We start from the raw sequence: 49483 nt of genomic DNA on the forward strand, positions 1-49483 counted from the left end.
CAATATATATGTTGGCTCTACAGTGGTATTTTTACTTGCTCTTGTGGAGGAGTTAAGTCAGTACTACATACCTAATAGAACATTAGATGCGTTTGATTTACTTGCGGATATTTTAGGTATTATAACTTTTAGTCTGCTCACCAAGCTTATAAGTATACCCAAACCACCTCAAGATGCGAATTCTGCATCTTGAGGTGGCTTGGGTATAAAAGCTCACATAACGTTAATGACTAAATAAAACGTAAAGGGGCTTTACACCCCTTTACTGGCAAATAATTAGCTATTACGCTTTAATCGTATTTAGCTTCGAGTTCTTGTGATGTGTGCCATTTTTCATGGCTTTGTAGTTGCTCATCATAACGTACAAGATTTTGGAAATGTGCTAATTGACCTGTATTTTTAACAATCTCGACAATAAACGACATCATAATATCTGCACCGGTGAGAGTGTCGCCTACTAAGTAGCGTTTACCTTCAAGGCGGTCGTTAAAGTAGCTGATCACTTTTGCTGATTCAGCGTCTGCGTAGCCTTCTAAAAATTGCGTTTTAGCGCCATCTTTTAGTACAAACATTTTTAAGAGCAGCGGTAAGATTGCAGAGCTTTCAGCAAAATGCAGCCACTGTTGGTAATCTACATATTCATTTGTGCCCGCTTTTGGCGCTAATGCACCGTTACCGTATTTTGTGATCAAGTAATCGGTTATTGCACCTGACTCAGTAACAATTAAACCCTCGTCTTCGATTACAGGTGATTTACCAAGTTGATGAATGTTTTTAAGCTCATCAGGGGCTAAAAAAGTGTCACTGTTACGTTGATATGCAACAATCTCGTAATCCAGATTTAGCTCTTCTAGTAACCAAATAATACGTTTTGAGCGTGATTTATTTAAGTGATGTAATTTAATCATGTGTGTCCTTAAACATGCAGCAATTAATTGCTGCGCAAATAATATTAAAGCGGTTGATTTACTTGAACTACAGTTTTACCAAAGTTCTTACCTGAGATCATATCGTTAAATGCATTGAGGGTATTTTCAAACCCATCAACGAGGTGCTCGCGATAGTGAATTTTTCCTTCACTGAGCCAGGTTTGCATATCAGCTGCAAACTCATCATAACGGTGGCCATAATCATCAAAAATAATAAAGCCCTGCATTTTTATACGTTTAGTGAGTAATTGCCCCATCAACATGCCTAAGCGATCGGGGCCTTGTGGTAGCTCGGTGGCGTTATATTGTGAAACTAGTCCGCATAAAGGAATGCGGGCCGCGGTATTAAGTAAAGGTAGTACGGCGTCAAATACTTTTCCGCCCACATTCTCATAATAAACATCAATACCTTTGTCGCACGCCTTGTTTAACTGCTCTGCAAAATCATCAGCTCGGTGGTCTATGCAGGCATCAAAGCCAAGTTTATCAACAGCATATTGGCACTTATCACTGCCACCTGCTACACCGACTACTTTACAGCCTTTAAGTTTCGCTATTTGGCCTACCGTTGCGCCAACGGGTCCTGTTGCAGCAGCAACAACAACGGTTTCACCTTCTTGAGGGGCACCGATATCCAATAATCCCATGTAAGCTGTAAAGCCAGGCATACCCATAATACCTAACGCATAAGATGGTTTGCTAGGGGCATGGCCCAACGACATTAAACCGTCACCTTTTACTATCGCGTATTCTTGCCAGCCGGTGTAGGCCAATACCCATTCGCCTTGCGTAAATTGATCATTTTTTGATTGTTCAACTTGGCAGACAGTCGCACCGACCATTACTTCACCAATCGCAACAGGCTCAGCATATGATTTAGCATCACTCATACGGCCGCGCATGTAAGGGTCTAGCGATAAATAAATAGTGCGTAGCAACACGTCACCTTGTTCAAGTGCAGGTAATTGTACTGTTTTTAACGTGAAATTTTCATCGGTAGGCGCGCCGTGTGGGCGAGATGCGAGTGTGAATTGTCTATTTTCTATTGATTGCATAAAAAGGCTCCATTTTCTATAAAGAAATGCTATTCGTAAAAACTGTAAATCTAAATGCTCAGTCATTCACGGTGTTAGCAGTAAATCAGCAGGTTTAGATATGAAGTTAGGGCGCGGTGTACAAATTCAATGGTATGTTTATCTCTGTACAGGTAATGATTTTTGCATATCTGCAATAGTGGGCTTTACTACAGATTTAGCTCGAAAAAAGGGACTAGGTATGTTAAAAACGGTGGTTAAAGAATAAACGTAAAGAACAAAGGATTGAAATGAAAAACATGCATTTATTGTTTTTGTGTAGTCTATTACTACCTATCTCCGCGGCGGCGAACGATGTTTTATCTGTCGATCAAGTTGGGCTACAAGGAATGCAGTTTGCCTTTGAGAACGATGCTCGCATTAAGCCAAAAAATAGTGACTTTAGTGTAGTTAACTCTGTTTTTATGAGTAGCGAAGCGGGGAAACGCTTGGCTGTTATTACTGTGCGCAATGATGCGTCGGGTTCGCGTATTCTAGAAGGATCGCACTTAATGGCATTATTTGCTGATGGCTCACGTAAAGGACCCTCGTCGTTAACTGACGGGATTAAACTCGATGATGGCGAACTACGCTCTGTGACAGTCTCATTCGGTGAAGCCGACTATCCAATTTTAGCCATTTACACTAGCAAAAACTTTAATTAGGAAAGACATGAAATATAGTTTCCCTGTACTTTTATGTGCATTAAGTTGTACTTACGTTTTGGCCGAGCAAAGCACCGATCTTGTGACCGACAACACCTTCACTCAAGGTGTTGAAGGACCAGCCTTTTATAAAAACCATTTATACGCTGTAAATTTTGCGCAGCAAGGGACTATAGGCAAAGTAGATAACGCAGGCAACACACAGTTATTTGTTAAGCTACCTAATGACAGCGTTGGTAATGGTTTACAATTTGATGCACAAGGTAATTTATATGTTGCTGATTACGTAAATCATAATGTGCTAAAAGTAGCTGCAGACACGAAACAAATTAGTGTATTTGCGCACAACAGCGCTATGAACCAGCCTAATGATATAGCCATAACAAAACGCGGTGCACTGTTTGCCAGCGACCCTAATTGGGCAAATAGTTCAGGGCAATTATGGCGAATAAATGCCGACGGCCAAACAGTATTGCTTGAAAATAAAATGGGCACTACCAACGGCGTAGCGGTCAATAACAACAATACTAAACTTTATGTGAACGAAAGCGTACAGCGCAATATTTGGCAATATGACCTTGATAGTGATTTAAATATCAGCAATAAACAGTTACTGGTCAGTTTTGACGAGCATGGTATGGATGGTATGCGGGTTGATAATCAAGGGAATATATTTGTAGCACGTTATGGTGCAGGAGTTATATTAAAAATAAGCCCAGCTGGCAAGGTGCTCCACACATACACATTAAAAGGCCAGCACCCAACGAACGTTGCGTTTAATGAAGAGCAAACAAAGCTTTATGTAACAATGCAAAAACGCGGCGCGATAGAAGTGCTAGCTTTATAGCAAAGCTGGGTGACATTTATTGATCTTAGCTGCGATTACTATTTTCTCAGTCAGCTCTGTGGTGAGGTATTTTGGGCTGAACCCAAACTATAAAACCTATTTGCACAAAGAGAAGTGAATGAGAGTAAATGAGAAACCAAAAATGCTGCGTGTTTCGCGCGACGTACTGCGGAACAATTCTAGAACCTAGCGTATTTACCTCTTCAGCGCAGCGTTTCATAACCTCTTTGTGAATAATTCACTTAAAACCCACTTTACTATGAGTAGCTTAATAGAAATAAAAGCGCACCGGGCAGGGTGCGCTTTTGGGGTTTAATCCTGTGTTGCTGTCGCAATTTTGGATTAACTAAAAATGTGGTGAGTAACGAACTGCAATACCCACTGTACGGCCAATTACACTGTAATCGCTGACAGTATTAAAATGGTTTGCGCCCACCTCCGGTGTTGGTGGTGCCTTGTCAAACAAGTTGTCTATACCAAAGTTAACGGCAATATCGTCAGTTGCTTGCCACGACGCAGCAAAATCCATGTAATTTTGTGCTGAAATTGTTTCTGATCTATCTACAGCGTAGTCTACTTCTCCAATTCTGCGCCAGCCTAACTGAAAATTCATAGTATCAAGTTGCCAGTCAAATGTTGCTCTGTGCTTATAGTCAGCTTGTAAAATACTGGCAAAGTCGCCTGAGCAGGCACTCCCATACGTACCTTTACAGTCAACTTCAGCTACTGTGCTGTTATTTTGGCGAGTCTGCTCGGTAATAAAATTACCTTGATAAGAAAATCGAAAACGCCCACCTAAGTCCATCGGTGCATCAAACACGTAGTTAGCCGCAAGATCAAAGCCCGTTTGTTCAATAGCGGCAAGGTTAAAGTCATTCACGATCGCAGTGCTAATAAATCCGGTATTAGGGTCGCGAAGTACGGCATTACACAGTGGGTTATTTGGGTTTGGATTATCAATATAGCAGCTTTGTAGCGCAGCACCTGGCTGAATTTGGCTTACTGCATCGGTTACTCTAATGCTGTAATAATCTAATGACAGATCAAAGCCCTCAATATAACTCGGGGTGTATACAACGCCTAAGGTATCTGATTCTGCTTGTTCAGGTTTTATATCAGGGTTACCACCGTAAGTATAAGCGGCTTGGCTGGTATCAAACACAGAGCCTGCTGCTGGCGCGCCAAAAGCGGCGCATTGCGTAGCGTCACCGGTGCCTAGTAAGCAAGGATCGCCATCGTAGCGGCCAGCCAAACGCGGAACAAATTGATCACTATTTTGATCAAATAAGGCCAGTGAAAGCGCAGTGATTGGGCTGGCAAACTCACCTAAATTTGGTGCCCTAAAGGCTGTGAGTTTGTTTGCTCTAATACGAATGTCGTCGTTGATTGCCCAATTAATACCGAGTTTGTAGGTGTCTTCTGCTTCGGTATTTGAGTAATCAGAAATACGATAAGCACCTTCAAAACTTAATTCTTTTACAAAGGGCATATCAGCTAAAATAGGCACTAAAATTTCAGCATAAAATTCTTCACTGCTAAAACTGGCATCCATATCGAAGGCGCTTACAGCGGCAAAGCTAGTACGGTTTCTAAACGCATCCCCTGGGGTTTGTTTACCGGTTTCTTTACGGTATTCGTAGCCAATTGCAAAATCAACATAGCCTGCTGGTAGTTCAAATAAAGGGCTTGAATCCCCTGATAGTGTTGCAGCAAATACACTTTGTGTGCGTTCACGAGTAGTGTATATAAGTGGGTCGCTAAAACTGCTCAAATCAAGGTTAGGATCAAAAATGTCCTTAGTATTAGCAAGACTGGCAAAGCGACTATTGCCGTTACTATCCGTTTTATAGCCATTATTATAAAGCGTAGCTACTTCATCAGTTTGACCATACTGGCCGTAAATGTCGTAACGTAAATAATCAGTAATATCGCCTTTTAAGCCTAATTGAAATTGTAAAGAGTCGCGTACGGCTTTAGTGTGCTGTACACCGAGCCCTAAGTTTCGCTCTACATTGACGAGTGCATTACCTTCGGTATCAAATGTTAATTGTTGGCGTAATGCAGCAGGAATATATTGATTATCTTGGCTGAGCGTAACCTGTTCATTAACAAATATAGGCGTCTGGCCGCTGGCACCAGCCCCATTCACTGTGACTTTAGAATACATCGCACGGCCATAAGCAATGGCGCTATCAGCAACATCTACATCGAATAGCAACCCAGCTGAAAGTCTTTCCATTGGTTGGGTTAAGTAACGTTGACGGGTGAAATCACTGGTTTGACGTTCAGCGACTGTTTGCCCTGCATCATTAATAGCGATGCTATTTCCTGAGGCTACATCGGTATAAAAACCGCCACTATTGATCATCGTTGCGCTATTTTTTAGAGCGAAATCGCGCTCACCGGCAAGTAACTCTTTACGTTCTGAATAGCCTAAGTAACCAGTAACGTGACCGTTGCCATCCGCGATATCGCCACCAAAAATGGCTTCAAAATTGAGTTTTTCATTCCCCCCATCCGCCGTTTCATAACTGCTTGAAAACTCAGCGCCATTAAAGTCATCATTAAGTACAAAGTTAACTACGCCAGCAACTGCATCGGCGCCATATACAGCCGCGGCACCACCGGTTAGTACATCAACACGTTTGATAAGCCCAGCAGGAATAATATTTACATCAACCGAATTACGAAAACTAAAAGGAACTGCACGGGTACCATCAATTAACACTAATGTTCGGTTTTGGCCAAGGCCACGAAGATCGATTGTTGATGAACCAAATGAATCACCGACTGTTGCCCCAGTGCTATTTGCACCCGCTGCGGCTTGCGGAAGTTTTGCAGTTATATCTTCAACATTAACAGCGCGGTCGAGTTGAATTTGTACTTCGTCAACACTCATAACAGGGCTACTTGATACCAGCTCTGTGCGCTGAATACGCGAACCAGTAACAGTAATAACCTCAGGCTGCTTTTTTGCAGTGGTTTGTTCTGCAGCGAATAATGCTGGGCTAGTGGTTGTGACTATAGCAAGCGCAATAGGTGAAAGTAACATGAGAGGGCGCATTGAGCGGTTATTGCAGTGTTTCATTGTCGTTCCCGTTATTATGTAATGTTGTTACCATGGGTTGTTGTCAGTACATGCATTGGCTAAGCATGTAAAATATCTTTGCATTAAAATACGATTCAATGTTGCACGCTGTTAATTCGCAGCTCTCACTGGTTACTTATTTAATACAATTGATAGAATGCCTAGTTTTAAAGCATTTCATAGTTGTTTGCAATAATTATTCTTTCATTCTTAGCTTGTAAGGTATAAAGTATTCCTTAGGTTGGTTTGTATTTATTCTAATTTATATATTGATATTCAAGGGCATATAAAATGCATCAGCACATATTAGCGCTTTATAACAGCGCAAAAAAACAACAAAAACTAATAATAGGTTTGATGAGCGGAACATCATTAGATGGGCTTGATGTCGCATTATGTAAAATGTCAGGCAATGGAATGAATACTCAGATTGAGTTGCTTGCTTTTGAAACAGTTGATTATGATGATGATTACAAACAAAAAATAAAAACCGTATTCGCAAAGCGCGACTGCGACCTTGAACTCGTTACTTTATTAAATCCGTGGATTGGCGTTTTACATGGAAAAATAGTTAACCAATGCCTAGCTAAGTGGCAGCTAGGCGCAAAGGATATAGACGTTATAGCAAGTCATGGGCAAACAATATACCACTGCCCTAAAAGTCAGCATCAACATGCTGATTTTAAGCATGGTACTTTGCAAATTGGAGATAGCGACCATCTAGCAGTCACAACAGGCATCACTACAATCGGTGATTTTCGCCAAAAGCATATTGCAGCAGGAGGCGAAGGCGCACCACTGGCGGTATATGGTGATTATTTGTTTTTTACTAGCCCCGCAGAAAATCGCATTTTACTTAATATGGGAGGAATTGCGAACTTAACATACTTGCCTAAAAGTGCAGATCCAGAGGCGGTTTTTAGTTCAGATATCGGTCCAGGTAATACCATCATGGATGCGTATATTCAGCGTTTCTTTGCACCACTGCATTACGACCGTGATTCGTTAGTCGCAAATCAAGGCTCAATTAATCAACGATTACTTGATGCATTATGTGAAAACACATTTTTTGCATTGGGTTTTCCCAAAACTACCGGGCCCGAAGTCTTTAATTTACAGTATTTAGCGACAGCACAGGCAGCAAGTGAGACAACGCATTTAAGCCATTTTGATGTGATGGCAACTTTAAATCGTTTTTCAGCGCAGGTTATCGCTAATGCCATTAATCAATGTAGCGTTAACCTAAGTAATGTCCAGGTATACGCAAGTGGCGGTGGAATTCATAACCCATTACTCATGAAACATCTTTTGGCATTATGCCCACAACTTGACGAGATCAAGAATACTCAGGCACTAGGTATTAACCCTGATGCAAAAGAAGCGGTATTATTTGCGATTTTAGCGAATGAGTGTCTTGCGGGGGAAAAACAGCGTTTTGGCAATCAAACACAAGGGATCCCCAATATTACAATGGGTAAAATTAGTTTTGCAGATTAAAAAAAAGATAAAAATGAGCTACTAAAGCTGCTTAGATACTGGCGAAACGAAAGGCTTTTAGTGAGTGCCAGTGGTGTAGGATCGTCAGATACGTAACCACACTTAAATGCATTCACTGAGACGTCAAATTGAGCGCTGTCTTTGAGCGTTGCATGTAAGCCATGTAACATCATTTGTAATACGTAATCATCGCTACAGGTTACTTTATCAAACGCTAAAATGATTGTGCCTTGTTCTAAATCAGCTTGTTTTAACGTATACGTCACAAAATAGCGTGCATTTCTAGCCGCTAAATGTGTTGCACTTAACGAAATTATGTCACCTTCATGGGCATCATCTGGTAATACACATAAAAAACTAATTTTATGATCTGAATTTGCATGCAATATTAACGGATCATACTCAGTGGTATGTGCCATAGCTGCTGATAATGGATCTTCATAAGATTGCAGTGCAAATGCAAGTTGCACCATGGGAGCTGTCATTTATGTGTGTCGTCTGTACGTGATTAATTATATCGGATAGAAAGTATCCACTATTTAAATTACAGAATTATGACTATTGATTAAAACAGTATTATTTAAACGTACATTTATGAAAATTAGTTACTTCTAGCTTCAAATAGGGATAGTTACTGTCACTATAAGCTCAGATCTTCAAAATCTTACCTTTCTTAATCAGGGTATATGAGAATAGGCTCCTATCTATCGTCCAGTTGTTTGGTTTAAAAGTGACGCTCCATTTTGAGGTTGCTTGAGTGCTTAACTTAAAAGCTATAGTGACTTATTGTAGGCCCTGCGAAACTCAGCTAGTGGACTAATGCGAACCCATCTGAATAAATACATGATAATTATTTTAGTTATACCGCTCACTAAAGCAAGCACAATTAAAGGCCAACCTTGACTGATGCCCATTGATATCGCGAATGCTATAGTGGAAACGTCCATCATTAAAATAAACTGACTCATTCGGATATCGATTGCGCCAGTGTTTCCTGTATTCATAATTAACTTTATTTGGTGGATATAGCCTTGGGCTAATAAAAAGGTTATTACCAAAATCAAGATTGTAGACAAATTTTCACTTTGACCAGAAAAGTTGTCTTTGAAAATAAACCCTGTAATGCCAAAGATAAAACTACATCCGATGAATAAAATGCAAAAATATGAAGTTTTTGATTTTCGGTCGAGCCACATTTCAAATAATATTAAAGTAACCAATATTGAAGCAATAAGCCTTGGCCACACGATGTAATGATTTAATGGCTCTATGCTGTATCCGTATATAAAAAAAGAAAAATATGCTAGAAAGCTCATTGTGAACTGGTTTTGAGATAAAACATTAGTCGCACTAGGTTCTTCATCTTTTTTTCTTGCCCAAATTTTATTTAACTGCAAAAAAACGCCATATAGACTAACAAAAATAAAGAGTGTGTTGATTGTTCCAAATAAGTTATACCACATATTATCTCCCTGAAATTATTGTCGACAATGTATTGTTTTAATTTGTTCATTTCAAGTTAAATATTTTATTTTAGCTTTTATTGTCGACATTGCTGTGATTTACCCGCGGTTATGGATGGCATGAAGGGTTAATTGATATTGAAGGTTTTGATTATAAATGATGCCTATCTATTTTAGACACTCGCATTATTTTACTGTTTGGGTATAGTCACCGCATTAACTCATAAAAGAATTTAATTATGCTTAAAAATTTACTCATGTTATGTACTTTGGTGTGTTTGTCTTGGAGCGCCAGCGCCAGTGATGAAGCGCCATTTAGTGGTGATATTTCAGCGTCTACTTTATTGGCAGATTACAATAAGTTTAGCCAAGAGTATGAGCGCTTTACAGCAACGTCAGATGAACTCGAATTAATCCAAAAATTAGCAGGAAAAGACATTTTGGTGCTATTTGGTACTTGGTGTCATGATAGCCAGCGTGAAGTGCCTCGTTTACTCAAATTATTAGAAAAATCAAAAGTGGCCGTGAATAGTTTGCAGCTAATTGCAGTGGGGTATAACAAGAAAGACCCTGCAGGTGTTGCATCGGCACATGAACTAAAATACACGGCAACAATGATCGTCATGCAAGAAGGTAAAGAGCTAAGCCGTGTTGTTGAAAAACCTAAAAACTCCCTTGTTATCGATTTAACAAATTTTGATGAAGAGTAACTGACTTAATGAGTGATAAAATTATTGCAGCGATAACGGTCTTCGCGGTTTTTTTATTTGTGAGTTTGATAATTCACTTTGCATTAAAAAAAATTGAACGCCGTTTTGATGGTAATACAGCGGAATCCTTCAGGTTGATTTCAAATTCACAAAAAGCGATTCTGATTTTTATTGGTACAGTTCTGGCTTTATCAAAACTCGACTTTGATGTGACGGGTTTAGTAGCAGGATTAGGATTAACGGGGTTTGCACTGGGATTTGCGCTTAAAGATGCAATATCTAACTTAGTCGCAGGTATTATGATTGTGCTTTATCGGCCTATTAAATTAGGTGATAGTATCGAAGTCGCTAGCTGCAAAGGCGTGGTTGTTGATTTAAACCTCAGATACATTACCTTAAAAACGGATGGTTGTCGTCACTTAGTACCCAACTCATTAATTCTTAGTAATAAAGTCACAATAAATAACCCGTAACAGTTTAATAATTTTTACACCGCATGGAAGATCTTCTGTTCTTTCAACTAGCTAATTACTAATGAGCTGATTAAAATAGTCTATAAATTTGACCGTAGTGACCACCCGAATGTTTGAACATGTGATAGCGTTAATTGATGAAGCGAATAGCGAAGATCCAAACTGTGAAGAGTTTGCAGGAAAAAACTGGCCTAAAGAGCGACTGTATTCAGAGCGTATGACGCAGATGTTGAACCGTTTTAACGTTGATGCTGATCCGTTAATGCATATTGCCGTTAGAGCTCAGCATATTAAACGTTGGTGTTCGCCGCGCAGTGATTTTCCTATGGATAAGCAGGGTTATCATCAGTGGCGCAGTGCATTGTATGTTTTTCATGCAAAAACAGTGGTTGAACTCATGCAACAAGTGGGGTGCTCTGAGGTTGATCAACAGCGCGTGTATGAAGCGGTGGCTAAAAACCAAATCAAACGTAATCCTGATAGCCAATTAGTGGAAGATATTGCCAGTCTGGTGTTTATTGAGCACTACATGTTGGCATTTGCACAAACAAAGCCAGATTACGACGAGCAAAAATGGATAGGTATTTTGCAGCGTACGTGGCAAAAAATGTCTATAGAAGCACATGAATTTGTACTCGGGGGGCATGTGATTTTACCTCAACCTTTAGTGCCATTGATTGAAAAAGCATTGTCAGGAAAATAATATTCTTATGAGTGAAAAAGCAACTTAGTCTTCGCTAAGTTGCTTTTTTTCAGTATGTAGTTTGGCTACAGTTAGTTTATTAACAGCCAGCGGTAGGGTCAATTCCATATTTTCCAGTGTTTCTTTAATTTGATTTTTCAGTTCAATAGTTGTCTGTTTTTGTAGAGCGTTTAATACTTGCGTTGTTTGCAGGTTTACTTGTTCATTTAATTGAGCTTCATTTGGACTTAATAGCATTAGTGTAAGTAGTAGCGTATTCATTTTCATCTCCTTATTTAAATTACCGCTAAGATAAGGAAATTTGATGACAGCAGCGTGTGGCTTATATTGCTGCTTTGTTAAACTTTAATGGTGTTTTGATGAACGCCTTAAAGCTGCACTAAACAGATCAAAGTGCCTTCAGTTGCACGCACGTAAGCATAATGGAGAGATTCTTTTTGACAGGGTGGACAAAGTGGTTCAGCCCCAGCTAATACTGCTTTATCATAGCTTTCACTTAAATTATTACATGTAAAACGCAGCTCAAACCCCAACGCCGGCTGCTTTGGGTGCGCGCGAATATAGCCTTGTTTAAAATGAGCTTGCGCATAGGGGTGATTAGCAAATGCTATTTTTACATTGCCGGTATCAAGTTCACCGTACTCAGCGTTATCACTTAATGAAAAAGTAATAAAACCAAACGCTTGATAATAAAAATCTAATGTTTCTTCCACGTTATCAACATAGATAACGTTAGTCATAAATTGCATATTATTCCTAAAATCACCTTCATACATTAAACATAGCCTATTGACGCTATTTTAATAAATTATTTGAGCGCAAATAAAAAATTAGAATTAATACTCAAATTGCTATTGAAAATGATAATGAGTTGCATTAGGATCTGCGTCAAATTGACAGGGGATTGACATGAAATTAAAATTTTTATCTATAGCAATAAGCACAATACTTCTAAGTGGGTGTGGCGGCTCAGGTTCTGAGTCAAACTCCGCACCACAATTTTCTCAGGCGACGTATTCTTCATCATTAAATGAAGATTCAAACGTGACATTAACGGTAAATGGAACAGACGTAGACAATGATCAACTTAGTTACTCTTTAGCGAATGCTGCGAGTAATGGTAGCGTGAATGTTAATACCAGCACCGGCGAGGTGACGTATTTACCGGATAGCAACTTTAACGGCGCTGACTCGTTTCAAGTGATGGTGTCTGATGGCAAAGGCTCTGCAACAACAACAGTATCAATCGACGTGTTAGCAGTGAATGATACCCCTGTTATTAGTATAGATAAAGTTCAGGTTAGTGGCGGCGAGACAAAAGTTGGAACGGTAACCGCTACAGATATCGATGCAGATACACTTAAATATACAATTTCAAAACAAGCCGTTAATGGTGAGCTTACGCTCAATTCAGGCACGGGTGAAATTACCTATACGCCGACTGCTTTGACCAATGCAGTTGATAACTTTGAACTAACTGTTGATGATGGAAACGGTGGTATTGTAAGTAAAATACTCGAAATATCGGCTAATTTATCGACTAATTCAGATCGTGCTTATTATTATTACGCGTCAGAACAATCACATTTAAAGCGCTCAGAGCAGCTTACTACTACGTTACAAAATGACATTAATATTGGTGAAGTAAACTCAGCTTTGGCAATAGGGTACGCAGAAGCTGGTTTAGAGAACGAGGCAGAGCGTTTAATTACACAAGACAGCATTATTCGTGATGAAATACGCGCTTTAGCACTTGTTAATGTTGCTAATCAATACACTTTATTAGGTAAACTTGAAAGAGCGAATGAGCTTAGATTAGAGGCAAGTAACTTATACTCTGCCTATATTGCGACCAAAGGCATTTCTGCATTTACAGCAGACGACCAAGACTTTTTCTACTCTTTAGCTAAGTCATACCTAAACGCGGGTGAGCCAACACTTGCACTACAAAGCTATAATATTCTAGATATTTTATTAAGCTCAGCCCTTGATGAAGAGCAGACTACTCAAGCGCTGCGATTATTTTTTGGATTTAGAGATACGGTTGAAGATGTAATAAATATTTGGCTTGAAACCCGTACTGAGCAAGATTTTCAGTATGCTAAAAATATGGCGGATAGACTATATACATTTGCCAATAAAATAGGTTACAGCTATGTGTCGAACGACAGAAATGGCAATGAAGGGGAAAAATATTACAGTATACGCCTTGTAGCATTAACTAATGTTGTAGAAAACTACATAACATTAAATGAAATAAATGACGCAAAAAATGCAATAGCGGACGCATTAGCTTTAAATGGCGTTGTTAATTACGATAATACATACCCTCGAGAAGCAGATGAATATGCGCAAGTTACCCTTACCGAGTACCCTTTTGGATTAATAGACTACGCCAAGCATTTGGTGACACTTTATCCCGAAATAGATATTGAAACAGTACTATTAAGTAAGTTTGACAAAGATAGTTTTCACTATAATTGGGCTAAAGAAGATGCAGAGGAAGCACGTTTATTTGCATATGTGCGCAGCATTGAAGATGCAGATGAAAGTTTAGCGCTAATTCTTGCACAAAAAGATGAGAGTGATTTAAGAAATTTATTTACAACAATTACGTCTTTTAATAGTTCTAACCCTGGTGGTTCTGCAATTTTGATTGAGCAAGGGCGTTATGCAGATGCAGCAAAATACATCGCAGAGGGTTTAAGCGTTTTAAGTTCTGAAAAATATTTAGCGCAAAATATAGCAAAACAAGCATTTGTTACTGGTGTCACGGGGTGTCAGCTTATACTGAATCAGCTATCAACAATAATTAGCTTTACGGATGAGCAAAAGTACATCGATCAAGCCGTATCAACCTTAACGGTGTGCCGCGAAATTTCATTGCAAAAATATGGGCAAGTCAGTGGTACAGATGTAACCGCTAACCACATTGTTGATTCAAGTATTGATTTGATTAAATACCATTATTTATTAGGACAAGCTGAACTAGTAAGCCCACTAGTTGAAAAAGCACAAAGCTTTATTACAGCATACGATGACAGTCAAATTACGCAAAAATTAAGAGACACAGGTAAACTAGCTGCTGCTTTTGCCTACGGCGGTGACTTTGCTACAGCGCTGACTCATTACACTGAATATGTAGAACTAATTAAAGAAATAGAGTCGTTGGTAAGCAGTGAATATCAGTTTTCAGTGACACAAGACTATTTTGAAGCAACCACTACAAAAGATGATTACCGCTTTGAATCCTACTATAGGTTATTGCTTAGACAAGCTGGGAGAATTGATAATTATCAGCAGCTTCGTGAAGAGTCGGCAACTTTATGGGCAGATTTAGTGAAATGGAATACCTCTCGTTTAGATGAAGCCTCACTACAAACGCAGTTACAATATTATCCACAGTTTGCTGAGCAATACTTGGCAATTGGGCAATTTGATAGTGCAATTGAGCTAAAAGACAAAGATTCACTTGGGGTGGTTGAGCACGACTCTATTTTGACTTCTGTGATTGAATCCCTAAGCCAGTTTGATGCGTTTACGGGGGATAACATTGCCACCGTAGATACAGATAACGATGGTAAAGCAAACTTCTTCTTACCGTATGCAAGTGAGCAAATGATTGAAGAGTCTGCAATTGAACTTGATTTAGATAGCGATAACGATGGTGTTGATGATCTAACTGATGCTTACCCATTAGATAAGACACGTCAGTAATGAGTTTTATAAACTTTACTCTAGGTGTTGTTAGCCTTGCGCTAACGACGCCTATTTATGCACAGCAAAGCGCAAGTGATGAGAAAGAGATTACCGATAGTCGTTATGAAACATGCGATGGTCAAGATTCTCATTGTGTTAAAAATATTGAAGTTATAGAGGTTAAGGGAGAAAAGTTAAATCCTATCTCCATGGGGAGTCAGGGTGTATATACGTTAGATCGTAAGTTAATTAAAGATTATCGTTTTGGCAATGGTAATTTAAATGATCTTTTAGGTGTTTTACCCGGCGTGCAATATGGAGAGTCTGCTTACACGGCTGAACAAGTAAGCAATATTAAACCCGCTGAAGTGTCTATTTCAGGCGCTAATGGTCGTGCTACTGCTTACCTCATTGATGGTGTTTCGAATAATTCAAACTTAAACAATGTAGCAGGGAACACCGATAGAAATTTACTCCAAGATGTTGCAGGTCATAGCCAAGAAGTGTTTTTGAACCTTGACCTAATTGAAAGTATAGAGGTTTACGATAGTAATATTCCTGCCAAATACGGCAATTTTAACGGTGGTTTAGTACAAGCACAAACTCGTAAAGCGCTTGATAAGTTATCGTTTGGGGTAAGCTATCGGCAAACGGCTGATGACTGGGTCGAGTATCATAATTATTACTCACCTGATTTTGATGGCTCAGACATTTTAGACAATGCGGTGTTTCAAAAACGCGATTTTAGTACTTATATTTCAGCACCAGTTACAGATAAGCTCGGTGTTGTGGCACAGTTTCAATACCTAGAATCGCAAGAAAGCTTAGAGCAATTAGGTGCGTTAAGCTTGCAAGAACAAATTAACCACAATGGTTTTATTAAATTTGATTATGCCTTAACTGCAAATGATGATATTTCACTGAGCTATTTATTCGCGCCTTATGAGGGAAATTACTTTGATGTTAATGCGCGTAATAGCGATTATACCATTGAAGGTGGGGGCACAAATGCGGCACTTACTTGGCAAGCAGATAGAAGCTGGGGCTATATTAACTCTCAATTAAGCTGGCGCAGCAGTGAAAACTCAAAAAACGCGAATTCAGCATGGTACACCTGGTTAAATACCGCAGGTAAAAGTTGGGGTGAATATGATGGGTCTATAAACAGTCTGGAAGGTGGCTTTGGCGATATCAAGAAAACTCAACAAACACTTAGCGCTAAACAGGATTTTGAAATCCCTTTAGCAAAAGTATTGGACGGTGATTATAGGCTTTCAATAGGTTATTCACTAGAGCAGCAAACATCTGTATTTGATCGTTTAGAAGATGCCATAGTGTATAACGGGTCAATTATTTCCCCGATGGTTGATTGTGCAGGGTATCAGCTTGATTGCGTAGAAACACAGCTTTACAGATCTATCGCTGATCTAGAAAAAGAGCTAGGACGTCCACTTGATCTGCAAAACAATGACGATTTTTTACTGTATCAAAGTAATATTCAACAAACAGGGCAATATTTTCAAAGTCGCCAAGTAACGCCAAAAGCTAAAGCAGAAGCGCAAGTAAATGTGTTTTCAGCCTATCTTGAGAATCAACTTGAGTGGCAAAACTACTCATTAACATTGGGCTTTAGGTACGATTACAATGACTTTTTTACTAATCATAATTTAGCACCTCGTCTACGCGGCACTGTTTCGCTGTTTGAAGGAGATGGCAAAATTGTATTTGGTGCAAATCGCTATTACGCAAGTGATGCAATTAATTATAAATTAAATGAAGCGATGCTCCCAACCCACAGTGAAGTGAGGGCTATTTATCAGCATCGGCCTCAGCAATGGCAAGCTTCACTTACGAACAGTGGTTATCGCTATGTTTATAATGATTTAGAAACCCCGTTTAGTGATGAACTCACAGCCGCTTATCGACATCAACTGTTCGGTGGAACGCTCGAGTTAAAGTGGCTGTATCGTGATCAACAAGACAGTATAAATCGCGTTAGAGGAACCAATGACCTAGGTGAGGCAATATTATATGGGGCTAACTCAGGCAGTAGCGAGTATCAACGTTATAGCCTTTCGTGGATGGCAACATACGATAATCAACATATTGAATTTAATGTATCACATGCAAGTAATACCACAAGCGCTGATCAATTCGATGGCGAAACGCGCACTTATATTAACAGCAACGATTATTTCCTAAATTTTTCGTATGACGATAATGAACTGGTTTATTTAAGATCTGATAATTATGAATTGAGTAGTCGAAGTGTGAACGATACTTATCATTTAATTACTCGTCATGATATGGAGCTTGAAAAACAAGATTTTAACCGTCCAATAATCGCTAATTTAAGTTGGGGTGGCGATTTTGGTAATTGGCAGCTGTCTGCTTATGCGCGCTTTAATGGTGCGCAGGATGTGGTTTACGCAACAGGCACCACAAAATCAGTCAATGAAGCTACCTCTATCTGCGATGGCTGTGCACCAAACCGAAAAGAATACCCCGTGTATCGAATAGAAAAACGGCCAAGTTTTTGGTTACTCAGCGGTAGCGTTAAATACTCGTTAGTAGTAGCACGTGATTACACGATGACTTTAAGTTTTGAAGGTGAAAATATTTTAAACAAACGCACGCATCAAGTTAGCCCTTATACAACAGGTGTCGAACTTGGACGACGCTTTTGGTTAGGCATTAATTTAGATTATTAAGAGGAAACTATTATGACATCACTACTTGTATTAACCCTTACGGCTACGCAGCTGTGCTATAACGCAGACGCTGACACGCACGCGATTAAAATCGAGCGGTTTATTTCTGAACCTGCAGCGCTACTGTCGGCAAGAAAAAAACGCGAAGATATGTGTATTGATATAAATGAATTACACATTGATGAAGTAAAAAAGCTTGTTGCAGCTGATGGTAAAACCTTCTCATTAGAAAAAAATAAGTAATGTTTAAACCCGCTTATTTATTTTTAGTTGTGTTAATAAGCGGGGCATTTAATTTAAGTGCTCAGCCTATTAACTTTGAATCTCTACGTGAGCAATACCTTCAACCTAGCGATAAGTGGCCAAAGCCTTTTTTAGACCCTGGTATTGCGCATCATGAGATTGGTTTATTACCAGCGATCATATTTCCTGAATCAAACCCTTTTTCAGTGGCTAAAATGCGACTAGGGGAAGCGCTATTTCACGATCCTATTTTATCTTCATCTAAGCATATAGCCTGTGCGAGTTGTCACGATAGAGATTTAGGTTGGGCAGATGGTCGTGAAGTGTCGTTTGGCCATAACCGTCGTTTTGGTAAACGTAATGCGCCCAGTATTGAAAATGCAGCGCTTTGGGAAACCTTATTTTGGGATGGCAGAGCAAGCTCATTAGAGCAACAAGCGTTAATGCCAATACAAGATAGCAACGAAATGAATTTTCGGCTGTTTGAGTTAGGGCTAAGGTTAAATATTAACGCGTACTATAAAAGTAAGTTCAATGAGGTGTTTGGCAAAAATATAATTGAAGTGAGTGATGTCGCAAAAGCGTTGGCGACTTTTCAACGGACTATTCGTTCACGTAATGCAGACTTTGATTATTTTATGCATGCAATTACGCAAGAGGACCCCAAAAAGAAGGACTTTTGCGCTAAAAAATTAAGCGATCAAGCGTTGTGGGGGATGCACTTATTTAGAACCAAAGCGCGATGTATGAACTGTCATTCTGGCGCACTTTTTTCAGATAACAAATTTCACAATATCGGTCTTACTTACTATAAAAGGGAGTACGAAGACCTTGGATTATTTAACATCACCGGTATGCCTGATGATGTAGGTAAATTTAAAACGCCTAGTCTTCGTGGGGTGATGAACACTAAACCTTGGATGCACAATGGTTTATTTGCAAGCATGGAAGGTATTATCAATATTTATAATGCAGGAGGCGTACGGATCCCTAAGGACAAAAATGATGTGTTTTTCCCTGAAACATCACCCATTTTGCAGCCTTTATTACTGACCACAGAAGAAATGAAAGCGCTAGAGGCGTTTTTAAATGCCATTACAGCTCACCCAGCAAGAGGCCCGCATTTTTCATTCTTATCGCAATCAAAATGAAATGGTAAGTAAAAATTATAGTGAGCCATAAAAAAACCTTGTAGAGTACGTCTCTACAAGGTTTAATTTTACAGCTTACAGCTTACAGCTTACAGCTTACAGCTTACAGCTTACTATTTATTGCGGTTTTCTTTACTAAACGCGCGGATCTTACGTTTTTGCGAAAGCGTTACTTTATTAGTACGTCCTGCAAATGGGTTTTCGCCTTCTCTAAATTCAATTTTGATTGGCGTGCCCATAATTTTTAGTGCTTTACGGTAGTAGTTCATCAGGTAGCGTTTATAGCTATCAGGTAAATCATGTACTTGGTTACCGTGGATCACAATACGTGGCGGATTATAACCACCTGCATGGGCATATTTAAGCTTCACACGACGACCACGAACAAGCGGTGGCTGGTGATCGGCTTGTGCCATATCCATGATACGACGTAGCATAGCGGTGCTGATACGTTTAGTTGCTGAGGCATAAGCTTCGTCAATTGACTCAAATAAATGGCCAACCCCCGTACCATGCAAAGCAGAGATAAAGTGTAAGCGTGCGAAGTCAATAAAGCCTAAACGACGATCAAGCTCAGATTTGATACGGTCTTTGACGTAGTCATCCAGACCATCCCATTTATTCACGGCAATAACCAGTGAACGACCAGAGTTTAAAGCAAAGCCAAGTAAGCTTAAATCTTGATCAGAAATACCGTCACGCGCATCAACAACCAATAACACGACGTTACAATCTTCGATTGCTTGTAGTGTTTTGATCACTGAGAACTTTTCAACGACATCACTTACTTTTTTACGTTTACGAACACCAGCGGTATCGATTAATACGTACTCTTTTTCATTACGCGTCATTGGAATGTAAATAGAGTCGCGTGTTGTGCCTGGCATATCATAAACAATAACCCGCTCTTCACCCAATATACGGTTAGTTAGCGTTGACTTACCAACATTAGGGCGACCAATGATAGCCAATTTCACTGGCTTATCAGCAAACGCTTCTTGCTCAATCTCTTCGCCATCTTCAGCGTATAAATCTACAAGTTCTTCGTCATCACCAGTGCCATCATCATTTAATGCTGATAACTCAGCGATCACGGGCTGCAAAGTTTGCTCAAGTAACAAAGTGATACCGCGGCCATGTGCTGCAGCAATATGGTGTACTTCGCCTAACGATAATTGATAAAACTCAGCGCAGTTTGAATCGGCATCAATACCATCGGTTTTGTTGGCAACAACAAAGCTTTTCTTCTCTTGTTTGCGTAAATGGTTTGCAATGGCTTGATCAGCCACCGTCATACCTACGCGCGCATCAACTAAGAATAATACGATGTCAGCTTCTTCAATCGCGAGTAGCGATTGATCAGCCATCTCGATTTCAATGCCTTTTTCTGAGCCATCGATACCACCCGTGTCTACCACGATAAATTCATAGCCATCGTAATTAGCTTGGCCATATTTTCTATCTCGTGTAAGGCCCGGGAAATCGGCAACGAGTGCGTCACGAGTACGTGTTAAACGGTTAAATAATGTGGATTTGCCCACATTGGGTCGCCCAACTAGAGCGATCACGGGAAGCATAAACTACCTCTTAAAAAAACAACAAAGGCTTCGCAGTGCGAAGCCTTAAAAAAATACATTTAGTATTAGTAAGTTAGTTCGGAATTTTTACCGCACTTACTTCACCATCTCGGGTGTATAAAATCAGTTTGTCGTCCGCAACAACTGGCTCAACAAAGAAACCTGAACTGTCGAAGTCTTCACGCGATACAAGCTCGCCTGACTCTTTATTTAGCCAATGTAAGTAACCTTCTTGGTCGCCTAATGCTAAATAATTTCCTGCTACCGCAGGCCCTGTTAAATACCAACCACGAAGGGCCGGTTGACTCCAGCGTTCAATGCCAGAGCTTTTATCAAGTGCATATACAACGCCGTCACTATCTACTACATAGATAGTTTGTCCATCCATAGACATCTCACGGTAACTGCTGTACTCGCGTTTCCATACAACGTTACCTGAGCGAATATCAACAGCGGCTAAATTACCATTATAGGCAATAGCATACGCGTAAGGTCCGCTGATCAGTGGTTGTGTGTCAACATCAACTAGGCGTTCAAACTCTGATGAGCCTTTTGCTGTTGCTATTTCAGAACTCCATGCTGAGTAACCGCTTTCAGAAATAAATACACTTAGTTTGCCTGTTTCAAGGCCAACTAATACACCACCGTTAGCAACGGTTGGTGAGCTTTGCCCACGTAATGTTAGTGCTGGTACTTCTTGCTCATGACTCCAGCGCTCTTCGCCAGTATCAGGGTGTAGGGCAAGTAATTTACCAGAACCTAAATTAACAAAAATAAGGCCATCGCCTGCCGCTGGTTTAGATAATACTTCACCAGGGACTGTTTTACGCCAAACAATTTCACCTGTTTCACGGTCAAGCGCTGTTAAATAGCCGTGCTCAGAGCCGATAAATATTTTGCCATAAGCTTGTAAAATACCACCAGAGAGTTTTGCACTGACGTCACTTTCCCATGGCCAAAATGTTGTATTTTCACGTACGTCAGTTTGCCAAATAGTATCACCATTAACCAGTGATAGAGCTTCGACTTCACCTTCACGGTTTGCTACAAAAACACGATCATTGTAAACGGCTGGCGTAAGACGAGAAAAATAATGTTCTACACCATCGCCAATACTTTCTTGCCACACTACGTCGGTTTCAAATTGATTAACGATTTCAGGTAATACGAGTTCTTCTTCGTCATCGCTAGATGAGCAACCCATTAGGGTAGCCATACATAAAGCGATACTTGCTGCTGTTAATTTTTTCATGGTAACCCCTTATGCCGCTGGGCTAGTTACTGCCAAGTCATCAAGTTTGATTTGCAATAATGGGTTATTCTCAAGGCCACCTGCATCTGCGGCACTTTGATACGCCGTACGAGCTTGCTCTTGTTTACCTTGAGCTGTGTAAACATCACCTTGTAACTCAGCCACTGCAGCTGCAAATGCAGGCGATAGCGTGGTATTTAATGTTGTTAATGCTTGGTCATATTGCTGTTGTGCAATTTGAACTCGTGCTAAACGTGTCGTCGCAGTTGCTTTTAAGTCGCTATTAGCAACGTTGCTGATAATCCAGTTTAATTTTTCGCTGGCAACATCTAATTTATCTTGTTCAACGGCTTCTTTTGCAGCAACAAAAGCGGCAAGTACGCTGTAGTTAGTATCTTTATTATCAGCGATAAACTGATCAGCAGCACCAAGAACTTCGCCACCTTCAACTAGTTGAGTGTAGGCATCTGATGCGGATTCAGCCGTGGTTAGTTGATTCTGGTTATAGGCTTTCCAGCCATACAAACCACCTAAACCAACAATTACGCCAAGCGCAAGTGATAGGCCATTTTCACGGAAAAAGCGCTTAATTGCTTCAGCTTGTTGTTCTTCTGTTGAATAAATATCCATTCTTACCTCTTATACTATTTAGCTTTGCACAAGCTCAGCTAACAGCGTTTTAATTTGTTCTAATTCTAATGTGACTTGCTCTTTACGTTCTCGTAAATATTTAACAGTCACAACGCCTTGTTCTAATTCGTCATCGCCAATGATCAGTGCAACCACTGCATCACTTTTATCGGCACGTTTTAATTGCTTTTTAAAGTTACCACCACCTGCGTGAACCATAACTCGCAGGCCAGGTACTTCAGCACGTAATTTAGCCGCAATAAGTGGCGCTTGAATACTTGCTTTATCGCCCATTGCCGCCAAATATACATCAGCATTACGGCGAATGTCACCAACACATTCTAAAGCTTGTAACAATAGTACTAAACGCTCAAGTCCCATAGCAAAGCCCACAGCAGGAGTGGCTTTACCGCCAAGCTGTTCAACTAAACCATCGTAACGCCCACCGGCACATACAGTACCTTGTGCACCTAGGCTGTCTGTTACCCACTCAAAAACAGTGCGGTTATAGTAATCAAGGCCGCGTACGAGCTTTTCATTAACCGTGTATATGACGCCAGCCGCGTCTAAACGTTCACATAAATTTTCAAAATGTGCTTTTGATTCAGCATCTAAGTGCTCAGACAGTTTAGGCGCATCAGTTAAGATGGCTTGTACGTCTGGGTTTTTACTATCAAGTACACGCAAAGGGTTTGAATGCATACGACGTTTTGAGTCTTCATCGAGTACATCAATATGTTGCTCTAAATAAGCAACTAATGCATCACGGTAATCAGCGCGCGCTTCATTCGAACCTAAAGAATTAAGCTCTAAACGAACGTGTTCATTAATACCAAATGCTTGCCATAATTGTGCAGTTAGTAATATCACTTCTGCATCAATATCAGCACTGGCAATACCAAACGTTTCTAAACCAAACTGATGAAATTGACGATAACGGCCTTTTTGCGGACGCTCATGACGAAACATTGGGCCCATATACCAAAGGCGTTGCTCTTGGTTATACAGTAAACCGTTTTGGTTACCTGCACGAACACACACTGCAGTACCTTCAGGGCGCAAGGTTAGTAAGTCGCCATTACGATCTGCAAAGGTATACATTTCTTTTTCTACAATATCGGTTACTTCACCAATAGAGCGCTTAAAAAGATCGGTTGATTCTACAATTGGAAAACGAATTTCTTGATAACCGAACGATGCTACCGTCTCGCGTAAAATGTTTTCTACTTTCTGCCAAACTTGTGTATCGCCTGGCAGACAATCGTTCATACCGCGAACTGCCTGAATTTGTTTTGCCACTGATAAATCCTAAAAACTGTTTTTGTGTAATAAATAAAAGACTACACAACAAGAATGCTAAAAATTGACCCGCCATTATAGCTGGCATGCGTGCGGCAAACCACCCAGTTTGCCGACTATATTGACTTTATTCGACGATTTTTATGTCAATTGGGGTCTGTTTTTCTTTTTCGGCGATAAAGTCACGTACATAACCTTCGAGCTGATCAACAATATTGTTGTTATCAATGCGGGCTTTTTGGCGCTCACCATTGATATAAAGGCCTGAACGGCGGTTTGCACCGGCTAAACCAATGTCACTGACAAGTGCTTCACCTGGGCCATTTACTACGCAACCAATGACCGATACCGACACCGGCTCGATGATATCTTCCAAGCGTTCTTCAAGTGCATTCATGGTGCTAACCACATCAAACTCTTGGCGAGAACAGCTTGGGCACGCAATAAAATTAATCCCACGAGAACGAATTCGTAATGATTTTAGAATATCAAAACCGACTTTGATTTCTTGCACAGGATCAGCCGCCAAGGAGACACGTAAAGTATCGCCAATGCCCTCGGCAAGTAACATACCTAAGCCAACTGCAGACTTAACTGAGCCAGAACGCATGCCGCCAGCTTCTGTAATACCAAGATGTAAAGGTTGGTCAATTTCTTTTGCGAGCAGGCGGTATGCGCCAACCGCTAAAAATACGTCAGAGGCCTTTACTGATATTTTAAATTGGTCGAAATCGAGGCGGCGCAAAATATTCACATGGCGCATGGCTGATTCAAGCAAAGCCTCTGGTGTAGGCTCGCCATATTTTTCTTGCAAATCGCGCTCTAACGAGCCGCCATTAACACCAATACGAATGGGAATATTGTGCTCACGAGCAGAGTCAACGACCGCACGAATGCGTTCTTCGCTGCCGATATTGCCCGGATTAATACGCAGGCAATCTACACCATATTTCGCTACTTTGAGCGCAATACGGTAGTCAAAATGAATGTCTGCGACAAGCGGGATAGTTACTTGCTCTTTTATACTTCTAAATGCGTCGGCCGCATCCATGGTTGGCACAGATACGCGCACAATATCTGCGCCTGCATCTTGAATTGCCTGAATTTGTGCAACGGTTGCATCAACATCCATAGTATCGGTGTTGGTCATTGACTGCACGGCAATCGGGGCACCATCACCTATAGGTACATTACCTACATTTATACGCGTTGACTTTCTGCGTTTGATTGGAGATTCTGAAAACATAGCGACTACTCTGCTAGTGGTAAATTAAATTTGGCTAAACGGTTTTGTGGAAAATGTGATATATCAATAGCATCACCGTCTAATGTGATATCAATAACTTGGTGTTTGCCCAAGACGACAGAAAAAGGTGGTTTTCCTGATACCGTCATCACATAACCTGCTTTTTTCACACCAAAGGCGACTTTATCGCCTTCACCGTCGTGTATTTCTACCCAACTCTCTTGATTAAAGCGCATAACAATTGTGCTTAAAGCGTTTTCTTTATCAGCTGTCGCTGTTTGCGTCGCTTTGCTACTTGGAAACGATACTTGTGATGCCGAAAGTCTCATTTGTTCTATTTTAGTGCGTTTTTCGTCATCTGGTAAAACGCTGTCATCATTAGCGTCATCGGCTGTAAAATCAGCATTGGTAATATCACGTTCTTTAAGTTCAGTTGTGTTTTTTGGTACTTGGTTTTCTTCATCACTACCGAGTGTATTATTTAATAATGGTGTAACCACTGACTCTTTGATGGGAGTGGCATTTTGCCACCACCAAAGTGCAGAAGAACCAATAACAATGGCTAAAATTGCATAGCTAACCAGCATTAGACGGCTATCGTTTGCTTCTTTTTCTGTGCGTTTTGAAAAACTTTGCATATTGCTTTTTTTAAGCACTTCGGGTTGTTCAGGAAACAAATTCATCACTGCTGTTTTATCTAAATTAAATTCACGGCAGTAGCTTTTTGCATACCCTTTAGTAAAGGTTGCAGGGCCAAGAAGAAGATGGTCGTCGTTTTCCAAGTGCTGCAATTGCAATACGGATAATTTTAATTTATTTGCTAGCTCTTCACGGCTAACATTGGCCTGCTCTCGGGCATTTTTTAAAGTCTGACCAAGAGTGATCGGCGTTGATTCAGTATTTTCATCATTCATAAAGCGTATGATTCAGGATCCACTAGTAACAGTCTATGCCCAGGTTTAAGTGCAACATCCGGGCTTAATTTATTCCATCGCATTAACTGATCAATTAATAAACGACGCTCAGTGGCAATACTGTATAAGGTATCACCAGTGTTAATTTTGTAATAAATATTGGGGTCATTGAGGTAAATATTAGTCCCATTGGCCACCCGATCAGATTCTCTTAGACCATTCCATTGGAGTAACTTTTGTAGTTTAACATTGTATCGTACAGAAATGCTAAATAGGTTTTCACCATCTTGTAGAACATGGTAAGGAGTTGTTAGTTGAGGGACGCGAGAGTTGAGCATAGGTGCTTGATTGTATTGCTCAGTGCCAGAGAAGCGTACTTCAGGTTGATTGCTATAACGTTCATTTTGCCCTGCAAATACAGCTTCATTACGCTGCGGTTGATAAAATACCACCTTTTCATCTTCACTCAATTCACTTGAAAACTGAACTTGGTTGGTTGGTGCAGCTTGGCTTGAGTTGTTGTTCGTGTTGTTGTTGTTGTTGTTGTTGTTGCTGTTGGTACTGGGTGCGCCAAAAGAAACAATTTTAATGCCATCTTGAGGGGGCGTTTCTTTTTTTGTAACAGGCTTGGTATCGACACTTACAACAGCAGGGACATTTTTATTTACTACTGGCTGTGTTATTTGTTGATTAGCGGCTAAATGCACCGTTGGCACTGCTAATGTTGGCTCAGGTGCTTTCTCAACAATCACGTCTGGTATTATTACAGAACTAGCTGTGTGTTCTATTGGCGTATCAGGTGTCACATTTTTGTCTGGTGTTAAGGCTAATGCAGACATGACAGCAGCGGCATCATTATTTTTTTGTACTTGTTTAACAACCTGCGTTGGTGGCGTCACTATTGCAGGCTGCTCTTCGGTTACATTGGTTTCTATAATCGCCAATGCTGCTAGTACAGCACCTGTATCAACTGGAGGGCTGCTAATATTGACCGGTTGCTTGGTAATTGTTTCAGTAGACTGTAGCTCAACTTCCGTAACAGGCTCGGCCTTTGTGGGCTCTGCAGGCACAGTTAATAAAGCAGAATTTAAGTCATTAGAACTTGCTCGTACAACGTCATTTTTTTGCGTTGTTACAGAGTCAATACTTGTTGGCTTATTGATTGCCTGCGCCGCTGTGGTTTTTGGCGGCGCTTTTTTCTTTTTTACAATGCGCATTTTTGGCGCTGAGTTAAAAGTGCCACTTGGGCTATTTTCTTTTAACTCGTCTAATTTTGCTTGTCGATATTGTAAGCGCAATATTTCAAATTCACTGTGTTTGATTCGTTGTTCACGAATAAGCACCGCTTCATTTGTTGTAGGGTAGGTTTGCAGTATCGTTGCGGCAGTGGTTTCAGCTTTTTCGATATGTCCCATACGTTGTTCTATCAAATAACTTAAAAACAACGATCGAGACGATATTTGCCCTGAATTTTCATAACGTTCAAGGAGTGCTTGTGCTTTATGTAAGTCACTTTTGGCATAATATAATGCAGCTAAACTAATGAGTGACGATGCACGCATTGAACTATGTTTTATCGCTGATATGAAATACTTCTCGGCATTATCAAAATCGTCAAATTCGATTGCACATAATGCTAAGTTTTCATAACTTTCAGCAACCCGAATATAGCTCGGGATCGAAATTGCTTTAAGTAATTGCTCTGTGGCGCGGTCATATTCATCAATGCCACACAAAAATACACCATAGTTATTACGTGTATTTGGATCATCAGGGTTTATTTCAAGTGCTTTTTGGTAGGATTTATCAGCAAGTATATTCTCACCGACTTGCTGGTAGTAATAAGCAAATGAATAGTGTACTTCGGGTAAGTTTGGCGCGAAAGATGCGGCTCGCTCGAGGTTATACTTTGCTTGTGAATTATTACCAGTATTTAAATATTGAAGAGCAAGAGCGATACGCGTGCGTGCTGCACCGACATTGTTGATTTTATTTTCGACAACGGGTTTGTCATTGCCATCATAACTATTCTCAGTCACACAGCCTGTTAGAGCAAGTACGCTGACAGTTAAAGCAAGTAAGGATCGCATTTCCTAATCTCTTTATTATTATCCATATATTGTGCCTATCTTACCTAAAAGCACTCGTGTTGCATCAATTATTTACTCAACACAGGTGCTTTTGGTTTTTTAGATAAGTTAAGCTTGGTGAATATTCACCGAAATAGCATTATCGTCACGCATTTTCTTTTTCGCTAAACGTTTAGTACGGTCAACAACATCACCCACTAATTGGCCGCAGGCTGCATCAATGTCGTCACCACGAGTACGACGAACAATACAGGTAATACCCGCTGCTTGTAACACTTTTGAAAAGCGATCAATACGGCTATTACTTGAGCGTGTATATTCGTTACCCGGGAATGGGTTAAACGGAATAAGGTTCACTTTAGACGGGGTGCCTTTTAGCGTTTTAACTAACTCATGAGCCTGATCTGTGCTGTCATTAATACCGTTTAGCATTACATACTCAATGGTTACGTCTTTATTAGCTTTAGACCCATCAATGTAACGACGACATGCAGCTAAAAACTCTTCAATCGGGTATTTTTTATTGATTGGCACTAAAATATCACGCAACGCGTTATCAGGCGCATGCAGAGAAATTGCCAATGCAACGTCGATTTTTTCTTTTAATAAATCAAGTGCAGGTACAACACCAGACGTACTTAACGTAACGCGGCGCTTAGATAAACCAAAGCCCCAATCGTCCATCATTAATTCCATTGCTGGCACAACGTTTTTAAGATTAAGTAATGGCTCACCCATACCCATCATTACGACGTTAGTGACAGGGCGTTTTTCACTATGACCATCAAGGCCAATATCTTTAGCAACGCGCCAAACTTGGCCAATGATCTCAGATACTTTTAAGTTACGGTTAAAGCCTTGTTGTGCAGTAGAGCAGAATGTACATTCAAGCGCACAACCTACCTGTGAAGATACACATAAAGTTGCGCGTTCTTTTTCAGGGATCCAAACAGCTTCAACTTCTTGGCCGCCTTCAAGTATAAGCGCATACTTAATCGTGCCGTCACTGGCTTGCTGGCGTACAGTGATCTCAGGTGCAACAATTTCGCATTCAGCTTTAAGTTTTTCTTTTAGCTTTTTGTTTACGTTGCTCATGTCGTCAAAGTTATCAACGCCAAAATGATAAATCCATTTCATCACCTGGTCACTACGAAACGGTTTTTCACCGAACGATGCAAATAGTTCGCGCATTGCTTCTCGGTTTAAATCTAATAAATTAATCTTTTTTTGCTCGGTGGTCATGAAACAACCTTAATCAGTGACGGTGGTGATAAAAATTTACAAGGGCGAATTGTACACAATTCACACACTTTAATCATTAAGTAAAACATCATAAATAGAGTGTTTAATACTTTACATAATGACTAAAAAAGGGCTCGAAAGCCCTTTTCATACTTTGCATCACAGGGTTAGCTGTGAAACTCGAATTAACGAGTACGTGGGCAAAGCTCTTCGTCAGCGAAGAAATACGCGATTTCGCGAGCAGCAGATTCAACAGCATCAGAACCGTGAACAGCATTTTCGTCGATGCTATCAGCGTAGTCTGCACGTAAAGTGCCAGCTAGTGCTTCAGCAGGGTTAGTAGCACCCATGATTTCGCGATTTTTAAGAACAGCGTTTTCGCCTTCAAGAACTGTAACCATTACTGGACCAGATGTCATGAAAGATACTAAAGCACCAAAGAAAGGGCGCTCGCTGTGCTCTGCGTAGAAACCTTCAGCTTTCTCTTGTGAAAGGTGAACCATTTTAGCTGCAACGATTTTAAGGCCAGCAGATTCGAAACGGTTGTAGATAGCGCCAATGTGGTTTTTTGCAACTGCATCAGGTTTTACGATTGAGAAAGTACGCTCTAAAGCCATCTTTATGCTCCAATAATTTTAAGTAAAAGTGTGAATATTAACGGGCGCGAATTATACGCGCTTTAGGAGGTAATGCCTAGTATTATTAAAAACGAGCAAAATGACAATTAGACCGTTTCAAAGAATAGGAGGAAAATGATTTTAGTTTTCTAGGTTGATTTTGATGACGTTTTGTTAATTGTTGTTACCTTTTGTGTTGCTTTGTTAATTTTAAGGTGAGTTGTTGCTGGGGGTGAAAATGTACTGTAAGTTTAGCCGCTCTATAGGATTTTTTTCTTACACAAAGGAGATAATAAAAATGAAAAAGTTATTAGTGATTGCGCTGTTAGCCAGCTTTATTACAGCGTGTGGTTCAGACAACGAGGCTGCATTAGAATGCCCGCCTACAGCGATTGCAATTGATATAAATGACATTGAATTAGCGGTTAATAATGGCCAGTACCAAGCGAATACTTTAATTTCCTACGACAAAATCAACGTATCATTTGAAGCCTCAGGCACCAATGTTTACAGTGCCGGTAACGAATTCGATGAAAACAAAACGTATGCTGAAAATTGCGTAACCTTGCCTGTTGTTATCCCGGCTAATAATAAATTAACCAAGCTTAATGTTTATTCGTCCGCTGACTTTAGTGCTGACTTAACAGCTGGCAGCAGTTTAAACGATGTGTTTAGTGTCATTGAATTTAATATTGAGAATAGTCAAGAAGCGGTTACAGTTACAAAAGTGCAAGAGTTACTGCCCGTTATGATGCAAAGGTACTTTAATTTTACACTAAATACAGCGCCTGAATTTGAAAGCAGCCATGTGTTTTATATCGAAATTAGCTTAGACAACGGTAAGCAGTTTTTACTAGAGACCCCTGAGGTTTTACTTTCTAACTAACTGGCACACCTCACGGTATGGTTAACATCTCAGCTGTAAAGGCTCACTTGCTATTGCAGCTGAGATAATTTAAAAAAGAATAAGACGGGTTTGATTGATTCTGATCAACATAAAGCTACCTTAAACGCCATACACTCTCGCGCTTCACTTAATCTCAATTTTCATGCAACTGATTTGCACTCAGTTCGATGTATGGAGCGCGCATGCCGTCAGCTATTTCTACCCCTAATTCATCTACCCCAGATCTTTTTGTGCCTGAGTTGCTATCGCCAGCAGGCAGTTTAAAAAATATGCGTTACGCATTCGCCTACGGTGCAGATGCCGTGTATGCGGGGCAGCCTCGTTACAGTTTACGGGTGCGAAATAATGAATTTGATCTCGATACCCTTAAAATAGGCATTAACGAAGCTCACGCACAAGGTAAAAAGTTTTATGTGGTATCAAACATCGCGCCGCACAACGCTAAAGTTAACTCTTACCTGCGTGATATTGAACCTGTGATAGCTATGAAACCGGATGCGTTGATCATGTCAGATCCTGGTTTAATCATGCTAGTTCGTGACAAGTGGCCCGATATGCCCATTCATCTATCGGTACAAGCGAATGCGGTAAACTTCGCAAGCGTTAAGTTTTGGGCAAAGCAGGGCATAGAACGCGTTATTTTATCGCGCGAATTATCACTTGAAGAAATCAGCGAAATTCGCACACTGTGCCCAGAAACAGAGCTCGAAGTATTTGTACATGGCGCACTATGTATGGCGTATTCAGGGCGTTGCTTGCTCTCGGGTTACATAAACAAGCGGGATCCTAACCAAGGTACTTGCACTAATGCATGTCGTTGGGAGTACGACGTAAAGCCCGGCACTGAGAACGAAACCGGTGAGATGGTACATAAAATTGATCCGAAAGATGTGATCCCGACACTTGGCGAAGGCGCACCGAGCGACGACATTGTGATGCTTGAAGAGCAAGGCCGCCCTGGTGAATATATGCCCGCGTTTGAAGACGAGCACGGCACTTACATCATGAATTCAAAAGATTTACGCGCTATACAATACGTTGATCAATTAACAAAAATGGGCGTGCACAGCTTAAAAATAGAAGGGCGTACTAAATCATTTTATTACGTAGCCCGCACCGCACAAGTGTACCGCAAAGCCATTGATGATGCCGTGGCAGGTAAACCCTTTGATGCCAACCTATTTAAAACACTTGAGAGTCTAGCACATCGAGGGTATACCGAAGGCTTTTTAAAACGCCACGCTCACCAAGACTACCAAAACTACGAATACGGCCATTCAGTGTCAGACAAACAACAGTTTGTTGGCGAAGTGCTTGGTCGAGATGAGCACGGGTTAGTGCAGATTGATGTGAAGAATAAGTTTTGCGTGGGCCACTCACTGGAGCTAATGACCCCGCTGGGTAACTTTAACTTTACACTGCAAGCGATGCAGAACAAAAAAGGTGAGAATATTACTGACGCCAAAGGCTCTGGCCACATCGTTAGTATCCTATTACCTGAAAGCATAAACTTAGAACATGCTATTTTGATGCGTAACTTGGATGAAAACCAAGATACCCGTAATCCGTTTAAAAAAGCCGTGGTTTAACCACGGCAATACGATTTAACTCTTTGTATTAATTCACCTCTTTCTGTAAAAAAATGTATCAATCTATTAAAGCTAATCCCTACTTTTACGATCCCTTATTTCTCGGTTAACAATTTACCTTTAAGCTCATACATGATTCTTTTGTTGATCTGAACGTATTTGGTAAGTTCAAACACAATCGAGATTTAAGAACTTACCACCTTACCACTTTTTAATTTTGTTATTACCAATTCTTTGGTTTTATCTCCTATCTATTGATCCTGGTTTTGCTTGCTACTTTTGTTTATATTTATCAGTACTTTATTGGTTTTTGTTCTCCGCTTTTTTTACTTGTAGCTTTTTTAATTATGAAAACACTATAGTTTTATTATTACCTATTTAAATTATTGATATACAAATTGGTTGACAATATGCTTGCTGGGTAATACTGTTTTCATACGTTGATTGGTAAGTTTTTACGAGTGATGTATTTTACCTCTCAGCAAATTTTCAGAGTTTTACTACTATTAGGGAAACTCCAGAGGTTCAATAAAGCGAAGCTGTGTCACTGATACTTAGCTGATAAATAGCGTTGAAATAAACGCTCAATAATTTAGGAGTTATTCATGTCTAAACCAACAATTGGTTTCATTGGGCTAGGCCTTATGGGCGGCAATATGGTCGAGAACTTACAAAATAAAGGCTACGAGCTGGTTGTAATGGACCTTAATAAAGAGTCTGTTGCTAAATGTGTTGAGCGTGGCGCGAAAACGGTGGCCACAGCAAAAGAGCTTGCAGCCGCAGCTGACATTGTCATGCTGTGTTTAACAACATCAACAATTGTTGAAAAAGTCGTATACGCAGAAGATGGTTTGCTTGCCGGTTTTAAAGCCGGCTCAGTCCTTATTGATTTTGGTACATCAATTCCATCATCAACAAAGAAAATTGGTGCAGATCTCGCTGAAAAAGGCGTTGGTATGATTGATGCGCCATTGGGCCGTACGCCAGCACACGCTAAAGACGGGTTGTTGAATATTATGGCCGCAGGTGATTTAGAAACATTCAATAAAGTGAAGCCTGTGTTAGCAGAGCAAGGCGAGAACGTGTTTCATTTAGGTGAACTTGGTGCTGGTCACACAACAAAATTAATTAATAATTTTATGGGGATGACAACAGTGTGTGCAATGTCGCAAGCATTTGCAGTGGCGGATCGTGCAGGTGTTGATCGTCAACAATTGTTTGACATTATGTCAACGGGCCCTTCTAACTCGCCGTTTATGCAATTTTGCAAAAATTACGCTGTAGATAATGTAAGTGATTTAGGTTTTTCAATCGCAAATGCTAATAAAGACTTGGGTTACTTCCTGCAAATGGTGTCTGACCTTGGTACTGAATCGAAAATTGCAGAAGGTTCATCAGCTAATTTACAAGCAGCGTTTGATGCAGGCATGGGGCAAGGCAACGTACCTGAAATTTTTGATTACTTTAAAACACTAGATAAATAATTCTGGTTAATTTTAGGTGCTAGGCAAGATGTTTAGCACCTTTACACACACATATAAACACTGGGAAAGCGAGTTATCTTATTCGGGTAACAGTATAATCCAGTCATACGAGTTAACTATGCGATTGATCAATCTAACTATAATAAAATTTAGCCTAGTTATCCTTGGTTGTATTTCAACAGCAGCAACAGCCAAAGACTACTTTATTGATAACCAACAAGCCTACAAGGATATTGCGCAGCAATTAAAAGCGGGCGATAACGTTATTTTAAAAAATGGTACGTGGACAGACTTCGAAATATTGCTCCAAGGTCAGGGTACAGAGCAGTCCCCCATTCATCTCAGCGCAGAAACCAAAGGTAAAGTTATTTTATCTGGGCAATCTAACCTTCGCCTTGCTGGGGAATACCTTCATGCCAGCGGTTTGGTATTTAAAAATGGCTTCACCCCCACTTCTGCAGTTATTGAGTTTCGCCGCAATAAAAATGAGCTAGCTCGTCATTCACGAGTTTCAGAAGTTGTAATCGATAACTATAACAATCCCGATAAGCGAGAATCAGATTATTGGGTTGCGTTGTATGGCCAACATAATCGCTTTGATCATAACCATTTAGTGGGTAAACGCAATAAAGGCGTAACGGTTGCTGTACGTTTGAATAATAAACAAAGCCAAGAAAACTACCATCAGATAGACCATAACTACTTTGGTTATCGCCCGACGTTTGGTTCAAACGGAGGGGAAACGTTGCGCATTGGTACAAGCCATTACTCTTTGACGGACTCATTCACGCTTGTTGAGAAGAACTATTTTGAGCAAACGAATGGTGAAGTAGAAATTATTTCGATTAAATCAGGTAAAAACATTGTCCGTAACAATGTGTTTTTTGAAGCCCGGGGTACATTGACCATGCGCCATGGTAATGGGAACTTAATTGAAGAAAATATCTTTTTTGGTAATGGTGTAGATCATACCGGTGGGATTCGGGTTATCAATAAAGATCAAATAATCCGTAATAATTACCTTGAAGGATTAACTGGCTTTCGTTTTGGCAGTGGCTTTACTGTGATGAACGGCGTGCCTAATTCATCGATTAATCGATATCACCAAGTAGAAAACGCACAAATAGAAAACAATACGTTTGTTAACGTGCGGCATATTCAGCTAGCGGCAGGCAGTGATGCTGAGCGCAGTGCAGTGCCAATTAATAGTGTAATGAAAAACAACCTCATTATTAATGAAAATAACCAGCAACCTTTTACCGCGTTTGACGACGTAAGTGGCATTAAATTTACTGGTAATCTTACCAATACTGAGGTGCTTAGTGATGTAGCGTACGGTGTAAAGCGACAAGCCATATCACTTAAGCGAAATAAAGCTGGGTTACTTCTGCCAAACACAAATAAGTTTAACGCAGGTGCAAAAGCTAATTTAACTGTATTGGCTAAAGACCAAACGGGTGTTACTTGGTATGAAAAAGTGCCCGCTATTATCGCTTTTGACTCAGGTAAAACACGTAGAGTTAAAGGCTCTGCTAACGCATTACTGAACGCGATTGAAGCGGCTGAGTCTGGCGATGTGTTAGAACTGACTGGCGGGCAATACGATGTATCTAAGCTTGTTGCGATTGATAAAGTACTCACTATTAAAGCACACAAAAAAGGCAAGACAACACTGACATTTGAGCGCTCAACATTATTTGAAATTCATGATGGTGGCAGCTTAAAGCTTGATGGATTAATTATTTCAGGCAAAAGCAGCCCAGACTCCGCTGGCAACAGTGTAGTGAGGACGAAAAAGTGGGGCATGGTTAATAATTATCGCTTAATGATGATGAATAGCCAGATAACAGACCTTGATATAAACCATACCTTTGACTTTTTTAAAACCGGTAAAGGTGCGCTTGCTGATGAAATAACATTCACGAATAACACATTTAATAAAGTGTCTGGCGATATCCTACGCTTAGACAGTGAAATTGAAGATCTAGGTATCTATAACGCGGATTATGTAACGCTTGTTGATAATCGCTTTAGCAATATCAATGGCAGTTTAATTAAGCTTTATCGTGGTGGCACTGATGAAAGCACGTTTGGTCCCCACTTGAGCATGACAGGTAACACCTTAACAAATGTAGGCCTTGGCAAACGCAATAAAAGCAATGCGAGTGTTTACCTCCATGGTGTGCAAGTTACGAATATAGATAACAATACCTTTGTTAAATCAGCACCTATTATTATTGAGCATACAGTGGGTGAGCCAAACACGATGATCATTAACAATACCTTCGATAGTACTGAACAGCCAAGTGTTACTGAGCTTAGAGTTGCAGGGCCGCACACGGCCACATTAATAAACAATAAAGTAATTAAGAATTAGTGGGGTGTTGTTGATGTCATTATCGAGCTTACAAACAAAATTAAAAGCGGGTGCTATGTCAGTTGTGCTTGCTGTCGCTTCATTTAGTTCTTTGGCTGCGCATCCTAATTTAGTGATCACGCAAAGCGATGTTGTCAAAATGCGTGGCGCACTTGATAGTCAAGGCTACTTTAGTGAACGCTATCACAGTTTAAAGGCGCAGGTTGATAAAGAAATTGCATTTCCAATTGTGGTGCCCGTGCCTAAAGATGGTGGCGGTGGTTACACTCATGAGCGCCATAAAAAGAATTATCAATTAATGTATCGTGCTGGGATTATTTATCAGCTTAGCCAACAACAAAAATACGCAAATTATGTTCGCGATATGTTACTTGAGTACGCAACACTTTATCCTAGCTTAGATGTACACCCGAAACGTAAAGTGAAATCACAAAACCCAGGGAAATTGTTTTGGCAAAGCCTAAATGAGGCAATGTGGTTAGTTTATACTATCCAAGCATACGATTTGGTTCATGATGCGCTGACAGATCAGCAAACTAATATCATTGAGCAACAGTTACTTCGTCCTGTTGCCTTATTCTTATCGCAAGGGCAACCAACAACATTCAATAAAGTGCACAACCATGGTACGTGGGCAACTGCTGGCGTAGGCATGGCGGGTTACGTTATGAACGAACCCGAATGGGTTGAAAAAGCGTTATATGACCTCGATAAGTCAGGTAAAGGAGGCTTTTTAAAGCAGCTAGATATGCTGTTCTCTCCACAAGGTTACTATAACGAAGGGCCTTATTACCAACGTTTTGCCTTATTACCCTTTGTTACTTTTGCACAAGCGATTGCACACAATGAGCCACAACGAAAAATTGCTGAGCACCGTGATGGCGTGTTGTTAAAAGCAATAGATACCACCATTCAATTGAGCTACAACGGCTTATTTTTTCCTATTAATGATGCTATTAAAAGTAAAGGTATTGATACCATTGAGCTTGTACATGGTGTTACGGTTGCCTACAGCCTAACTAATGATACTGGCTACTTAGATATTGCAAAGCAGCAAGGGCAAATCATTCTATCAGGTGATGGCCTAAAAGTAGCACAGGCGCTTGATAAAGGTTTAGCAACACCTTACACGTTTAAATCAGTGGCATTTGGTGACGGCAGTGATGGTAAAGAAGGCGCATTAGTTATTATGCGTAGCCAACTTGATGGCGACCAAGCACTGTTATTTAAGCCTGCAGCACAAGGTTTAGGGCATGGCCATTTCGATAAATTAACATGGCAGTTTTATGATAAAGGCGAAGAGATTGTCTCTGACTACGGTGCCGCGCGGTTTTTAAATGTGGAAGCTAAGTTTGATGGCCGGTACCTGCCAGAGAATAATAGTTACGCTAAACAAACGGTTGCTCACAATACCGTGGTGGTTGATGAAACGAGCCACTTCAATGGTGACGTAGAAGTAGGCAATAAAAATGCGCCAACACTTAACTTTTTTGAAACGTCAAAATACGGCACAGTATCAAGTGGTGAAATTAGCACCGCTTATAAAGGTGTTGAGCTTGAACGCACATTAGCCCTAGTGAATCTAAAAGAGTTGAACAGTACAGTCGCTCTAGATTTATTTAGTGTAGTGGCAGATAAAGCGCATCAACTTGATTTACCGCTTCATTATAAAGGACAGCTTATTGATACCAACTTTAAGCTCAAAGCCAATACTAAACAGTTATCGGCGCTGGGTGACAAAAATGGTTATCAGCATCTTTGGTTAAAAGCAGGATCAACACCTAAGCAAGGATTAGCAAAGGTATCTTGGCTGAACGACAATGGCCGCTTTTACACATCAACATCACTTGTTAATGGTGATGAATCCTTCTTATTCACTCAGATTGGTGCGACTGATCCTAACTTCAACTTACGCAATGAGCACGGTTTTATCCGCCGCGTATCAGGTACTAAGCAACATCAATTTGTTTCAGTACTTGAACCGCATGGTGAATATAACCCCAGTAAAGAATATACCTTAATGGCCCAAAGCAGAGTGACAAACTTAAAGCACTCACAGCAGGGTGAGATGGTACTTGTTGAGTTAGAAATAGCTAAAAAGCACTATTTGATCGCGATTAATAATGCGACGCTTACGAGTAAAAAATCATTTAAATATCAACATCAATCATATTCATTAAACGGCCGTTTAGGCGTTTATTTAATGAACAACATTTAGGAGTATTTGCTATGAGTAAGCAAAGCAATCACTTTACATTTGCTAACGAAGCAGAAATTGAAGACTTAGGTAATGGCTTAAAGCGCCAAATGTTGGGTTATAACGAAGAGCTGATGGCGGTCAAGATTTGGTTTGCAGAGGGGGCAATTGGTTATAACCATGCACACCGTCATTCTCAAGTGACTTATGTTGTAGAAGGGGAGTTTCACTTTAATATTGACGGTGTAACTAAAATTTTAAAAACGGGCGATAGCTGTTTCATTCCTCCGTATGCTGATCACGGCGCAACGTGCCCGACGGGGGGAATTTTAATTGATACATTCAGCCCTGCGCGCGAAGATTTTTTAGAGGATAAATAACATGAAACTTCAAGGTTTGCGCTGGTGGGTCATTGCATTAATTGCGTTGGCAACCATTATAAACTACATCGACCGTCAAGCCTTAAGTGTGCTGTGGCCTGATATAGTAGAAGAATTATTCCCCAACGAATCTGCACTTGAGCGTAAGCAGATTTATGCCAACATTTCTATCGTGTTTGTATTTGCTTATGCGTTTGGCCAAGCTATTTTTGGTAAAATATTTGATTGGGTTGGTACGCGTTTTGGCTTTGTTCTGTCGATAGGTGTGTGGTCACTTGCCACCATTGCACATGCATTTGCACAGGGCGTTCTTAGCTTGAGTGTTTTTCGCGCCATTTTAGGTGTAGCAGAAGCGGGCAACTGGCCGGGCGCCGCAAAAGGGAATGCAGAATGGTTTCCAACCAAAGAACGGGCATTAGCACAAGGTATATTTAATTCAGGTGCAGCGATTGGCGGTATTATAGCGATCCCCCTTATTGCCTATCTAACGGTGTATTTTAGCTGGCAAATGGTGTTTGTCGCTGTGGGTATTATGGGCTTTTTGTGGTTAGTGCCTTGGTTAGTGTTAGTTAAAGCACCACCTGGATCACACCCGTGGCTTAGTGAAGAAGAAAAGCACTACATTTTATCTGGCCAGCGTCGTGAAGTGAATGAAGAAGGACAAGAAGAGGAAGAATATAACCCTTCGACTAAAGAGCTGTTAAGCAGAAAGGAAAGTTGGGGTGTGATCATCGCATCAGCGGCAATTGACCCTATTTGGTGGTTATTTGTGTTCTGGATCCCAATCTATTTAAACGAAGTGTATGGCATGGATGTTAAATCTATTGGTATTTACGGTTGGGTGCCTTATGTGGGAGCCATGTTTGGCGCGTGGTTTGGCGGTTTGTTAGCGCAAAATCGTTTAAAAGCTGGTTGGAGTACAGATAAAACTCGTAAGCTAACGATCACCTTAGGCTGTTTGATCATGTTGCCTGCATTGCTTGCAATGGCGAACCCTGGCGAGCCTGTTGTCGCTGTTCTAATCATGGCCGTTATTCTATTCGGTTTTCAAACAGCGATAGGTAATGTACAGACTCTACCAAGTGATCTACTTGGCAAAAAAGCCGTCGGATCCTTGTCTGGTTTTTCAGGCATGGCGGCAAAACTCGGCGCTGTTGGCCTCACCTCTTTAGTTCCTTATTTAACCGCTGGCGGAAATTATACGCCTGCGTTTGTTATTGGTGCCTCTTTGGCTATTACTGCAATGTTGGCCGTCTGGATTTTGATTCCAAAAATTGAGCCTTTAAAAGCACCCAAGTAACAGCGTGTTTAGCGGCAGAGCAACCAAAATCCTGCCGCTTACTTACAACAAGGGTAAGTTAATAAATGAAAAAAATATTCTTTTTAGGCGAGTGTATGCTCGAGCTTAGAGCGATTGATGAGAGTACGCTCAACCAATCATTCGCAGGTGATGTATATAATTCTGCCGTGTACCTTAAGCGCTGCTTTAACAGTATTAACTCGGCAATTGTGACCGCATTGGGCACCGATGCAATCAGTCAAAAAATGCGCCACTGCTTTGTGCAAGAACAACTAGGTACACAATTAGTGTTTGCTCATTCAGATAAAGTGCCCGGTGTGTATTACATCGAAACAGATGATCAAGGAGAACGCAGCTTTACTTATTGGCGTAATGATTCAGCGGCAAGAAAGTTGATCGATTTTTATAATCCCACAGTTATTGATGAGCTTGCGTCAGGCGACATGCTTTTTTTCTCAGGAATATCGCTTGCTGTTATAGAGCCCGATACTCGCGCTATTTTTTGGCAATCCATTCATACTTTAAAAGCTGCCGGTGTGAAGGTTGTTTTTGATCCTAATTATAGAGCGAGATTATGGCAGTCTGTTGAAGAAACTAAGCAGCAGTATGCGCTTGCTTTTCAGTGTGCAGATATCACGCTACCGGGCGTAGAAGATTTACACGCTTTGTATGGGGTGGATTCGGTTGAAGATGTCCTTGCGCACCTTAGTGATTATGACATCAACGAAGTGGTTATAAAAAATGGCCCCGAATCAGTATTAACCATGGTTGATGGCCAATTACAACGCCACACAATTACACCGGTAGATAATGTTGTTGATACAACGTCAGCAGGCGATGCGTTTAATGGTGTTTACCTAGGAGCTCGGTTATCTGGGCTGCCAGTGTGTGAAGCGGTTAGTAAAGCCGCAAAAGCTGCTGCGGTCGTAATCCAACAGCCGGGCGCAATTACCGCAAAAGCGGTTTTCAATCAGGCTATGGCTGATTCGTAATATGTAACTTAAACAAAAAGGCCCCAATGTAATGCCTGAGTCTTTTTGTCTCAACACATAATAACTATTAAGAGAGATACAACTATGACTCGTTTTACTGAACTCATGTCAGGACAAACACTGCTACCTTTAATTCAAGCCGACAGTGTTGATCAAGGGGTGAATATAGCCAAAGCAATGGCGGCGGCAGGACTAGGTTTAGTGGAAGTCGTGTTACGCACGGATGCATCGTTAGCGACAATAAGGGCTATCAAGGAAGCCGTACCTTCATTAAAAGTGGGCGCAGGTACAGTCATCAATGCTGAAATTTTACAGCAGGCACTTGATGCGGGTGTTGATTTTATTGTTACTCCGGCGGTTTCACCTTTACTACTTGAATCATTAAAACAATGCTCAGTGCCCGTCGTGCCTGGTGTGTCTAACACCGCTGATATTTTACTTGCATTAGAAGCAGGTTTTACTGAGCAAAAGTTATTTCCTGCTTCATTATCAGGGGGCGCACCATTTTTGAAAGCAGTGTCAACCGTATTTCAAAGCGTTACATTTTGCCCAACAGGTGGGGTCAATGCGCAAAATAAACATGAGTACCTTGCTTTAGACAATGTAATTGCCGTCGGAGGTACTTGGGTTGCGCCTAAAGAGTGGGTTGAACAAGAAAACTGGCAGGCGATTACCGATGCCTGTGTTGAGGCAAACAAAGTATAAGGGATAGATAATGGGATCTTTACTAGCCAAAGTGAACCCCGGCGTAATTGTTGGAAATAATGTTACACAAGTATATGCGCATGCCAGAGAGCACCAATATGCGTTACCTGCGGTTAATGTTATTGGTACATCATCGATTAATGCAACCTTGAATGCAGCAAAAAAAGCGCAGTCGCCTGTTATTATTCAACTGTCGAACGGTGGCGCGCAATTTTTTTGTGGCAAAGGTCTTGCCTTACCTGAGCAACAAAGTGCAGTGCTTGGTGCTGTAAGTGCGGCTAAGTATGTTCATAGTGTCGCTGAGCATTATGGCGTGCCGGTTATGTTGCATACGGATCATGCTGCGAAAAAGTTACTGCCGTGGATTGATGGCTTATTAGATGAAGGCGAACGTTATTTTCAGCAAACAGGGCAGCCTCTTTTTAGCTCACATATGATCGATCTTTCTGAAGAGCCATTAGAAGAAAATATAGCAATTTGTGAGCGTTATTTAGCGCGTATGGCAAAAATGGGCATGACCTTGGAAATTGAACTAGGGTGTACTGGGGGCGAAGAAGATGGCGTGGATAATAGCCACCTTGATAGCGCATCCCTTTATACGCAACCTAAAGAAGTAGCATACGCCTATGAAAGGTTAAGTAAAGTCAGTGCTAACTTCATTATTGCAGCCTCGTTTGGCAACGTTCACGGCGTTTATAAACCGGGCAACGTTGTTTTAACCCCCCGTATTTTAAAAGACTCACAAGCCTATGTTTCGCAAAAGTTTAACCTGCCCCACAATAGCTTAAATTTTGTATTTCATGGTGGTAGTGGTTCAGAGCAAGAAAAAATAACAGAGTCATTAACGTATGGCGTTGTAAAAATGAACATTGACACCGATACGCAATGGGCGTGTTGGGACGGCGTACTTAATTATTATCAAAACAATAAAAATTACTTACATAGTCAAATAGGTAACCCAGATGGCAACGATAAGCCGAATAAAAAATACTATGATCCGCGAGTGTGGTTAAGCCATTCAGAGCAAAACATGACGATGAGATTATTACAGTGTTTTACCGACCTTAATTGCGTTAATAGGTACTCATAATGAAACGACTAATCCCAGTTTTAAAAAATGATGGTGTGGAAACAGATTTAATTATGTTGATCCGCACTATTTTAGCGACCAGTAAAGAGATTGCATTTCGTGTAGGCCAAGGAGAACTTGCAGGGGTGTTAGGCTCTACGCTAGATGAAAATATCCAAGGTGAAGTACAAAAAAAGCTCGATGTGATTGCCAATCAGTTACTCAAAGATATGTTACTTGAGGAAGATTCGGTTGCTGCTATTGCCTCCGAAGAAGAAGATCATGCTGTGCCAGGTAATCCCGATGGTCGCTATATTGTTGCTTTTGACCCGCTCGATGGTTCTTCAAATATTGATGTAAATGGTCAAATTGGCACTATTTTTACCATTTATGCGAAGCGTGATGATGTGCCCCATGACAGTGATGAACAGTTTGTTCAAGCAGGTATAAAACAGCTGTGCGCAGGCTATGTGCTTTATGGCCCTTCCACTTTGTTAGTGATGAGCACAGGTGGCCCAACACGCTGTTATACGCTGGATTTAACTCATGGCGGCTTTTTGCTAACAACCCCTGAAATGACCGTTGCGCACAAAAGTAAAGAGTTTGCTGTGAATATGGCTAACTACCGCTATTGGCATGAAACTATTCAGACTTATTTCGATAACGTACTGTATGCGAGCCAAGCGTTTGAAAAAAGCTCAATGCGCTGGAGTGCCGCTATGGTAGGGGATATTCACCGTATTTTATCAAGAGGCGGCACATTTCTGTATCCAGAGGACAAACGTGCGGGTAATGACAATGGCAAAATAAGGCTACTTTATGAAGCCAATCCGCTGTCGATGTTGATTGAAAACGCAGGAGGACAAGCTAGTTCTCGTGGTCAGCGAATTTTAACCATAGAGCCACACAGTCTTCACCAGCGAGTAGCGGTTGTCATGGGGTCATCTTCTGCTGTGGCATTTTTTAATCGGACTGTTTATGAGTCATAACAAAACAGTGGTGTATTTTGAGGCGATGCGTTATGACAGGTGTTAATCAGATACAGCAAACCCCAGTGTAAGTTTAACGAGATCTTCTTTACTGGCATGAATACGATCAATGATAAACGGGTGTCAGTTTTGGTGCGCAACTCGGTGCTCATATTTGGCAAGCTGCCCGTTATGAATTGATTATTTGGTTAACCAATTTGTTTTTTTTGAATTTTACTACTGCTACATTAGTCTTAAAGGTAAATTAATTCAGCAATAGAATTAATCCTGTAATTATTTAAATTGCTATTTATCAATGCCTTACTTTTATATCTGCACGGTGACTTATTGGTAATGTAAATTGGTCGACTTTTTTATTAAATGTTATTACCAAAAGGGTTGATCTTTTTTTGTTCAAGTGTAATTATTTGGTTAACCTTTTGTGAAAGCGAACGGCCAATGACAACAAATATAAACCAAAGCATTCGAACACACAGGAAACACTATGAAGCATAAATTATCTAGCGTTACATTAGCGATACTTTCAGCTACAGCATTGAATGTTGCATCAGCGCAAGAAGCAAAGCAGCAATCTGTGGATGAACTTGAAGTAATTGAAGTGTCAGGTATCAGGCAGTCGCTTACTAATGCATTAGCACAAAAACGTTCAGCCGCAAGCCTTGTAGAAGTGATAGAAGCCGTAGATATTGGTAAGTTACCGGATCAAAATTTAGCTGAAGTATTAGAAAATGTAACCGGTGTACAGATCACGCGTCAAGCAGGTGTCGGCACGGGGGTACAAATTCGTGGTACGAATGCGAATCGTACAGAAATTAATGGTGTTTCTACAGTGGGTTCCGGCTCTGGTAGAACAGGTATCAGTTTTGAAGATGTGTCGGCATCGATGATCTCTGGTGTTGAAGTGATTAAATCACCAGAAGCTAAAACAATAGAAGGATCTGTAGGAGGCACAATTAACCTTCGTACAATCCGCCCATTGCAACTTAATGATACGTTAGCAGCTTTTCGCGTACAAGCTGAAGACAGCAGCCTCTCCACTGATAGCATTAAACCAAGAATATCGGGTTCTTGGGGTGACAATTGGCAACTAGATTCTGGTGGCGAATTTGGCGCTGTATTCAGCGCAAGTTATGCAGAGCAAGACGTAACAGCATTTCGTCCTCGAGCTGATCGCGATAACTCCGTCGCAGCGGGGAGTGATGCAGCAAGTGCCCAGTCTTTTGACTTTTTACCTATTCAATTCTTGATTCAGGATTATGATAATTACGAGTCAGAAACGGTTAACTTTGCTGGTACGCTAGAATGGGCACCTAATGAGAACACCAAGTTCTTTTTTGATGCCGTGATGAACGACCAAGACAGACGTCAAGAAAGCTCACGGGTTCAAGCCTCTGGTGTGAGTGACCTTCGTAATGTTGCAGCTCCTAGCGAATTTGAAACGGTTGATTTTGGCGTATTAGACGGCCAAGATTTAGGAAGTATTCAAGCGGCGTTAAAAGGTGTTATCCCTGTTGAAGACGGGGGAGCAGATCCTAATTTACGCTTTTCAAGTGATACAAATGCACGTCAAACTGATAGCCAAATATTTCGATTGGGTGGGCAATGGCAGGGTGATAAGTTATTTGTGAGTATGGAAGCGTCATCGTCACGCTCTGATTCAAATACACCAAGCTTCAATACAACATTGAACTTCATTAACCCTAATGTAGCAACCAATGACTCGAACGAAAATGGCACCCCTTTTGAATATGACTTGAGCGGGGGAGCGCTTGCATTTGGTATTGCCCAAGGTGAAGCAAATGCGCCAACCAGTGCACAGTTACTAGACCCTGCAAATGTTGTATTACGCGATGTAAACCAAGGGCGTGATACGACAGAAAATAAAGAAGATGCGATCAGAGCTGATTTTAATTATTACTTTGACAGCATGATCACGTCGGTCGATTTTGGGTACCGTTATAACAGATCAAGCAGCACCTCAGATCAAGTACGTAATAATGTGGGCTTGCGTAAAATGGCAGATAGCCCATCAGGTGATTTATTTGCAGAGTTGCTGGTGGCCGGGCCTGATAATTTTAACAAAGCAGACGGGCGAACACTCTTTATAAAAGACTTTTTATTAGTTAACCCTGAGCTTGCCGGCTCAAACCCAGACTATGTACTTGAAGTATTAAATGATGCGATTACAGCAAATAATGCGCTTACAGGTTCTGATCGTGCGCCAATCAGTTCGCCTACATCTCAGGTGAGTGCATTTTTTGACATTGAAGAAACAACGCATGCATTGTACGCACAAGCAAATTTCGAATATGAAATGTTTCGAGGTAATGTTGGCGTACGATATTTACAAACGGACATTACGTCAACAGGTAACTCAGTAACAACCGACGATGATGGGAATCAAGTCGTTTCACAAGTCGTGTCTGAAGCGGATTATAATTTTGTATTACCACGTATAAACATCAGCGCAGACGTGTCTGAAGATGTGTTAGTTCGTTTGGGTTGGTCTAAAGATATTCGTCGCCCTGATTATGACGACTTATCTACGTCCGTGTCATACAGCACAAGTCCTAATTCAGCGGTTGCCATTGGTAACCCAGGCTTAGGGCCAGAAGAGGTAACATCGTTTGATATTTCAACCGAGTGGTACTTCGCTCCTTCAGCGTTAGTAAGCGTGGGTTATTTTCATAAAAAGCGCAAAGACCTGCATGTTACAAAGCAAGTTGACCCCTATGAAGACCCAACCACGGGATTTCGTGATGTTGTAGGACCAACCTGTGAAGCCGGTGGCACATTTAACCCCATTGCTGATATTAATGTCTTTGGGCCAGAGCCCGGAGTTGGTTTGTGTGTGCCTACTCAAACGACAGTTAATGATGCTGATACACGCACCCAACAAGGTATTGAGTTGGCATTTCAATATGACTTATCTGAATTCGAAAGCGACTTAGGCTGGGCATCAGGCTTTGGCGTGATGGCTAACTATACGTATCAAAAATCATCAGGAGGTGAAGCAATTGATAATGCAACGAGCCGTGCAAACGCCGTATTTGCATTAACAACGGGCATTGAGAACATTGATGTCTCTGCCAAACAGCCGCTTTTAGATCTTTCTGAAAACGCATATAACTTTACCTTGTACTATGAAAAATATGGTTTTTCAGCGCGTGCAAGATACACGTGGCGAGAAGGTTACCGCTCAGAAGACTTTGGCAGTACATCTAGTTACCCATGGGGCTTCCCAGTTGTTCAAGAGGACCGTGGTCAGTTAAACGCAAGTGTTAATTATGATGTAACCGAGCAATTTAGTGTTGGTATAGAAGCCGTGAACTTAACGAAGTCAGATGTGAGTCAGTCTTGTGTTAACGAAGGATCATTACTGTGTTATCAAGGCTTAACAGATCGTCGTATTACTTTTGGTGCAAGTTACCGTTTTTAATAAGTTAATTGTGTGAGTACCAATTGGTAATTGGTATAAAAGCAAGCCACTAGGCTTGCTTTTTTTTTGCATTATTTTTAGGTGTACCCAACGCTTAAAACATTTGTGTGCGTACATTTAATAAAATGTATATTGGCTGTTTAGCCTATTTGAAAGCCGTTTTATTAAATAATCATAGCAGAAGGCGGGGTCGTTAAAAAATAAGACAACACACATAGCAAAGGCACAGTTATGTGCCTTTTAGGGAATAGAAAAGTAAGATTTATTGAGTTAAATGAGAGATAGAATACAAGCCACGCGTTTCACTTGTTTTACGTTTTATTTCTTCAAGGGCCTTTTTCTCGCTTGCGGCAAAGAGTGAATTAATTAAACGGTTAAAGTGGTTGTGCATGGCTTTACGGGCTGCCGATGAGTCATGGCTGGCGATAGCATCATAAATACATGTGTGCTCTTGTAAACGCTGCTCGTCGCTTTGTGAACACACATCGTCATAGGCCGCGATGATTTGTGGCTCGCTGCGTCTTAACTTCCACAAGTTTTGAATTGACATGAAAATTGCGTTGTTACGGGTCGACTTAGCAATGATCTCATGAAAGCGTTGATCAGCTTCAATCGCCATTTCTGGCACTTGCATATCATCTAAACTTTGCTTTAAATCGGCCAGTTCGTGATCTTGAATTGTTGCCGCTGCTAAGGCGGCAGCTTCAGCTTCAATGAGTGCTCTGGCCTGTGTTAGTTCAAATGCACTAATAGGCTTATCGCTAGCCTCTACTTTATTAGTGTCTGTAACAAATACACCCGAGCCGGTCTTAACTTCAACACGGCCTCTGACTTCAAGTGCAATAATAGCCTCTCGAATTGTAGGCCTACTTACTTGATGAGTTTCTGCTAATTCTCGTTCTGCAGGTAAACGGCTTCCAACATGATAGACACCTTGATCTATTGCGGCTTCTAACTTATCAACAACGTTCCAAAAACGTCTACGCCTTTTCATTTTATATTCCCCAAGTTTAGTAAACGGTAGATGCACAGCTTTGATGTGGATAATAATTAAGCCGAACCGAGTAGGCTAAATCACTCCACAAATTGGTAAAAAAGTTGGTAAAAAAATTAATCTAATTGGTAAATTACATTTCTTAGTTTAGCTTGTCAATTTGCTTTTGTTTTAAATTTAGCTGCAAACAGACGATTGAAACTGCTTTATTTAAATTATTCAGCGCTGAAGAGGAGATGTTGTCATCCGAGAATATTTTTTCATCAATATAATTAGTGGGTTAAATGTATTTATGAACGTTTTCTGTTGGCATGGTATTGCTAGTCGTTAAATCAGTGATGGAAAAATAAACAGCCAAAATGCGAGGGCTAACTTTATATAACTCGGTATAAATAAAGGGCTCCCAGTGTATTCGTTGAGTAAAATTAAAAGAACAAGTATGCATTCTATAGGGTTGGAATTTACGCTTGAAAATATGATATTTCCTTATGAGCGCTATTGAGTATCATTTATTATTAATTTAATCGCTCAATACAATTAACCTAAGGCAATTAACTACCCGTTAAATGCTTATTCATGGCGTACGTATTATCAAGCTGTTGCTCTATTAAGCAATAGCTGCCTGAATGAAATAAGCCCTGTAACCTCAAACTTTTTTATTGTAGATGCAGGTACTGTGCTTTTTTTAGCTAACGCCTCGCGTGACATCTTTGCTTTTTTGCGGCGCTCTTTTAAATGCTCAGCAAAAGCCAGCTGCACATCACTTTCGCTTAATAATTAATGATAGAACCTCGCGAACTTGATTGGACATTACTGTGTCCATTTTTGGGTTGTAAAGTTAATGGTTGAATGCGAATTAACTAATATGATTTTTATTGATTGAGATCAACAAGGAAACCCAGCATAAAATGCATAATTTGCGGCTGCAAATTTATGCTAGAA

Annotated in this window: 42 protein-coding genes (1 of these 42 running past the window's edge); 24 read left to right on the forward strand and 18 right to left on the reverse strand. The window is 40.6% G+C overall.

Annotated features, from left to right (window positions below; genetic code table 11):
* Nucleotides 1-193, forward strand: partial view of a VanZ family protein gene (locus tag HJP15_RS02110; protein WP_054204059.1) — the final stretch only. Its footprint begins 212 nt before the window's first position; the window shows 193 of its 405 coding nt (coding positions 213-405); its start codon lies beyond the left edge, outside the window; its stop codon occupies nt 191-193.
* 97 nt (nt 194-290) lie between these two features.
* Here HJP15_RS02110 and HJP15_RS02115 read toward each other — a convergent pair whose 3' ends face one another.
* Complete coding sequence (locus HJP15_RS02115; RefSeq protein WP_054204060.1) at nt 291-908, reverse strand: glutathione S-transferase family protein; 618 nt, start codon at nt 906-908, stop codon at nt 291-293.
* 44 nt (nt 909-952) lie between these two features.
* Entirely contained in the window at nt 953-1984 is a 1032-nt protein-coding gene (gene curA / locus HJP15_RS02120; RefSeq protein ID WP_170172957.1) for an NADPH-dependent curcumin/dihydrocurcumin reductase, read from the reverse strand.
* Between the two features lie 100 nt (nt 1985-2084).
* Here curA and HJP15_RS02125 point away from each other — a divergent pair, with 100 nt between their 5' ends.
* The 3 genes from HJP15_RS02125 to HJP15_RS02135 are packed head-to-tail and all read left to right on the forward strand — an operon-like array spanning nt 2085 to nt 3514.
* Nucleotides 2085-2231 (forward strand): hypothetical protein, encoded by a 147-nt coding sequence (locus HJP15_RS02125; protein ID WP_157756404.1) that lies wholly within the window; start codon nt 2085-2087, stop codon nt 2229-2231.
* 22 nt (nt 2232-2253) lie between these two features.
* Nucleotides 2254-2667, forward strand: a complete 414-nt coding sequence (locus HJP15_RS02130) for a hypothetical protein (RefSeq protein ID WP_231658986.1) — start codon at nt 2254-2256, stop codon at nt 2665-2667.
* Nucleotides 2668-2674: 7 nt separating this feature from the next.
* On the forward strand, nt 2675-3514 hold the full coding sequence (locus tag HJP15_RS02135) for an SMP-30/gluconolactonase/LRE family protein (protein ID WP_170172958.1): 840 nt from the start codon (nt 2675-2677) through the stop codon (nt 3512-3514).
* Between the two features lie 346 nt (nt 3515-3860).
* Here the strand turns inward: HJP15_RS02135 and HJP15_RS02140 are convergent, their stop codons facing one another.
* On the reverse strand, nt 3861-6578 hold the full coding sequence (locus HJP15_RS02140; RefSeq protein WP_419761250.1) for a TonB-dependent receptor domain-containing protein: 2718 nt from the start codon (nt 6576-6578) through the stop codon (nt 3861-3863).
* A gap of 315 nt (nt 6579-6893) precedes the next feature.
* On the opposite strand from HJP15_RS02140, the gene HJP15_RS02145 reads away from it, so the two are divergent.
* Nucleotides 6894-8099 carry an anhydro-N-acetylmuramic acid kinase gene (locus HJP15_RS02145; RefSeq protein WP_170172959.1) on the forward strand — a complete coding sequence of 402 codons (1206 nt, stop codon included), beginning with the start codon at nt 6894-6896 and terminating at the stop codon, nt 8097-8099.
* On the opposite strand, the gene HJP15_RS02150 is transcribed toward HJP15_RS02145, so the two are convergent.
* Together HJP15_RS02150 and HJP15_RS02155 are read right to left on the reverse strand one after the other, a co-directional pair.
* Nucleotides 8096-8584, reverse strand: a complete 489-nt coding sequence (locus HJP15_RS02150; RefSeq protein ID WP_054452354.1) for a hypothetical protein — start codon at nt 8582-8584, stop codon at nt 8096-8098. The two genes, HJP15_RS02145 and HJP15_RS02150, sit on opposite strands and share 4 nt — an antisense overlap.
* A gap of 288 nt (nt 8585-8872) precedes the next feature.
* Nucleotides 8873-9562, reverse strand: coding sequence for a hypothetical protein (locus HJP15_RS02155; protein ID WP_170172960.1), 690 nt, complete (start codon nt 9560-9562; stop codon nt 8873-8875).
* 239 nt (nt 9563-9801) lie between these two features.
* Here HJP15_RS02155 and HJP15_RS02160 point away from each other — a divergent pair, with 239 nt between their 5' ends.
* The 3 genes from HJP15_RS02160 to HJP15_RS02170 all read left to right on the forward strand — a co-directional run bounded on the left by HJP15_RS02160 (nt 9802) and on the right by HJP15_RS02170 (nt 11448).
* Nucleotides 9802-10272 carry a TlpA family protein disulfide reductase gene (locus tag HJP15_RS02160; protein ID WP_170172961.1) on the forward strand — a complete coding sequence of 157 codons (471 nt, stop codon included), beginning with the start codon at nt 9802-9804 and terminating at the stop codon, nt 10270-10272.
* 8 nt (nt 10273-10280) lie between these two features.
* Nucleotides 10281-10745: a mechanosensitive ion channel family protein gene (locus tag HJP15_RS02165; RefSeq protein ID WP_054204068.1), complete on the forward strand. Its 465-nt coding sequence runs from the start codon at nt 10281-10283 to the stop codon at nt 10743-10745.
* 109 nt (nt 10746-10854) lie between these two features.
* Nucleotides 10855-11448 carry a DUF4202 domain-containing protein gene (locus HJP15_RS02170; RefSeq protein WP_170172962.1) on the forward strand — a complete coding sequence of 198 codons (594 nt, stop codon included), beginning with the start codon at nt 10855-10857 and terminating at the stop codon, nt 11446-11448.
* 24 nt (nt 11449-11472) lie between these two features.
* On the opposite strand, the gene HJP15_RS02175 is transcribed toward HJP15_RS02170, so the two are convergent.
* Entirely contained in the window at nt 11473-11709 is a 237-nt protein-coding gene (locus HJP15_RS02175; protein WP_054204070.1) for a hypothetical protein, read from the reverse strand.
* 107 nt (nt 11710-11816) lie between these two features.
* Complete coding sequence (locus HJP15_RS02180; RefSeq protein ID WP_054204185.1) at nt 11817-12197, reverse strand: VOC family protein; 381 nt, start codon at nt 12195-12197, stop codon at nt 11817-11819.
* A gap of 160 nt (nt 12198-12357) precedes the next feature.
* On the opposite strand from HJP15_RS02180, the gene HJP15_RS02185 reads away from it, so the two are divergent.
* From HJP15_RS02185 to HJP15_RS02200, 4 genes are read left to right on the forward strand one after another with little or no spacing between them, the layout of a single operon-like run.
* Nucleotides 12358-15165, forward strand: coding sequence for a cadherin-like domain-containing protein (locus tag HJP15_RS02185; RefSeq protein WP_170172963.1), 2808 nt, complete (start codon nt 12358-12360; stop codon nt 15163-15165).
* Complete coding sequence (locus HJP15_RS02190; protein ID WP_054204072.1) at nt 15165-17858, forward strand: TonB-dependent receptor plug domain-containing protein; 2694 nt, start codon at nt 15165-15167, stop codon at nt 17856-17858. Before HJP15_RS02185 ends, HJP15_RS02190 begins: the two co-directional genes overlap by 1 nt.
* A gap of 12 nt (nt 17859-17870) precedes the next feature.
* Nucleotides 17871-18101 carry a hypothetical protein gene (locus HJP15_RS02195; protein WP_054204073.1) on the forward strand — a complete coding sequence of 77 codons (231 nt, stop codon included), beginning with the start codon at nt 17871-17873 and terminating at the stop codon, nt 18099-18101.
* Nucleotides 18101-19252: a cytochrome-c peroxidase gene (locus tag HJP15_RS02200; RefSeq protein ID WP_170172964.1), complete on the forward strand. Its 1152-nt coding sequence runs from the start codon at nt 18101-18103 to the stop codon at nt 19250-19252. Before HJP15_RS02195 ends, HJP15_RS02200 begins: the two co-directional genes overlap by 1 nt.
* 113 nt (nt 19253-19365) lie before the next feature.
* Here the strand turns inward: HJP15_RS02200 and der are convergent, their stop codons facing one another.
* The 9 genes from der to ndk all read right to left on the reverse strand — a co-directional run bounded on the left by der (nt 19366) and on the right by ndk (nt 30119).
* Nucleotides 19366-20829: a ribosome biogenesis GTPase Der gene (der, locus tag HJP15_RS02205; protein WP_054204076.1), complete on the reverse strand. Its 1464-nt coding sequence runs from the start codon at nt 20827-20829 to the stop codon at nt 19366-19368.
* 73 nt (nt 20830-20902) lie between these two features.
* Entirely contained in the window at nt 20903-22081 is a 1179-nt protein-coding gene (gene bamB, locus HJP15_RS02210) for an outer membrane protein assembly factor BamB (RefSeq protein WP_170172965.1), read from the reverse strand.
* Between the two features lie 9 nt (nt 22082-22090).
* Nucleotides 22091-22711: a YfgM family protein gene (locus HJP15_RS02215; RefSeq protein WP_054204078.1), complete on the reverse strand. Its 621-nt coding sequence runs from the start codon at nt 22709-22711 to the stop codon at nt 22091-22093.
* Nucleotides 22712-22729: 18 nt separating this feature from the next.
* Entirely contained in the window at nt 22730-24010 is a 1281-nt protein-coding gene (gene hisS / locus HJP15_RS02220) for a histidine--tRNA ligase (protein ID WP_054204079.1), read from the reverse strand.
* A gap of 127 nt (nt 24011-24137) precedes the next feature.
* Nucleotides 24138-25256 (reverse strand): flavodoxin-dependent (E)-4-hydroxy-3-methylbut-2-enyl-diphosphate synthase, encoded by a 1119-nt coding sequence (ispG, locus tag HJP15_RS02225; protein WP_054204080.1) that lies wholly within the window; start codon nt 25254-25256, stop codon nt 24138-24140.
* 5 nt (nt 25257-25261) lie between these two features.
* Complete coding sequence (locus tag HJP15_RS02230; RefSeq protein ID WP_054204081.1) at nt 25262-26170, reverse strand: RodZ domain-containing protein; 909 nt, start codon at nt 26168-26170, stop codon at nt 25262-25264.
* Nucleotides 26167-28260, reverse strand: a complete 2094-nt coding sequence (gene pilW, locus HJP15_RS02235; protein ID WP_170172966.1) for a type IV pilus biogenesis/stability protein PilW — start codon at nt 28258-28260, stop codon at nt 26167-26169. The genes HJP15_RS02230 and pilW overlap by 4 nt, the downstream gene beginning before the upstream one ends.
* A gap of 108 nt (nt 28261-28368) precedes the next feature.
* The gene (rlmN, locus tag HJP15_RS02240) at nt 28369-29502 is read right to left on the reverse strand and encodes a dual-specificity RNA methyltransferase RlmN (RefSeq protein ID WP_054204083.1); all 1134 of its coding nucleotides are present in this window, start codon (nt 29500-29502) and stop codon (nt 28369-28371) included.
* A gap of 185 nt (nt 29503-29687) precedes the next feature.
* On the reverse strand, nt 29688-30119 hold the full coding sequence (gene ndk / locus HJP15_RS02245) for a nucleoside-diphosphate kinase (RefSeq protein ID WP_054204084.1): 432 nt from the start codon (nt 30117-30119) through the stop codon (nt 29688-29690).
* Nucleotides 30120-30417: 298 nt separating this feature from the next.
* On the opposite strand from ndk, the gene HJP15_RS02250 reads away from it, so the two are divergent.
* From HJP15_RS02250 to HJP15_RS02305, 12 genes are all read left to right on the forward strand, one after another.
* The gene (locus tag HJP15_RS02250) at nt 30418-31005 is read left to right on the forward strand and encodes a putative periplasmic lipoprotein (protein ID WP_054204085.1); all 588 of its coding nucleotides are present in this window, start codon (nt 30418-30420) and stop codon (nt 31003-31005) included.
* Between the two features lie 215 nt (nt 31006-31220).
* Nucleotides 31221-32615, forward strand: coding sequence for a prephenate-dependent tRNA uridine(34) hydroxylase TrhP (trhP, locus tag HJP15_RS02255; RefSeq protein WP_170172986.1), 1395 nt, complete (start codon nt 31221-31223; stop codon nt 32613-32615).
* A 605-nt stretch (nt 32616-33220) separates the two neighbouring features.
* Nucleotides 33221-34099, forward strand: a complete 879-nt coding sequence (locus HJP15_RS02260) for an NAD(P)-dependent oxidoreductase (RefSeq protein WP_054204086.1) — start codon at nt 33221-33223, stop codon at nt 34097-34099.
* Nucleotides 34100-34217: 118 nt separating this feature from the next.
* A complete protein-coding gene (locus HJP15_RS02265) occupies nt 34218-36476 on the forward strand; it encodes a polysaccharide lyase 6 family protein (protein ID WP_170172967.1) in 2259 nt (752 codons plus the stop codon).
* 55 nt (nt 36477-36531) lie between these two features.
* A complete protein-coding gene (locus HJP15_RS02270) occupies nt 36532-38694 on the forward strand; it encodes a heparinase II/III domain-containing protein (RefSeq protein WP_502706958.1) in 2163 nt (720 codons plus the stop codon).
* Between the two features lie 11 nt (nt 38695-38705).
* Entirely contained in the window at nt 38706-39053 is a 348-nt protein-coding gene (locus HJP15_RS02275; protein WP_054204089.1) for a cupin domain-containing protein, read from the forward strand.
* Nucleotide 39054: 1 nt separating this feature from the next.
* The gene (locus HJP15_RS02280; RefSeq protein ID WP_054452335.1) at nt 39055-40353 is read left to right on the forward strand and encodes an MFS transporter; all 1299 of its coding nucleotides are present in this window, start codon (nt 39055-39057) and stop codon (nt 40351-40353) included.
* A 65-nt stretch (nt 40354-40418) separates the two neighbouring features.
* Nucleotides 40419-41345 (forward strand): sugar kinase, encoded by a 927-nt coding sequence (locus tag HJP15_RS02285; RefSeq protein ID WP_170172969.1) that lies wholly within the window; start codon nt 40419-40421, stop codon nt 41343-41345.
* 84 nt (nt 41346-41429) lie between these two features.
* Nucleotides 41430-42050: a bifunctional 4-hydroxy-2-oxoglutarate aldolase/2-dehydro-3-deoxy-phosphogluconate aldolase gene (gene eda, locus HJP15_RS02290; RefSeq protein ID WP_054204092.1), complete on the forward strand. Its 621-nt coding sequence runs from the start codon at nt 41430-41432 to the stop codon at nt 42048-42050.
* 10 nt (nt 42051-42060) lie between these two features.
* Nucleotides 42061-43140 (forward strand): class II fructose-bisphosphate aldolase, encoded by a 1080-nt coding sequence (gene fbaA, locus HJP15_RS02295; RefSeq protein WP_054204093.1) that lies wholly within the window; start codon nt 42061-42063, stop codon nt 43138-43140.
* A complete protein-coding gene (locus HJP15_RS02300) occupies nt 43140-44108 on the forward strand; it encodes a class 1 fructose-bisphosphatase (RefSeq protein ID WP_170172970.1) in 969 nt (322 codons plus the stop codon). Before fbaA ends, HJP15_RS02300 begins: the two co-directional genes overlap by 1 nt.
* Before the next feature lie 484 nt (nt 44109-44592).
* Nucleotides 44593-47547 (forward strand): TonB-dependent receptor, encoded by a 2955-nt coding sequence (locus HJP15_RS02305; protein ID WP_170172971.1) that lies wholly within the window; start codon nt 44593-44595, stop codon nt 47545-47547.
* 262 nt (nt 47548-47809) lie between these two features.
* On the opposite strand, the gene HJP15_RS02310 is transcribed toward HJP15_RS02305, so the two are convergent.
* Nucleotides 47810-48541 (reverse strand): FadR/GntR family transcriptional regulator, encoded by a 732-nt coding sequence (locus HJP15_RS02310; protein WP_054204096.1) that lies wholly within the window; start codon nt 48539-48541, stop codon nt 47810-47812.
* 591 nt (nt 48542-49132) lie between these two features.
* Complete coding sequence (locus tag HJP15_RS02315; RefSeq protein ID WP_502706955.1) at nt 49133-49300, reverse strand: helix-turn-helix domain-containing protein; 168 nt, start codon at nt 49298-49300, stop codon at nt 49133-49135.
* Nucleotides 49301-49483 lie beyond the last annotated feature (183 nt).

It is taken from the genome of Pseudoalteromonas sp. NEC-BIFX-2020_002 (assembly GCF_013002825.1).
Lineage (GTDB): Bacteria > Pseudomonadota > Gammaproteobacteria > Enterobacterales > Alteromonadaceae > Pseudoalteromonas > Pseudoalteromonas neustonica.

Coding starts and splice junctions, on each gene's coding strand:
- HJP15_RS02115 (WP_054204060.1), bottom strand. CDS start 908: ATGATTAAATTACATCACTTAAATAAATCACGCTCAAAACGTATTATT.
- curA (WP_170172957.1), bottom strand. CDS start 1,984: ATGCAATCAATAGAAAATAGACAATTCACACTCGCATCTCGCCCACAC.
- HJP15_RS02125 (WP_157756404.1), top strand. CDS start 2,085: ATGAAGTTAGGGCGCGGTGTACAAATTCAATGGTATGTTTATCTCTGT.
- HJP15_RS02130 (WP_231658986.1), top strand. CDS start 2,254: ATGAAAAACATGCATTTATTGTTTTTGTGTAGTCTATTACTACCTATC.
- HJP15_RS02135 (WP_170172958.1), top strand. CDS start 2,675: ATGAAATATAGTTTCCCTGTACTTTTATGTGCATTAAGTTGTACTTAC.
- HJP15_RS02140 (WP_419761250.1), bottom strand. CDS start 6,578: ATGCGCCCTCTCATGTTACTTTCACCTATTGCGCTTGCTATAGTCACA.
- HJP15_RS02145 (WP_170172959.1), top strand. CDS start 6,894: ATGCATCAGCACATATTAGCGCTTTATAACAGCGCAAAAAAACAACAA.
- HJP15_RS02150 (WP_054452354.1), bottom strand. CDS start 8,584: ATGACAGCTCCCATGGTGCAACTTGCATTTGCACTGCAATCTTATGAA.
- HJP15_RS02155 (WP_170172960.1), bottom strand. CDS start 9,562: ATGTGGTATAACTTATTTGGAACAATCAACACACTCTTTATTTTTGTT.
- HJP15_RS02160 (WP_170172961.1), top strand. CDS start 9,802: ATGCTTAAAAATTTACTCATGTTATGTACTTTGGTGTGTTTGTCTTGG.
- HJP15_RS02165 (WP_054204068.1), top strand. CDS start 10,281: ATGAGTGATAAAATTATTGCAGCGATAACGGTCTTCGCGGTTTTTTTA.
- HJP15_RS02170 (WP_170172962.1), top strand. CDS start 10,855: ATGTTTGAACATGTGATAGCGTTAATTGATGAAGCGAATAGCGAAGAT.
- HJP15_RS02175 (WP_054204070.1), bottom strand. CDS start 11,709: ATGAATACGCTACTACTTACACTAATGCTATTAAGTCCAAATGAAGCT.
- HJP15_RS02180 (WP_054204185.1), bottom strand. CDS start 12,197: ATGCAATTTATGACTAACGTTATCTATGTTGATAACGTGGAAGAAACA.
- HJP15_RS02185 (WP_170172963.1), top strand. CDS start 12,358: ATGAAATTAAAATTTTTATCTATAGCAATAAGCACAATACTTCTAAGT.
- HJP15_RS02190 (WP_054204072.1), top strand. CDS start 15,165: ATGAGTTTTATAAACTTTACTCTAGGTGTTGTTAGCCTTGCGCTAACG.
- HJP15_RS02195 (WP_054204073.1), top strand. CDS start 17,871: ATGACATCACTACTTGTATTAACCCTTACGGCTACGCAGCTGTGCTAT.
- HJP15_RS02200 (WP_170172964.1), top strand. CDS start 18,101: ATGTTTAAACCCGCTTATTTATTTTTAGTTGTGTTAATAAGCGGGGCA.
- der (WP_054204076.1), bottom strand. CDS start 20,829: ATGCTTCCCGTGATCGCTCTAGTTGGGCGACCCAATGTGGGCAAATCC.
- bamB (WP_170172965.1), bottom strand. CDS start 22,081: ATGAAAAAATTAACAGCAGCAAGTATCGCTTTATGTATGGCTACCCTA.
- HJP15_RS02215 (WP_054204078.1), bottom strand. CDS start 22,711: ATGGATATTTATTCAACAGAAGAACAACAAGCTGAAGCAATTAAGCGC.
- ispG (WP_054204080.1), bottom strand. CDS start 25,256: ATGTTTTCAGAATCTCCAATCAAACGCAGAAAGTCAACGCGTATAAAT.
- HJP15_RS02230 (WP_054204081.1), bottom strand. CDS start 26,170: ATGAATGATGAAAATACTGAATCAACGCCGATCACTCTTGGTCAGACT.
- pilW (WP_170172966.1), bottom strand. CDS start 28,260: ATGCGATCCTTACTTGCTTTAACTGTCAGCGTACTTGCTCTAACAGGC.
- rlmN (WP_054204083.1), bottom strand. CDS start 29,502: ATGACCACCGAGCAAAAAAAGATTAATTTATTAGATTTAAACCGAGAA.
- ndk (WP_054204084.1), bottom strand. CDS start 30,119: ATGGCTTTAGAGCGTACTTTCTCAATCGTAAAACCTGATGCAGTTGCA.
- HJP15_RS02250 (WP_054204085.1), top strand. CDS start 30,418: ATGAAAAAGTTATTAGTGATTGCGCTGTTAGCCAGCTTTATTACAGCG.
- HJP15_RS02260 (WP_054204086.1), top strand. CDS start 33,221: ATGTCTAAACCAACAATTGGTTTCATTGGGCTAGGCCTTATGGGCGGC.
- HJP15_RS02265 (WP_170172967.1), top strand. CDS start 34,218: ATGCGATTGATCAATCTAACTATAATAAAATTTAGCCTAGTTATCCTT.
- HJP15_RS02270 (WP_502706958.1), top strand. CDS start 36,532: ATGTCAGTTGTGCTTGCTGTCGCTTCATTTAGTTCTTTGGCTGCGCAT.
- HJP15_RS02275 (WP_054204089.1), top strand. CDS start 38,706: ATGAGTAAGCAAAGCAATCACTTTACATTTGCTAACGAAGCAGAAATT.
- HJP15_RS02280 (WP_054452335.1), top strand. CDS start 39,055: ATGAAACTTCAAGGTTTGCGCTGGTGGGTCATTGCATTAATTGCGTTG.
- HJP15_RS02285 (WP_170172969.1), top strand. CDS start 40,419: ATGAAAAAAATATTCTTTTTAGGCGAGTGTATGCTCGAGCTTAGAGCG.
- eda (WP_054204092.1), top strand. CDS start 41,430: ATGACTCGTTTTACTGAACTCATGTCAGGACAAACACTGCTACCTTTA.
- fbaA (WP_054204093.1), top strand. CDS start 42,061: ATGGGATCTTTACTAGCCAAAGTGAACCCCGGCGTAATTGTTGGAAAT.
- HJP15_RS02300 (WP_170172970.1), top strand. CDS start 43,140: ATGAAACGACTAATCCCAGTTTTAAAAAATGATGGTGTGGAAACAGAT.
- HJP15_RS02305 (WP_170172971.1), top strand. CDS start 44,593: ATGAAGCATAAATTATCTAGCGTTACATTAGCGATACTTTCAGCTACA.
- HJP15_RS02310 (WP_054204096.1), bottom strand. CDS start 48,541: ATGAAAAGGCGTAGACGTTTTTGGAACGTTGTTGATAAGTTAGAAGCC.